The organism is Rhodoferax sp. (genome assembly GCF_012927445.1).
Classification (GTDB): Bacteria; Pseudomonadota; Gammaproteobacteria; order Burkholderiales; family Burkholderiaceae_C; genus Rhodoferax.
In genome coordinates this window covers 56,348-110,672 of sequence record NZ_JABBPD010000006.1, presented here as the reverse complement: position 1 = coordinate 110,672, position 54,325 = coordinate 56,348, and the positions used below count along the sequence as shown (strand labels likewise).

42 protein-coding genes and 2 pseudogenes (1 of these 44 only partly in view) are annotated in these 54,325 nt (G+C 56.5%); 22 read left to right on the top strand and 22 right to left on the bottom strand.

What is annotated here, in order from left to right:
- Positions 1–253 precede the first annotated feature (253 nt).
- From HHJ17_RS11715 to HHJ17_RS11700, 4 genes and pseudogenes are all read left to right on the top strand, one after another.
- Complete coding sequence (locus HHJ17_RS11715) at positions 254–643, top strand: hypothetical protein (RefSeq protein WP_296505894.1); 390 nt, start codon at positions 254–256, stop codon at positions 641–643.
- A 356-nt stretch (positions 644–999) separates the two neighbouring features.
- Positions 1,000–2,496, top strand: coding sequence for a HEPN domain-containing protein (locus HHJ17_RS11710; protein ID WP_296505892.1), 1,497 nt, complete (start codon positions 1,000–1,002; stop codon positions 2,494–2,496).
- Between the two features lie 215 nt (positions 2,497–2,711).
- Positions 2,712–7,037: an ATP-binding protein gene (locus HHJ17_RS11705; RefSeq protein WP_296502103.1), complete on the top strand. Its 4,326-nt coding sequence runs from the start codon at positions 2,712–2,714 to the stop codon at positions 7,035–7,037.
- A gap of 183 nt (positions 7,038–7,220) precedes the next feature.
- Positions 7,221–8,380 (top strand): annotated as a pseudogene (locus HHJ17_RS11700) (IS30 family transposase).
- Positions 8,381–9,245: 865 nt separating this feature from the next.
- Here HHJ17_RS11700 and HHJ17_RS11695 read toward each other — a convergent pair.
- From HHJ17_RS11695 to HHJ17_RS11685, 5 genes and pseudogenes are all read right to left on the bottom strand, one after another.
- A pseudogene (locus tag HHJ17_RS11695) lies at positions 9,246–9,476 on the bottom strand (type II toxin-antitoxin system YhaV family toxin); the annotation flags it as partial.
- A gap of 1 nt (position 9,477) precedes the next feature.
- Positions 9,478–9,807 (bottom strand): poly-gamma-glutamate hydrolase family protein, encoded by a 330-nt coding sequence (locus HHJ17_RS18780; protein ID WP_366557539.1) that lies wholly within the window; start codon positions 9,805–9,807, stop codon positions 9,478–9,480.
- The gene (locus tag HHJ17_RS18775; RefSeq protein ID WP_366557538.1) at positions 9,746–9,931 is read right to left on the bottom strand and encodes a poly-gamma-glutamate hydrolase family protein; all 186 of its coding nucleotides are present in this window, start codon (positions 9,929–9,931) and stop codon (positions 9,746–9,748) included. Before HHJ17_RS18775 ends, HHJ17_RS18780 begins: the two co-directional genes overlap by 62 nt.
- 16 nt (positions 9,932–9,947) lie before the next feature.
- Positions 9,948–11,687 carry a UvrD-helicase domain-containing protein gene (locus HHJ17_RS11690; protein WP_296505889.1) on the bottom strand — a complete coding sequence of 580 codons (1,740 nt, stop codon included), beginning with the start codon at positions 11,685–11,687 and terminating at the stop codon, positions 9,948–9,950.
- Positions 11,680–13,746, bottom strand: coding sequence for an ATP-dependent endonuclease (locus tag HHJ17_RS11685; RefSeq protein WP_296505888.1), 2,067 nt, complete (start codon positions 13,744–13,746; stop codon positions 11,680–11,682). The genes HHJ17_RS11690 and HHJ17_RS11685 overlap by 8 nt, the downstream gene beginning before the upstream one ends.
- 623 nt (positions 13,747–14,369) lie before the next feature.
- Between HHJ17_RS11685 and HHJ17_RS11680 the strand changes: the two genes are divergently transcribed.
- Together HHJ17_RS11680 and HHJ17_RS11675 are read left to right on the top strand one after the other, a co-directional pair.
- Complete coding sequence (locus tag HHJ17_RS11680; RefSeq protein ID WP_296505885.1) at positions 14,370–14,711, top strand: helix-turn-helix transcriptional regulator; 342 nt, start codon at positions 14,370–14,372, stop codon at positions 14,709–14,711.
- Positions 14,712–14,721: 10 nt separating this feature from the next.
- A complete protein-coding gene (locus HHJ17_RS11675) occupies positions 14,722–15,819 on the top strand; it encodes a TniQ family protein (RefSeq protein WP_296505883.1) in 1,098 nt (365 codons plus the stop codon).
- A 62-nt stretch (positions 15,820–15,881) separates the two neighbouring features.
- Here HHJ17_RS11675 and HHJ17_RS11670 read toward each other — a convergent pair whose 3' ends face one another.
- The 5 genes from HHJ17_RS11670 to HHJ17_RS11650 form a co-directional block, all read right to left on the bottom strand.
- On the bottom strand, positions 15,882–17,618 hold the full coding sequence (locus HHJ17_RS11670; RefSeq protein ID WP_296505881.1) for a TnsD family Tn7-like transposition protein: 1,737 nt from the start codon (positions 17,616–17,618) through the stop codon (positions 15,882–15,884).
- A gap of 43 nt (positions 17,619–17,661) precedes the next feature.
- On the bottom strand, positions 17,662–19,089 hold the full coding sequence (locus HHJ17_RS11665; protein ID WP_296505879.1) for an AAA family ATPase: 1,428 nt from the start codon (positions 19,087–19,089) through the stop codon (positions 17,662–17,664).
- A complete protein-coding gene (locus HHJ17_RS11660) occupies positions 19,086–21,170 on the bottom strand; it encodes a hypothetical protein (protein WP_296505878.1) in 2,085 nt (694 codons plus the stop codon). The genes HHJ17_RS11665 and HHJ17_RS11660 overlap by 4 nt, the downstream gene beginning before the upstream one ends.
- The gene (locus HHJ17_RS11655; protein ID WP_296505877.1) at positions 21,170–22,156 is read right to left on the bottom strand and encodes a hypothetical protein; all 987 of its coding nucleotides are present in this window, start codon (positions 22,154–22,156) and stop codon (positions 21,170–21,172) included. Before HHJ17_RS11655 ends, HHJ17_RS11660 begins: the two co-directional genes overlap by 1 nt.
- A 237-nt stretch (positions 22,157–22,393) precedes the next feature.
- Complete coding sequence (locus HHJ17_RS11650) at positions 22,394–22,774, bottom strand: hypothetical protein (RefSeq protein ID WP_296505876.1); 381 nt, start codon at positions 22,772–22,774, stop codon at positions 22,394–22,396.
- A 111-nt stretch (positions 22,775–22,885) separates the two neighbouring features.
- On the opposite strand from HHJ17_RS11650, the gene HHJ17_RS11645 reads away from it, so the two are divergent.
- Both HHJ17_RS11645 and HHJ17_RS11640 read left to right on the top strand, forming a co-directional pair.
- Positions 22,886–23,722, top strand: coding sequence for a hypothetical protein (locus tag HHJ17_RS11645; protein ID WP_296505874.1), 837 nt, complete (start codon positions 22,886–22,888; stop codon positions 23,720–23,722).
- Between the two features lie 393 nt (positions 23,723–24,115).
- Complete coding sequence (locus HHJ17_RS11640) at positions 24,116–25,216, top strand: DUF4365 domain-containing protein (protein WP_296505872.1); 1,101 nt, start codon at positions 24,116–24,118, stop codon at positions 25,214–25,216.
- A gap of 280 nt (positions 25,217–25,496) precedes the next feature.
- Here HHJ17_RS11640 and HHJ17_RS11635 read toward each other — a convergent pair whose 3' ends face one another.
- Positions 25,497–26,513: a hypothetical protein gene (locus HHJ17_RS11635; RefSeq protein ID WP_296505870.1), complete on the bottom strand. Its 1,017-nt coding sequence runs from the start codon at positions 26,511–26,513 to the stop codon at positions 25,497–25,499.
- Positions 26,514–26,854: 341 nt separating this feature from the next.
- Positions 26,855–29,623, bottom strand: coding sequence for an NB-ARC domain-containing protein (locus tag HHJ17_RS11630; protein WP_296505869.1), 2,769 nt, complete (start codon positions 29,621–29,623; stop codon positions 26,855–26,857).
- An 806-nt stretch (positions 29,624–30,429) separates the two neighbouring features.
- Here HHJ17_RS11630 and HHJ17_RS11625 point away from each other — a divergent pair.
- A complete protein-coding gene (locus tag HHJ17_RS11625) occupies positions 30,430–30,684 on the top strand; it encodes a hypothetical protein (protein ID WP_296505867.1) in 255 nt (84 codons plus the stop codon).
- Positions 30,685–30,731: 47 nt separating this feature from the next.
- Here the strand turns inward: HHJ17_RS11625 and HHJ17_RS11620 are convergent, their stop codons facing one another.
- The 6 genes from HHJ17_RS11620 to glmS all read right to left on the bottom strand — a co-directional run bounded on the left by HHJ17_RS11620 (position 30,732) and on the right by glmS (position 36,395).
- Complete coding sequence (locus HHJ17_RS11620) at positions 30,732–31,241, bottom strand: low molecular weight protein-tyrosine-phosphatase (RefSeq protein WP_296505901.1); 510 nt, start codon at positions 31,239–31,241, stop codon at positions 30,732–30,734.
- Between the two features lie 2 nt (positions 31,242–31,243).
- A complete protein-coding gene (locus HHJ17_RS11615; protein ID WP_296505865.1) occupies positions 31,244–31,918 on the bottom strand; it encodes an SOS response-associated peptidase in 675 nt (224 codons plus the stop codon).
- Between the two features lie 472 nt (positions 31,919–32,390).
- Positions 32,391–32,825, bottom strand: a complete 435-nt coding sequence (locus HHJ17_RS11610) for a hypothetical protein (protein ID WP_296505863.1) — start codon at positions 32,823–32,825, stop codon at positions 32,391–32,393.
- A 100-nt stretch (positions 32,826–32,925) separates the two neighbouring features.
- Complete coding sequence (locus tag HHJ17_RS11605) at positions 32,926–33,489, bottom strand: hypothetical protein (protein ID WP_296505861.1); 564 nt, start codon at positions 33,487–33,489, stop codon at positions 32,926–32,928.
- A gap of 85 nt (positions 33,490–33,574) precedes the next feature.
- Entirely contained in the window at positions 33,575–33,805 is a 231-nt protein-coding gene (locus tag HHJ17_RS11600) for a hypothetical protein (protein ID WP_296505859.1), read from the bottom strand.
- A gap of 724 nt (positions 33,806–34,529) precedes the next feature.
- On the bottom strand, positions 34,530–36,395 hold the full coding sequence (gene glmS / locus HHJ17_RS11595; protein WP_296502105.1) for a glutamine--fructose-6-phosphate transaminase (isomerizing): 1,866 nt from the start codon (positions 36,393–36,395) through the stop codon (positions 34,530–34,532).
- Positions 36,396–36,731: 336 nt separating this feature from the next.
- Here glmS and HHJ17_RS11590 point away from each other — a divergent pair, with 336 nt between their 5' ends.
- The 6 genes from HHJ17_RS11590 to HHJ17_RS11565 all read left to right on the top strand — a co-directional run bounded on the left by HHJ17_RS11590 (position 36,732) and on the right by HHJ17_RS11565 (position 41,926).
- The gene (locus tag HHJ17_RS11590) at positions 36,732–37,523 is read left to right on the top strand and encodes an ABC transporter ATP-binding protein (RefSeq protein ID WP_296502106.1); all 792 of its coding nucleotides are present in this window, start codon (positions 36,732–36,734) and stop codon (positions 37,521–37,523) included.
- Complete coding sequence (locus HHJ17_RS11585; RefSeq protein WP_296502108.1) at positions 37,524–38,228, top strand: ABC transporter ATP-binding protein; 705 nt, start codon at positions 37,524–37,526, stop codon at positions 38,226–38,228.
- A gap of 72 nt (positions 38,229–38,300) precedes the next feature.
- A complete protein-coding gene (locus HHJ17_RS11580; protein ID WP_296505857.1) occupies positions 38,301–39,494 on the top strand; it encodes an ABC transporter substrate-binding protein in 1,194 nt (397 codons plus the stop codon).
- 77 nt (positions 39,495–39,571) lie between these two features.
- The gene (locus HHJ17_RS11575; RefSeq protein WP_296502113.1) at positions 39,572–40,456 is read left to right on the top strand and encodes a branched-chain amino acid ABC transporter permease; all 885 of its coding nucleotides are present in this window, start codon (positions 39,572–39,574) and stop codon (positions 40,454–40,456) included.
- 3 nt (positions 40,457–40,459) lie between these two features.
- Positions 40,460–41,413 (top strand): branched-chain amino acid ABC transporter permease, encoded by a 954-nt coding sequence (locus HHJ17_RS11570; RefSeq protein WP_296502115.1) that lies wholly within the window; start codon positions 40,460–40,462, stop codon positions 41,411–41,413.
- A gap of 27 nt (positions 41,414–41,440) precedes the next feature.
- Complete coding sequence (locus HHJ17_RS11565) at positions 41,441–41,926, top strand: Lrp/AsnC family transcriptional regulator (protein ID WP_296505855.1); 486 nt, start codon at positions 41,441–41,443, stop codon at positions 41,924–41,926.
- Between the two features lies 1 nt (position 41,927).
- Here the strand turns inward: HHJ17_RS11565 and HHJ17_RS11560 are convergent, their stop codons facing one another.
- From HHJ17_RS11560 to HHJ17_RS11550, 3 genes are all read right to left on the bottom strand, one after another.
- Positions 41,928–42,701, bottom strand: a complete 774-nt coding sequence (locus tag HHJ17_RS11560) for an ATP-binding protein (RefSeq protein ID WP_296502118.1) — start codon at positions 42,699–42,701, stop codon at positions 41,928–41,930.
- Positions 42,698–44,131 carry a bifunctional UDP-N-acetylglucosamine diphosphorylase/glucosamine-1-phosphate N-acetyltransferase GlmU gene (glmU, locus tag HHJ17_RS11555; RefSeq protein WP_296505853.1) on the bottom strand — a complete coding sequence of 478 codons (1,434 nt, stop codon included), beginning with the start codon at positions 44,129–44,131 and terminating at the stop codon, positions 42,698–42,700. Before glmU ends, HHJ17_RS11560 begins: the two co-directional genes overlap by 4 nt.
- A 160-nt stretch (positions 44,132–44,291) precedes the next feature.
- A complete protein-coding gene (locus HHJ17_RS11550; protein ID WP_296505852.1) occupies positions 44,292–44,600 on the bottom strand; it encodes a DUF2917 domain-containing protein in 309 nt (102 codons plus the stop codon).
- Positions 44,601–44,729: 129 nt separating this feature from the next.
- Here HHJ17_RS11550 and HHJ17_RS11545 point away from each other — a divergent pair, with 129 nt between their 5' ends.
- Entirely contained in the window at positions 44,730–45,689 is a 960-nt protein-coding gene (locus HHJ17_RS11545; protein ID WP_296505850.1) for a LysR substrate-binding domain-containing protein, read from the top strand.
- 9 nt (positions 45,690–45,698) lie between these two features.
- On the opposite strand, the gene HHJ17_RS11540 is transcribed toward HHJ17_RS11545, so the two are convergent.
- A complete protein-coding gene (locus HHJ17_RS11540) occupies positions 45,699–46,271 on the bottom strand; it encodes a 5-formyltetrahydrofolate cyclo-ligase (RefSeq protein ID WP_296505900.1) in 573 nt (190 codons plus the stop codon).
- Positions 46,272–46,307: 36 nt separating this feature from the next.
- Here HHJ17_RS11540 and HHJ17_RS11535 point away from each other — a divergent pair, with 36 nt between their 5' ends.
- The 6 genes in view from HHJ17_RS11535 to HHJ17_RS11510 are tightly spaced (at most 57 nt apart) and all read left to right on the top strand, a layout consistent with a single transcriptional unit that may run on beyond the window.
- Positions 46,308–48,311 carry a lytic transglycosylase domain-containing protein gene (locus HHJ17_RS11535; protein WP_296505847.1) on the top strand — a complete coding sequence of 668 codons (2,004 nt, stop codon included), beginning with the start codon at positions 46,308–46,310 and terminating at the stop codon, positions 48,309–48,311.
- A gap of 55 nt (positions 48,312–48,366) precedes the next feature.
- On the top strand, positions 48,367–49,050 hold the full coding sequence (locus HHJ17_RS11530; RefSeq protein WP_296505845.1) for a glutathione S-transferase family protein: 684 nt from the start codon (positions 48,367–48,369) through the stop codon (positions 49,048–49,050).
- A gap of 1 nt (position 49,051) precedes the next feature.
- A complete protein-coding gene (locus HHJ17_RS11525; RefSeq protein WP_296505844.1) occupies positions 49,052–50,338 on the top strand; it encodes a multifunctional CCA addition/repair protein in 1,287 nt (428 codons plus the stop codon).
- A 44-nt stretch (positions 50,339–50,382) separates the two neighbouring features.
- Positions 50,383–51,093 carry a response regulator transcription factor gene (locus tag HHJ17_RS11520; RefSeq protein ID WP_296505842.1) on the top strand — a complete coding sequence of 237 codons (711 nt, stop codon included), beginning with the start codon at positions 50,383–50,385 and terminating at the stop codon, positions 51,091–51,093.
- Between the two features lie 48 nt (positions 51,094–51,141).
- Complete coding sequence (locus HHJ17_RS11515; protein WP_296502136.1) at positions 51,142–52,545, top strand: sensor histidine kinase; 1,404 nt, start codon at positions 51,142–51,144, stop codon at positions 52,543–52,545.
- A 57-nt stretch (positions 52,546–52,602) separates the two neighbouring features.
- A protein-coding gene (locus HHJ17_RS11510; RefSeq protein ID WP_296505840.1) for an EAL domain-containing protein crosses the window boundary here: on the top strand, positions 52,603–54,325 show its 5' portion. It continues 1,223 nt past the right edge of the window; only the first 1,723 of its 2,946 coding nucleotides appear in the window; the start codon lies at positions 52,603–52,605; its stop codon lies off the right edge, out of view.

The following is a 54,325-nucleotide window of genomic DNA, read 5'->3' as shown; positions in this document are numbered from 1 at the left end:
GCTCGGTCACTTGCTTCACCGCCTCAGCTTTAAATTCCGCCGGGTATCTGACTCTCTTCATGACTAACTCTCCAGTTCAATTTCGACCTTAACAAGTGTCTATTGAAGCGGGTGAAGTCCATACTCATACTGCCTTAGAGAGCTAATAAGAAATGTTTTTGAGCACTCTGGGGCTACTGAGTGCTTCATCTTTGGGCAAAAATGGGCCAATGGGCAAGCAGAGATTGTCGTTGTGGATGCCGGGCAGGGCGTCTTGGCTTCATTGTCACCAACTTACCCAATTGAATCCGACAGAGAGGCGTTAGATTTTGCGCTTCGCCCAGGCGTATCGAGAACAACCAACTTACCTAAAGAGCAAAATATTTACGACAATTCCGGGTTCGGGTTGTATGTTCTTAGCTCGGTTGCAGCCAGTTTTGGATGGTTTGCTTTTGGCAGCGGCAATAGTCGAGTGATTGGTCACGGAAATATACAGCGTGAGCAACAAGACTTCTCATTTATGGGAACGTTTTTTGGCATGCGACTTAGATCATCGCCTAAAGATTTTCGCAATGTACTCAATGACGTTATAGAGGTTGGAGAAGAAGAAGCTCAAATGCAAGGAGTTTCTCGGCGCGCATCCGGCTTATCAAAAATGTATTAGGTCTAACTGTCGATTAATGGGAAATGAATGATAGGTATCCGGAAATCTGAAGGCTAGCTTCAATCTGTGGCCGTCTTTCGCTTTCGACCCAAAGCGGAAGTCTGCGAGTCCTTATCCACTGCCTGGAAGCAGGCATTCAAATTGGATCACCAAGCGACACAATCAACAGCCTTTATGCAGCGCTTCCGGTCAGTGCGAAGGTCGCCACATGTTATCGGCCACAATCAAGCGTTCGTTCAAGTTCTCAAAAGGTAAACGCAGTAAGCTCATGGGCGGTCGGTTTTCGCTTGGCCGCAAAGTTTGCGTAATTTGGACGATACAGAATAACGTGCGAGCCTGATCCCACTGCCAAAAGAATGAACTGCAATCCTGAACCGTCACCCATCGCGGAGAGTATTGCCAAGCGAGCACAGCGCGACATTGAATTTGTTTGTCGACAGCTCCTTCGATTCGCAAAAATGCCGATTGATGAGCATATGGCCTACCTGCGAAAGCATCCCAACGAGGCCTTTTGCCAGATTCCGCGTCCCGATGGAAAAGGGCACCTTCAATGCGGTGCCCTCGCCTGGGAGAAGCTAGGAACGCTCGCGGAACTCGCCCTTGACCTAGACCGCGGCCTCGGTCGACGTGTTGGTCGCCTGCGCGTAAGACACGCCATTACGGATGCCTTCGTAAAGCGGGTGTTGCAGGAGGCACGTGAAGTCAATCTGGAAACTGCGGTGCTACTGCTTCAGGACACTTTGGAAGCATTGAGACAATCCCTCGCTGTCACCGAGCACTATCTGCCGTGTGTGCTGTTTCCCGGTGGTGCTCCCGATGAGTTCAGCGTTGGTCCCGTTACCTTTACCCGAAGAGGCAAGTTTTTCAAGGACAGAAAGCCATTGCTCAGGCGCAGCGTCGAAGCGGAAACGGCAGCCCATATCGAGCGTATGAATGCGGCGCTAGCCACGGGATTTCCGTCAGAACGTGCATACAGCGCAGTCGAATCAATGCAACTAGTCCGCAGTTTACAAGCGCGCGCTATCAAGACCTATCGGGGCTATCCGTGGATCGCAAGCGTCAAGGTGACCGATTGCGACAAAGACACCTCCCAAGAGCGTGGTGCCCGAGCCGTCGAGATGGCGTTACATATTATCCGCGTCCTCTTGGGCGCTGAACCGACTCGGAAGCTTAGACTCGCGTGGTCGCGAAGCGATGCCCTGCGGACGGCTCATTTGTTCACTGATGCTCGTGGCGTGATTCAGGCGAGCATCGGCATGAACGCTTTTGGGCCTGTTGGCATGACAAACTGGCATGAAGCATTGATGCAAGGCGCATCAGAGCTATCGGTTCTCGGTTCAGCTTTGACACCGATCGTCGATCCGGTCGAAATCCATCACCTTCACCAGCGGCTGATCGACGCAATCAATTGGTTTGGAGACGCGGCTATGGATTCAAATGCGCCGTCAAGTATCGTGAAATACGTATCTGCAATCGAGCGATTGTTCTTCGGCAAATTCGAGTCAGGACGTACAAAAATATTTGCAGACAGGGTTAAGGGCGTCTTGGATGCGTTCGGCTGCGATGAGGATCGCCGTGTCTACGAGCAAGCTCTCGCCGTATATAAGACCCGTTCAGCCTTGGTGCATGGGGCACAATCGCCCTCTGACGATGAGGTGCGCGAAATGGTTTACCTTGCAGCAGCACTAAGTCGCCTGTGCCTCCTGTGCTCAGCGCAGTTTTACCCCATGATGTTGCAAGCATTCGGTAACCCAGACCCTGCCAAGTTGGAAGAAGGCATGAAGAGGATTAGCTGCGAAGGATTGGACTGGCTGGAGGAAGCTTCAGGCTGTCTCACATCTGTCAAACGTTGAACTCCCGTTGTCGTGCTCCTTGACCGACCACAATGAGTCCGCTACTGGCCCGGACTTGGCGCAGCAGTCGACCCATTGCGGTCCTCAGTGAAAGCAGATTCATCACCGCCTAGTAGTCATTCAGAGTCGGCGAATTTACCTACCTGATGGAGCGAACGGAAGGTCATGGACAATATGCGGGTAGTCTTTTGCTCAAGAATATAACCACTCGCCAAATGAATCGCACGTTCAAGAATCTTCGCAAGCCCTCAAACAGTATAAACAGTATTGAGGTGTTCAATAGCGTATGGGAAGAGCGCTTCGATGAAGCCGGCGTTGATTGGGAAGAATTGCTGAAGTCTCGACGCATTCTCATCGTGTCTGAGGCCGGTGCGGGCAAGACCTATGAGTGCGAGTCGAAGGCGAGGGAGCTATTTGCTCGCGGAGAGGCATCGTTCTTCTTGTCGCTCGAGAGCGTTGCATCCGCAGGCGTTGTCGCCACACTCTTCGGCGACGACCTGAAGCGCTTCACCGACTGGTTGGCCTCCTCATCGCAGATTGCCTATTTCTTCCTAGACTCTATCGACGAGCTTCAGCTTGTCCATCGATCGTTCAGGGACGCGCTGCGTCGATTCGCGCATGACATCCGGGGCGCGTTGGGACGGACGACTGTTGTGGTCACGGCTCGTCCGGTGCCCATTGATCGCCAGGCGTTCAAAGAGATCCTGCCCGTACCGGAACCTGTACGTGAATCCATCTCGCAAGATGAGTTCATCCGCATCGCGATGGATGGACCGAGCAAGAGCAATGATGACGCACCGCCCACTAGCCGCGAGGTGGAACTGTTGCCGCTCACTGGACCACAGATCGTCGAGTTCGCGCGCTCTCGGGGTATCGAGAATCCTGATGCCATGCTGGCTGCGATTGATGCCAAGCATGCACGCGAGTTCGCTCGCAAACCTCAGGACTTGATCGAGCTGTGCGACGACTGGCGTGGGCATGGCATGATCCGTGCCCACTTTGATCAGATTCAGAATCATGTGCGCGCCCGGCTGGCCGCTCGCCCTGACCGACGTGAGAAGGCTGACCTCTCAGCAGAAAAGGCACGAGTGGGCGCACAGCGGCTCGCGCTGGCCGTGATTTTGAGTCGGCGTCTGACCATTCGATACAGCGCAGGATCTGACGGTGACGAGATTGCTGCCGCGCCGATCGATCCGCGTGCGCTGCTATCCGACTATGGCGCGAATCAAGTCCTGGCTCTATTGGAGCGCCCCATATTTGTTGAGGGGGGATATGGTCGAGTTCGTTTCCACCATCGGTCGGTAATGGAGTTTCTGGCTGCGTGCCAAATTCATGAACTGATTGAGGCAGGGCTTCTCGCCCAATCGGCCGCTTGCCGCATGTTGTTCGGGCTCACTGGTGCGAAACAGACAGTCCTCAAGCCCTCGATGCGACCCATCGCAGGATGGCTCGGTCTCCTGCGATCCGACATGTTCGAGAGGGTCGTCAAGGTCGAGCCGGACGTGTTACTGACCCAAGGTGACCCGGAATCACTCACGGATCACCAGCGCGAGCGTGCATTGCTGGGTTTTGTAGAACGATACGGCCGGGGCCAGTGGCGCGGCCTGGAGGTACCGAATCTACAAGTTGCACGGCTTGCGCAACTGGCGCTTACCGCGACGGTGCTTTCCGCTTGGAGCAAGGGAGTCGAGGCTCCCGAAGTCCGAGAGCTGCTGCTCAGGCTGGTTAGCACGGGTCGACTGCAGGGCTGCGCAGAACTTGTCGCAAGCGTGGCAGCCGACACATCCTGCAGCGATCCCGAGCGATTCGAGGCGCTCATAGCCCTTGCAGCGCTGCGCGATGCACGCCTTGGGCCGATGGTTGATGCCATCGTCACACTCGCGTCCGGCTGGTCAGAGCGCCTTGCTCGCTGGGTCGGAACGATGATGTACCCGGAGCACGTCACAGAAGCTCAGTTGGTTCAGCTCTTAGCGAGGGTTCGCAGTGACTCCGGGCGCAGCGTGGACTATGCGGACAGCGTCGCCAGGGTGATCCAAAAGGCCGAGCTATGCCAAGACCGCCTTGAGGCACTGCTGCCTGACGTGCTTGTACTGGCGCGTGGCGGTCTACAGGCTTTGGATGAGGAGTTCCTCGACCGTGTAGGGCGACTCAAGATGTCGAGCATCCTGCGCTCCCTTTGTGTTCGGTTGCTCGAGCTCGGCAGCGTCAGCAACCTGCTCATCGATGCCTCAGTGCTTGCCATGCGTTCCGCTGACGCCTCTTCTGGCCTCAGGAAAGGCAACACAGAGCTTCGATCACTTCTCGACGCGCTGCCTGTCCCGTGGCGACGACGAGTCTTCGAAGCCGACTTGGCGTGCGTGGAGTCCCTCGGTGGCGACCGTACAGCCAGGTACCGCCTAGTTCGCATCGTCTACGAAGGGGCGTTGAACTACACGATGGACCGCGACGGCCAGTGGGTACTGGCTGCGCTGTCTGAGGTAGGAGCTTCTGCCGAACGTCGAGCTGTACTACTTCACTTGGCCGCACACCTCTACGCGACCGCAGGAAGTGCTGACGACGGCGTGGATTCTCTCGGCAATGCAGTGAGCGACTCAGATTCGCTGAAGGACGAGTTGAAGTCAATCGTTGAAGCGAGCAAGCCGAACGCAGAGTTTCTTAAGATGCAGGAGGAGCAGCGCAAGCGGCAAGAGCGTCAGGCCAAGAAGCACTCCGACGAGAGAGATGCATGGCTCCAGTTTTGGCGAGAAGTGGCCGACCAACCTGCATTGGCGCTTGGACCAGGTCGGATGAACAACACGATCTGGAACCTTTGGCTGGTCATGCACAAGGTCGATCACGCTGGCGGCGAGGGTCGATGGGATCGTGCGTTCCTCCGCGCCCACTTTGGAGGCGAGGTAACGGACAAGTTGAGGCGTGCCTTGATGACCTATTGGCGCGGTATGCACCCGACGATTCGATGTGAGCGTCGATTCGGTGAAGAAGGCACCTATCTCGTTGTCTGGACAATCGGTCTCATGGGCATCTACGCGGAGGCGGAGGACCCGCTCTGGGCGACAAAGCTCAGCCGTGAAGATGCCGCGCTCGCAGCTCGGTATTCCCTCCTTGAGATCAACGGCCTACCCGATTGGCTTGGTAGTCTCGCAAAAGCTTATCCAGCGGAGGTTGAGACCGTCATCGGCGCCGACCTATTCGATGAATTGCTCGATTCGGGTGGGAATTCGGGTTGGCACTCGATGGTGTTGCAGTCGCTGCGATATGGCACACCGGACGTGGCGTTGCTCTTTCTGCCCCGCTTGGTCGGCTGGCTTGCGTGGTCGGGCTCGGCTCTCATGCACCTACCGTACTCGCCCTCGAACGAACAGAAGCTTTCACAAGTGGTCCGCGTGTTGCTGGCGCATGCAGGTTCCGGGATCACGAGCCCACTGGAAGAGCTGGCAGTTGCTCGGGTACAGACTGCCGGAACCGGTCCCTACTTACTGTTCTGGCTGCCGGTCCTGTTTGCACTGGCACCCAAACGCGCCGTGGAGATGGTGCTTCCTATCCTGGCGACACTTCCTATCGAGCGGGAAGGGCCTGCAGTCCGAATCATTGGCTGTCTGTTCAACGAACGGACAGACAATGGCCCGACCGATTGGGTGGCGACGTTGGCTCCCGCCGATCTTCTACGGCTGACTCTCGAGTCTCATCGGCATGTCAGGTCGGAAGAGGATCTCGTCCACGACACCGTCTACACGCAAGGGCCACGCGACTTTGCAGAGAACGGGCGGCGGTACCTGTTCGATGCCCTTATGAAGACCAGTGGGCCTGAAGCACTCAGCGCAAAGCTGGCGCTCGCGGCCGATCCCCTCTTCGAGCGCTTGAGAGACCGCATCGCTGCACTGGCACAGGAGCGCCTTGCAGCGGAGCTCGACGCTAGCGCTTGGATGCCGGCCGAGATCGCCACACTGCTTACCGGCAAGGAGCTTTCACCCAAGACCGCTACTGACATGGCTCAGTTGCTGGTCGATCGCCTAGACGATTTGCAGGAACTAATGCTCCGCGACACCGGGCCACGTGCCGCTTGGGCGAAGGTCGACGACGAGAACACTTTGCGTCCTGCCATCGCCCATGTACTTGAGGTTACGTCCAAGGGCGCCTATACCGTGGACCAAGAAGCGGTCACTGCCGACGGTAAGGAGACGGATATTCGGTTGCGAGCGGTATCCGGATACCAGGCGACTATCGAACTAAAGGTTGGGGAAAAGGGTAGGTCCGCAAGGGAGCTGTGCGACACCATCGAAGTGCAGCTGGTCAAGAAGTACATGGCACACCGCGAGGCGCGGACTGGTTGCTTGATCGTCACGGTGTCAGATCCGGAACGGCGCTGGCAGCACCCGGATACGGGCGCCCGCATCGATCGGTTTGAGCTACAAGCCCTGCTTCAGTCGCGGGCGGATGCTGAGCAGCGACGACTCGGCGGGGAAGCCAGGGTACTCGCCCGAATACTTGACCTGGTGCCGCGACTGTCAACGGAGGCAAAGGAGGCAAGTGCGCCTCGATAATTGCTCAGCACAGTAGGAGAGGAGCTTTTCTGCGCTGGTCGTCACGCCGAAAGTGACGTACTGGAGAGAAATGGTGATTTGAGCTGCTTCATTGCAGTCACTGGTGAACGTCGGCAACTGGCCTTGGATTCAACCGGTCGATGCAACACACTAGAAACTGCGCAAGCAGAAGGAGTGTTGCAGATGAAACAAAGACCACGGATCTATTACTCACAGACTCAGAGAGCTTTGATGTGGGAGCGATGGAAGAAAGGTGAATCCCTCCAACAGATCGCCCAGTTGTTTGATCGCGATCACTCGTCGATTCAACGCATCCTGGCTGAGACGGGTGGCATACGTCCGCCAGAGCGACATCGTTCTCAATTGGCGCTGTCCTTAGCTGAACGCGAGGAAATATCTCGCGCTGTGGTGGCGGGTCAGTCAATTCGCTCAGTAGCAACCCTTCTCGGGAGAGCACCATCAACCATCAGCCGCGAGATCAACCGCAACGGTGGTGCCGGGTGCTACCGGGCAGCGCATGCAGACCAGGCGGCCTGGGATCGGGCACTTCGGCCCAAAACTTGCAAACTGGTGGAGAAGCGAAAGCTGGCCAATATCGTGGCAGGTAAGCTTCAATTGCAATGGTCACCACAGCAAATCGCTGGGTGGCTAAAACAGGCTTATGCGGATGATGAGAACTACCAAGTGTCACACGAAACCATTTATCGCAGCCTCTTCATACAGGCCCGTGGCGCTCTGAAGAAAGAGCTGCTGCAACATTTGAGGCGCACCAGGCCATGCGCCGGTCGCGTCATCACACACAAAAAACAGAAAATCACGGCAGGATCATTGGCGCGGTATCCATCAGCGAACGACCGGCCACCGTTGAAGATCGGGCAGTACCTGGGCACTGGGAGGGGGACCTGCTGTTTGGAGACCGCAATAGCCAGATTGCAACTCTTGTTGAACGTCATACACGCTATGTGATGCTGGTCAAAGTCGCCAGCCACGACACGGAAACGGTCATCAACGCATTAATCAAAAACGCTCGCAAGTTGCCTCAAGAACTCTACAAATCCTTGACTTGGGATCGGGGTCATGAAATGGCTGGCCACAAGCGTTTCACATTGGCCACAGACATCAGCGTTTACTTCTGCGATCCCCACAGTCCTTGGCAGCGTGGGAGCAATGAAAATACCAACGGACTACTGAGGCAGTATTTCCCCAAAGGGATCGATATCTCGAATTACACACAGACACAGCTAAATGCAGTGGCGAGGAAACTCAACGAGCGTCCAAGGAAGACCCTAAACTACGAAACGCCTGCTGAACGATTCAGCCAACTCGTTGCATCGACCGGTTGAATCCAAGGCCCAGAGCAGCCACACATCGCAGTTTCCTGAGCACCAACCACCGTGTCATTTCGGTCGATCAGCTTGCGAGCAGAGACCCTTGTTTACGACTTTAAAAACCGTCTCTAAAATCCAACAGCCCGTAAACCTGCATGAATGCTAGAGCTGAACGAAACAAATAAAGTCCGTCGGAAAAACATGGTTTATCTCATTGGTAAGTTCAATCACTGGAAAGTCCGTCGGGGTCCGACTTTCTTGTCACTCAACGAAGACCTTTGAAAATAAAGTCTGTCGGAGTCGCATCGCCTATCATTCGTGGGGGCCTAGACATGATCGCAATGTGATCTTCGGTGAGATTTTCGATCTGTGGTCGCCAAGACCCAATCACTCTGCGGAACTGGACTTCCCGAAGCGGCCGTTTGCTTATTGCACGCGTTTGTTATTCCGCTGACCGCAATCCGGAGGGTCAATCTGGAATTCAAATTTCGGGTTTCGACCAGAAGCCGACGGAAGTAGACATCGTCAGCAGCCGGCCTGCCAGAATCTAAGCGTGCCGAGCTAAAGTGAGGCTTCTCCAGCTCCTCCACCAGGCCTCGTGATCTTGAACTTAAAGATCGAGTCAAGCACCAAAAAAATCAGCTTCTCGAGCACAAGCCGAGAGCCCTCAGGCCCACCCAGCACTGCGGCCACGACGCCGACATCAAGGCTGCCCGCATCGAGCCGCTGCCTGAATTCCCGCCCAATCAACGTCAGGGCGAGTTGCAAGGAAACCTCCGCCTGCTGCGCGAGGCGCCGAGGCATCTTCGGCGAACAAGAGCTTCAGGCTCTGATGGATCGGGGCCGGCAGATCAGCAAAGCGAGCCAAGCGGTCAATCTCGGCACGAGACTCAGCCAGCAGTTTGTCCCAATCGTCCGGGGGATGGCCACTTTCCAATATTTTTTCAAACACCCGGTAAGCATCATCGCTGCTCTCGTAGGCGCGTTTTGTCTCTTCGTCGTTGACCCACGCGAGCACGATCATCTTACTTGGCGCATGAAACCGGAAGAACAGCCGGTACTGCTGGAAGAACTTAGCCCGAAACCAGTGTTTGTGCTCGTTGCCCAGGGTGCTACGCAATCCAATGGACTCCTGCAGTCGAGCGCATCGAGCCTGGGTTTGATGTCGGTCTGGCCCATCGACTCAAGCCGTCTAGGTTGAATGACTTGGCAATTCCAACAAGTACCGAACGGATGGCGCTAGCAAGCGCATCGATTGGTCCCTGGAGCCTCAAAGGCATGGTCATTTCAATCTGCACGCCGACGCCCCTTCGCCCTCTGTTGCAGATGTTCATGGGATCAGTAGCTGGAAATCGATTTCCCTCTACTTGCGTGTCAATGTCAAGAGCTGAAATCGCTAGAGCGATAGCTATCCGACGTGTACGACTCAACGCTGCCGCCATGCGGCGCTATCACGGCGATCGACGAACTCGCAACCGGATGCACGCGAATTCTGTAGTCGGTGTCTTCGACCTGAGTGTTTGTCAAGTCTACATAGACCTTGTAATGCTTTGCTGGATTGTTCATCGTTTTCTCGTTCCACTTACATGGTGGGAACAGTGCGGATCGTGTCGGCGCCAAACCAGCGTCCAAGAGTGGCGAGTGCCTCCAGCGAAAGTTGCTGGGTGAACAGTAGCGCGAGCCGCCGCTTCGGTCTGGAGCAGGCTACGTAAAACAGATTGCGATTTCGCTCGTACATCGCCGCCTTCCCCGCCGGAACTGCTTGGACGCTGGCAAGTTCCAACATCTCGCCGAAGTTGTACTGATTCCAGCCCCGTCCAATCACGACCAGCACATTCTCGAACTCTGCGCCTTTGACGCCATGCTTCGTCTCAAACGGCGAATGCCCGTCGAGATATTTGCGAAGCGCCTTAATTTCTGCGTAGGAAACCTCCCGCAACTTCTCCAACTCTTCCAGCGCAGGAGGCATTTCTTCTCCTGCGGTCTTGTCGAAGACGCGCAGCTCGCGCTCCCGCTTTTCAACCGCCTCTGGAAGTCTGGGTCGCCTCTGGGCATGCAGGTGGTCGATAATCTGGCCTACTGTCCCAGTCTCCCGCAGTGCCATCAGCTGAGTCATAGCACCATTCCAGGACGCCTTGTCGGCATGGCTGCGCAGCGAGGGCGGTGACCCTCCAAGTGCCTCGAACATCGCGCCAAATTTACGTGCTGCAAATGCGTCGCAGGCGGGCTCTAGTTCATCCACAAAAAAAGCGATGTGTGGATGTTCCTTTTTCGTGAACGCCTCGTTGTAGCGAAACGTGGCCGGCAAGCTTGAGTATCCCTGCTCGCTTGCCAACAGCCGATGCGTCAGCATGAGAATCTTTGTATGGTCGGGAGACAGATCCCAACCATCTTGCTCCAGGAGCGTTTTGACGCGCCCTAGAGTCGCATGACCGACGTCCGAAGGCAGGTCGCCGGCCCAGTGCGCACCTTTTTGACGTTGCCCCGGCCAGTCGTTTGTATGAAACACGTGCACCTGTCCGACTGCCTCGGGATCTTCCACGAATTGACGTAGTGCGGGGCGCATCCGGTTGAGGCAGTCGACCACGGTCTTGATCGATCGGAAATTAGCTTCCTTGCCGATCTCCGTGACCGCGGCATGCTCCAGCTTGCCGCATCCGGCACCATAAATTTTTTGCCAATGGTCTCCGAAGAACCCGAACAACGGTGATCCAGGTTGTCCCAGGAAATGAGTCTTGATCGCTTCAATCCAATCATTGTCGGTATCCTGGTACTCATCGACCAAAATTATCGGAAAGCGGTCCGCAATCATCCGGCGGAACTTCGCATGCTCCATCAGAGAGATCGTGAGTGGAAGTACGTCGTCATGGTGCAGAGAGACGCGGTCGTCGCGGATGGATCGATGACCGAGGCTGTACTCAATAGCGCGTTTCCCCAAACTACCGCCAGCTTCTTCGATCCGGTCCTTCCAGGCGGGCAGTGCTTCGACCAACGCTCTAAGTGGTTTCTGGAACCCACTGATCAGCGCCCAGCAGAAAGCGTGATTCGTCTCGCAGTAAATTAGCGGACTTCGATCCGTGCGTGCGGCGATCTCATTCCTGGCCACGTTGGTGAAAGTAATGCACGCGATCTGCTGGCTTCGCTTTGGCAGAGATTGGTGATTGCGTTCAATCAAGAATTGCAAGGCCTTGATCAAGGAGTAGGTTTTTCCGGCGCCTGCACCAGCTTCCAGGCGGAAGCTCTGGCCCACCTCAAGGCAGGCATACATGGCTTCGAGTGCACGCCGGCTCGCTGCGACCGCGGGCGAGTCGGCCTCAGTCATTGGTGGCTCCTTCAACATGCGCAGCAACTGTTTCGACGGCTATGGCGAGAGCTGAGTCGGGGACGGACCCATCGCCACCGGCCAGCCAGCGGACACCATCGAGGATATACGTCGGCGCGGTCCATTCTTTTTCCGCGATTGCATGCTTCAATGCAAACTCTGATTTCTTCAGTGCATCGGCCTTGCTTCGCGCTTCCAGTTCCAGCTCTTGCGGCGTCTTGGCGGTCAGCCCAAATAGCGTTGGATTCGCAAGAATGAACGCATCTTCGAACGTCCGCCCGCAGGGACCACCGATTTTCTCCGGGCATTGGTAGGCAATGCGGTTTCTTTTGTCTACCTTGTCTGCATTGCCCTTCGCCAGAAGACCTGCCAGCGTGAACGGGTCATCTTTGGAGAACCAAGCCTTTAAGCATGCATTGCTGGAATAGGCGCCCAGATGGACCGCGCATGCCGTTCCGCCGGGTTTCTCGACTGAATCCAGATCGGTGATGATCAAACTGCGGAGTTCGAGGAATTGAAGCAGATCGAAAAACAGGTGCGCATACGCGCCGCCGACTTCCATCACAGTCACGTACTGGCTGGACAGCTTGGGGCTGTCAGGTTCGGCTGCTTCAAGCTTTTCGATGATGACGGGCAGTAGCAGCCTCTCGCTCAGCCCTTCAACCAGCACGGCCTTGTCGGCGAAGAACAGATCGCAGCGCGTCAGCGTCATGTATTGGTGAAGGAATTTCTTGTCCGCCTCCGGTTTTCCCTTCAATCCTTTGCGCAAGTCCTTGATCTTGGTCTGCCGGACGCCTGTCGGCGCTCCCGGTACACCCGCTCCAAGAAAGTAGCGGATGCTTTCGAACCCTGCTTCGTTGGCTACATGTGAAGAATGGGTGGAAACCACAAATTGCACTGGCCACGGTGTCTTGTCAACTGTGCTGGCCACGAGTTGCTGCGCGATCTTGGTCAACTGGCGGATGAAGACCTCTTGCATCTGTGGATGCAGGTGAGCTTCTGGTTCCTCAATGAAGATCAGATGCACGCCTGGCTCCGTTGCCTCTGCACGAAAGGCTTTGTAGAACCCGGCCAGCTGCAGGAGAATGAAGATCAGGTTGCGGGCTCCCAAGCCGTTGTAGGACTCGGGTAATGTGATACCGCTATAACCTGCATAACGAACTTTGGTGAAATTAGACAGCAGTTTGCGGACGTCTAGGATGGTTTCCGTGTGCAGTTCCTGCCCGCCCAGACCGGGGTAGCCGAAGCTCTGCAGGGCGGGCACCAGGTTCTTAAGCTGACCGCTGAAATTCGTGTCAATCTGTGCCTGGATATCCTGAACGGCGCCCTTCAAGGCTTCGGCGATCTGTTTGTCTGCGGCATCAGCGGCCGGCGAAGACGCCGTCGCGAAAAGACTCTCGACGGTTTTGGCGAGCACGTCCGACTCACGCGACGTCACATCGTCCAAGCCACGCTGCGCATTGATGAACCCAGTTTTGACCAAGCCGCGCAATGCGCCGGCCTGCAGCTGTCGACGATTGCCTGGATCGCTGGGGTCTTCAGCCCATATCTTGACACCAAAATCACTTGGAATATGTTCTCGGAGCGAGCGAAAGAACGCGATGCGCGTTTCATCGTTTAGGGGCGTGGTTGGCTGGTCCTCGAAAAAGCGTCCCAACTGGCCGTCTTTCAACTCATAGGAAATCACCACCATCGCTTCAGTGCATGCTGCGTCCAGATCGATCACAAAAGGGCCCAGTGGACCCAGTTGCGGCTGAGTCGGGTCGTATTGGAGCTTCAATCGAAGCTCGATCGACGGAATGAGGGCACGAATAGCGTTGTCTTCTGCTTTTGCGTTTCTCGCATCGAGAGCCGCGCAGAAGCCGTCGTAACAGGCACTGGAGAAGTCTTCGAGTTGGAAGGCGGCCGCGCCATCGGCCAGCAGTCGGCGCATCACCTCGGATAAGGAAGTCTTGCCGCTGTTGTTTCGCCCGACGATGACCGTCGTCTGCTCCTCTAGGGCAAGTTCAACGTCCGCGAGGAGGCGGAAGTTCTTGATTTCGACGTGATAGATGTGCATTTTTCTCCCTATTTCGGCGTGGGTTTTACGAAATAACTCCTCCGCTCTTATTTGCACATTGTCACACTTTAGTGCGCCTATTAATGGGGTTTTGGTGGAATGCGCCTTGCACCAATGTATGAAATTGGTTTCATGTTTCTCTGGTTTTGAGTAAGAAATGCATAGCAGCTTCACGGATTTCCGTACGTTCCCCGGAGTTGCTGGGCCACACTGTCGACTGCACATTGAGTCCCGAATGGCGTCTCGCCCATTCAGCTTGCACATTCAGCGCTTCAGCTGGCCCAATGAATCTGTCGGACCATGGCAGAAGAGCTCACTTCGCCTGCTGTACCCATTGCTGTCGTTGTGTGCGGGCAGTTTCCAGATAGCTGACCTTGGACGGCCTTGGCAACCTTTCACTTCTGGATTTCGAGGTGGGCGAAAGCGGACATTCAAACTCGTGTAAACCCTTGCGCAATCTCACATGAACAACCAGGTCTGGAAAGTCGTTCCGCTGCTGATCGCGATCCCGCAATAACGCGCTCGTCCAGTTGTCATCCCACTTTTTTGCAACCCGACAAGGCGACGCATATGTCAGAAATCATTTATTGACACATTTTTATGTGTTTATGCATAATGTTCCAATGGAAAAACGCAACTCAAAATGCGACATCGCTCTTGCGGTGCGTCAAGCAAAGAACCTTGGTTTGACTCAATCTCAGATAGCAAATTATATAAATGCTAGTCAATCACAGGTCAGTCGCACGCTTTCTGGTCAATCTGTTCGCTCTTCAAAGGTACTTGAACGACTATGCGAATATGTATCTAGTGCAGCATCCAAAACACCAATCATGGCAGTCTCGCGAAACCACGATCTGATGGATGCCGTGGCAAGTACGTGGGACGGTACGCCTGGCCACGCCCAAGCAATGGCTACTGTAATCCGCAGCCTCGGTCTGCTGACGCCTAGAAAACCGATGTCATGAAAGGACCAGTATGAAGCTCGTTGCTCCACCCCCACTACCCGACGAATTGGCGGTTGGCTTTGCTGGTCGCATCCGAACTCTGAATGCCATTGAAACAGTCGCGCGAACACTGAAGGTCGTGCGCTCGGAATTTGGCGGAACGGACAGGGTGTCCAGCTTGTCTCAGTTGGCAGCAGCTTGCTCAAGTAGCACTGCATCATTCGCACTTGAACACTCGATGTTGCCATTGAGTCGAGCAGTAACGATTTATGTGGGCTCCAAAGCTGACGCTCGCGTGGCAGGAACGATGATGATTCGTCAAGGTCTCCTCAGTCTTCGTGAAAATGCGATGGCGTGCCCGTGTTGCATCGACGAAGATAGGAAAGAGAGAGGGTTCAGTTACTGGCGACGACGTCATCATCTGCCGGGGATCGATTGGTGTTTCTTGCACCAGATTCCGCTGCAGCAATCGCCAAAAAGCACATACCACGACCAACCATGGATGGCGCTTGGTCAAGTTGATACTTCGCGTCACACCGAGATCCAAGGCGAGATGAAGAACACCACGCTGCAGCGTCTGGCTCGGATCCAGGAACACTGGTTACAGATGCCGCACTCCATTCATGCAGGCGCGCTCAATTTGGTACTTAAGAATCGGTGCACCGAGTTAGATCTGCGTTGCAGTCAACATGGAAAGCGTCCGGTTATCAGTGACATTGCACTTGATGTTTTGCCCGAAAGCTGGATCAAACGTTACTTCCCTTCGTTGTTGGAAAAACGCAAAGGGGAGTTTTTACAAAAGATTGATGGTCCTGCTGTGGATCGCCATGTGGCCTACCCTTCGTTTGCCTGTGCTTTGGTTCTTTCCGTCCTATTTGACAACACACATGTGGCCTTCGAGCACATTGCCGCCGCCAATGAGCCGTATCTGCATCGGAACACCCCCACGTCTGAGACCGCAGCACATCTGGCCCTGCAGACCTTTCAACGTGGCATGGGTCTGATTGATGCATGCCTACGGCACGGTGCGGACCAGCGGGCCGTTGAGCGCTTGTTGCGGCTGGCCACGGGCAATCAGAGCGACGCCGAAGCTGTGCCAAAAGCAGCGCTTGCTGTTGCTGCATCTTGAATTCACATCAAGGAACGGTCGGACGCAAGTTCAGACTTGGCTTCGCAATATCTCCGGCAACGCTACTTGAACAGCGTCGATTGATCCGTGTTGGGCGTTCCGTTGCCCACTAACGCTGCCTGCAATGCAGCCACGGTACGTGGCCACCGGTCCAAGCGGCGCACCACGGTGTGCAATTCTGGAAGAGCGCAAAGGAGGTCGCGCATCGTCATTCGGTGGCTTGGTTGCTGTAGATTCAGTGCCAACGCAATGCGTTGCACAGCAAGAGAGCGGCTGATGTCCCGGTGATCATGCCGAACTTTCGCGTGATTTCCAGACCATTTTGGCCCTTCCAACACGGCAACTTGATCGCGCAGCCACTCTGCGTCATTGCGGTATAGCCAGGCATAGGCGGCAGGCGCCAGCTTTCGCAGTGAAAGTACGCCCAAGCCACCGGCATGCGATTGCAGCGTCAGCCATTCTTGTCGCTTCGCCTTTTGTCTTTGTTCGAATCGGACACGATGCCAGTGATCGCTCAGTCCTGGCTCAGTACGTAAAACTTTCGTCACCGTCACGACAGAAACCCTTCCCGACTGTGCAACCAACACCTTGTCCAAACCTTGGCGTAGCCCGTCAACCAAGGCGGCCAACATAGGTGGCTTCAGCAGTTTTGGTCGTCGCCGAGGTGCGATGTCCTCACGCGCTGCCCAGACTGCAACGGTCGTTGGATCAACGTTCAGTTCTCGCGCCACTGCCGTGGCGCTGATGGATCCACCACGTAGCTGCACCAACGCCTGCACGCGTCGTGGATCAACCGCAGGTCTTTTCACTTGCACGGTATGCTCCTGATCTGGTGGTTCTTGCCTGGCTTCGCACTGATCGTAGCCAAGAGCGAAATCTGTCCAATTGCCAAATAGCCAGTCAATCCATAGCAAGTACCGCAGGGGATGAGTCAGGGCCCGAGCGCCAAGCAGGTGTGTCAGTTGTGAATAAAGTAGGCTGCGATTGGCGAGGTCCGCACGAGTCCATATCTCTGCAAATATGCGCAGGTGACGCAACCCATCCTCCAGCAGTGGTCCCCAACGCACGCGACCGCTACTGCTTGCCCAACCGAGGACGATAAGCCTTGCTCGAAAAGTTTTGGACAGACGCACTGGATCATCAAAGCGACCTGCCGGTTCCGACACCATAGCGTTCGACCAGGCCGCCAGTCGCTTCAACGGTTCCAGGCTTCGCTCTGCGCCAATGACTGTGCTCAAGCTGCGGTGTTGATCTTGTAGTTCCGAAAATCCGGGCAGTACCCAATCAAACCGAGCAACCTGATGAATCTTCATGGATGAGGAAAGCAAGTGGAGACCGTGTTGGGCGCACGTCCACACGCCGGGTAGTTGTTGTTCCCTGTGCCAGTAAGCGACGCCGTGCACACGACGGTCTTCAGTCATACACGCTGAACAAGCCTTAAGTGGATGCTCAGCACCCCAGCTGCTGGTGAGCAAACCCAGCCGGTATTTCAAGGAGCCAATGCCAGGCCCGCGCATGGCGCTGATCGCGTCGTTTGCCACACGTAGCCCTCGAAATGGCAGATAAAAACGCAACAATGTGTGATCCAGAATAATCTCGTCGGCACTGCCCAAACGGCCACCTATGCGATCTACCAGATCGTCAACACGACCCGGTAGATCGTGCGCGCTACCGATTCGACGGTGGCCGAACAACTGCTGGCACGTGGATCTGCCAAGGCCGTTGGCCGTAAGTCGGTGGTAACGGCTGCACCAGCTAAATAGCGTTTCATCCGGCAACCACGTGAACAGCCCATCCATTAGCGGCCAACCCAACTTCGCGTGTGACGTTCGAACATTCAGATTAGTCATCTTTACGGCCATCGGCGGTCGGTCCCGGCTTTTTAACCTTCGAAGTCATGTCCCGTAGGACCTTCGCTCCGGCGTAAAGGGCATCGGTCGTGATCTTTTTTTTCATTGGTAACTTGGTCACAGTTGCCTTGGGGCGTTGCGCCACATGTGCATCGTGTGTAGCCTGGCGTAAGTCTTTAAGCGTGGCACGCGCGCCTGGCGTCAATGTGCTTTCCACCATTGCTCGCACCGCGGCAGTGGGCTCTCGGGTTCCAAGAACCGGTGCATCGGTGACAGAAGACAATGCAAGCCGCGTATCGGAACTACCAAACGGACAGACCAAATCACGTCGCTGCCGCCTCAGCAATGAGGAAACAGCGAGAGATGCCATCGCCTCCACATCCGCGCGCTGCACACTGAAGGCAACCGACTTGTAGGCGATCACGATCTCCTCTAGGCGTACAAGACGCTTCACACCTCCCCTACATGCCACCCGGAAGGCCTCAACCACGAGCAGACGCAGTAAACGGCTGATGCCACCGGTAAGGCGGCCCAGTTCCGCACCGTCTCGCTTCCCGTCCAGCGCGATGAGATCCGGATTCACTTTTGCATATTCGTCGACGAGACTGATCCAGTGCCTCGAGTTCGTCTCTGGCTGCAAAATAATAGGCTGATTGAGTAACCGTTGCCGCTCTTCCTGCGGCCGAGCCAGCAATTTGTGACCCAGGGAGTAGTTGCAGGTGTATGTCACCGGAAGGCCCAGGTAGCCCAACAACATGAGCAACTGCACCACACGGGTATTGGCTGTAGCGCTCTGAGTCAAGAACTGCAACTCGTCGATGACCAAGGTGACGACGCCCTGCAAAAATAGCCACTGAGCCAGGTGCTGCTGCAAATCCATTCGTGACAGCTGCTTTCGACCCACCAGAAACGCGGGATTCGCCAAATCACGCAAAGCGTCAACGTCTGACGTTTGTGCGTTGATCTTCAATCGCATGATCGTTTTTATGCGAACGCTTGGATGCGATGGGCTTAGCGCATTCGTTCTCACAGCTGGCAGCAGACGCTCAAGGGCCGCCATCAATTGGCTCTTGCCGTTGCCAGCCAACCCCGTCAAACACCAGAATGACTCGTCCCCGACAACGAGCAGGCACTCGTAAGCACCTGCCAGGTAGCTTGCCCCGTTCACGTAGCGCGCCATGGCAAATCCGCGAGCACGCTCAAAGTGCCGTTGCAGAATCTCGCAATGTTGTGGACCGGCGATATAAATTCGCTCAAAGGCGTCATTGAGCTGCTTGCACGCTTGCTCCGGCGACAGTGTCGCCAAGCTCGGTAAATAGGTCGCACCAATGAAGGTTCGAGCGCGAATGGTGTCAAAATCCATCACCCCCTGAAACTGTGATATCCAGGGCGACCGAAGCAAATCTGGACCATCGCTCATGACTTGCCCCCTTTCGCGCGCAGGTAGTCAATGACTTGGCGTCGCTCGTCCATGGAAACCACGTTGCGGCGCTTTGCGCGACCGGTCTTGCGCGTTCCCTGATCGAACGGCTTTCCGGTTTGCTCTTCGAAGTCTTCATGGACCTCGCTGCGGGCTGCCTGAGTGTGTACCCGAAAACCTGAGGCACTTTCCCGTCTCAGTCGTCGAATCTGTTCCAGCTCGACGACAGAAATAAACAACTGTTCGTCGCCATCAAAAATTTGCAACATCGCATCAACTTCGACCAACTGGCCCTCGGCTTCGATCCAAATGTGGCGCAAGCATACGTCCAGCATGTAGGCCTTCACCTCGAACCCGTGCGTCGCTGACGCTCTCTCCAGAAGAGTCAGGTCACGCAGTTTTGGTGAGTCAAACCGTTGGTCTAAGTAGTAGACGCCGTCATTTTCAACGCGGACCTGGATAGGCATTAGAAACGCGCGGACCGCATCATCGAATGTGATCGGGATTGCGTTGTTGCGCCCAAGCGAGTTGAGATAATTCCACAGCGCGATGGGCGTGGGCATGACGCCGGCGACAACGGCCTGGTTGTTCAAACGCTGACTGACGTCAGCGCTATTGTTGGCGGCGACGGTGCGCGCGATTTCTTGGATTGCAAGCTGTGGAATCGTAAGCTGACTTTCAATGAATGTTGGTTCTCCCTCGATGTTGTCACTTCTTGGATTTGAGCTTTCAATTGGCGCTTTGGACTGACCCATCCAACTTGGGGGCATTTCGTCAATGGCCGCCCGACCTTGGCTTGTGCTGGACTGAGCCTTGGCAGTGCTGCCGGGGCCGCGATCCGCTATGCGGTGAGGCGATATTCCAATGCTGGGCCATTGATGCGACTCAATGGTGTAACCGAACAATGAACAGAATTTTTGTTTATCAATAGCCTCGCAGAATTTCGCTATTCGATACGCTGACGCCCTCTCGCCACCCACGGAAAACCCGATGCCCACCAGCATGCCCGACGTGACGCACCGGGTTCGGACGACGATGAGCGGCGGCAAGTGGCTTCCCGATTCGTAGCCCATTGCCACTTGATCAGGTCGATAGCCGTCTTCTTCGGTTCGCTCCATGAGATTTCCAACGGACTCGGTGAATCGGCCCAGCGACGGCGCCAAGCGATTCCGTGTTCGCGCATGTCCAAATTTTGTATATTGGCGCTCAAGGAGCGGGAAAGTTTGCGCGACGCGATATTCAAATTGTCCGAGCGTTGGAAATGGCTCACCCGACGGGTGCACGAAGTACTTGCGACCAAAGCGGTCCGTTGTGACCGTACATCCAAAAATCTTCATTAGCGTTTGGCGGAAGATTTTTGACATGTGCTCGCCAGGACCGGCAAAGCGGCGGTAGCCATCAAGGATTTTTTCAATCATTTCGGGATCGTTGGAACCGTACCCGTGTTGCGCCCCCTTGGCCAGTGACTGACGTCCAAACTTCTTGCCGACCTTAGTCATACGATCCCAGACGCCGATCTTATGGACTGGGTAGTGCAATGCCCAGCGACTGCGCCCAAAACACAAGTACGTGTAGAGCCAGCAGCGCATGCGTGTCTCGTTTTGAGGTGGTCGACAGGAGCGCGCGTGCCGGTTGATCAAAGTGCTGGGGTCCTCTGCGCTCAGAACCTCATCGAGGTTATTCACAAGCGGCCAGATGTACGACAGAATCTGGTCGATGCGGTCAGCATGCGACTTCTTCGCGCCCTTGCGCTTGAAATCGTATTCCAGTAGCTCAGAACTGGTGAGGTCGCCGAACCATGTTGGAAGTTCAACCTGCTCATCTACACGCACAATGAGCCCTTCGAGCAGACCCTGCTCAAACTTCCCACGCCGCAATCCAATGAGGACTGGCAGCGGGAGTGGGGTCCATTTTTTTTGATGCTTGGCCTTCTTGGTGGGCTTGCTGGGACGCTGCACAAAGCAGACGAGCAGGACGCGGTCCCGATGGTGATCGCTTCGCAGCAGATGGTAGATCACGCCACTCGCCATCTGTTCATAACCCCTCGGAGCCAGTAGTTGGACGCCTATATGCATACTCATTAGACCTCTCCCCTTGTGAACCAGTGCGCAAAAAGAACGATGATGTCGGTCGTTTCAGGCTTCAAAGGCCGGTCTACGAGAATGGGTTCATTGATCAAGTCAACCCTGATCAATCGATTCCAAACAGCCTGGAAAAATACTGCTTTGAGGTCGTGTAATTCGTGGCCATGGCGCTGACGGATCGACAGCAGAATTTCCAGCGGCGCCTGACCCGTCTGGATGCTCGCGCGCAACCGCTCGACGATTTCAGCTTTGACCTCGTCAGGGACCGTGATCTCCCGCGCGTGCCAGGTGAACAAGTTACGCAAGTTGATCTGCAGCGTTTTTGGGACATCGCGCAAGGTGATGCGCACGGTCCGTATGCCAGCGTCTTGGTAGTAAATGTCCTCTATGGCGTGGCGGGCTCTGGCTTCGAGTTCGTCACCTTTTGGATCGCGGACCGGCCGATCCTTACGAAACGAGTGATTGAAATCGTCCTCCGTATTTTTGACTGTCCAATTGACGCAATACGGTCCCCCGGCATCGGACAAAAACAGCAGAAAGTCCCCAATCCACGGGAAAGGCACTGGTAGCTTCGCCTGCGAACCTGGATCCGTGACAAAGACGCGCGGATGCAGCCGCAAAAAGTCCAGGCGCTGCGCGACGTCGACGGTGCCCCGCAGCTCGGGCAGGTTCATGCCGATGGCAAGAGGATGACTTACCAATGGATGAGGGCGAGGCTCGGTGCACAGCATGCGCTGCTCCTGCAACTCGAACAAGGACGGATGGTTCAGTGCGATGAAAAGCACCGTGAGTTCGCCTGCTGATAAAACATGGCAGTGGCGTTGAAACTTGGTTGACCATGCCATGGCCGGGCGCGAGGAGGGAGGTGCTTCCTCACGCGTGGCGCGAATGGCAGGTTCGTAGTCAGGGCCCCATTTGGGCGGGTCTTGCCGGCGCAGGATCTCTTTGAGGCGGGCAATGGTCAGGTGACGCTGTTTGCTCATCGCGCACCTCCACGACGTTTCATGCCGCGTTCGGGGCGAACCGATATAGATAATTGGCTGTTATGCATGTCTACTTTCCAGCCGCCAGGCGGCGGCAATCACTTATTGATCGGAAAGGAGATGCCCTTGACTCGCGCCGAGCGGGCGAGTACATTCACGTTGTACCGTAAATCTGAGGCACCTCCCCAGTACAAATCGCCGCCGGGCTGTCACCCTGCGGCTTTTTTGTTTGTGGTGCTATGAGTTCTTCATGGCGCGCCCTCCGTGGTTCAAAATATCGATCTCGGGGATTGAAGTCGATGCAGTCGACTTCGGGCTTTCGACACAACCCATTGGTGGTGCGCTGTCGCGCTCGGTCACTGACCGGCGCCTTTGACTCAACCAAATTGCGACATCACGGGCCAATGCGAACCGACCCCGGCGATTCGGAATGCTGAAGAGCGGAACGGGCACGGTGTCCCGTGTCACGGCTTGGCGAAACGCGGCAGCTGACGGATAGCCCAGCACCTTAACCAAGGCTCGGGATGGAAGAACCGGTCCAAACTGCCCAAATAATTTGTCATTGAGCTCACTGGCCAGATCGTCGATGGCGCAGTCAATTGCGATCTCTGTGTGCACGTCGTTCCTTGTATGTCTTCGTCACACAATGCTATGGCGTCGGTACAATTTCCGCCAGTTGCCACGCTGAATGCCATCGTCACCTTAATTACCGACCAACTAGGACCATAAGTGCTTGATTCGTCAGGACAATCGCTTGAGAACTTCACTTTCGCGTCGGATACGCGAAACTACGCACGGGGTAAGCAGCGACATTTTGTCGATGCATTTCGGACAGTTTGTTGGTTTCATCACCTGCGTCTGGCGGTCGGCGCGACAGCGACATACCAAATGGACTTGTTATTGGAACCGCCGCCAGCTCAAGGACTAAAGCGCTTGGACGATCGGAAGAATAAGTGGCGGGGATACCGACTCGGACGACATACCCCCAGTTCAGCACTGGTCTCGGAAATTGAGGCTCGTCACCCAGGTGGTCAGCAGCTGTTGAATCTTCCGCTCTGGCAAATCATGCGACTCGACGTGCCTATCGAATCGAGTGTTGAACTTCTTGGGAAGATGGCACCAGAGGTCTATGCCAGTGTCTTTCACAGCGCTTCCGTTTTAGGCGGGCGCGGGATACGGACACCAGAACGTGGGGATATTCAATGTCGGCACCTTGAAAGGTTGGCGTCGATGGATTCACTTGCCGGACTGATCCTATTGATGCGTTTGGCAGGGAAGGCCGAAAACAGTTTTCTAGCCTACAGATTCGGCCGCACGGCCACCCGCGTCTTGTCGATTCTAGGATCATGGCTTTGGGACCACGGAATTGCGCAACCGATGGCCGACTATTTCGGGAATCACCTACTCACCTCCGTGAACACGGGCATCTATTCTTTAACTTTCGATCCGACTCGATTTCTGCGTCATGTCGTTTTTTTGGAGAAAGAAGCTGCCCGCATCGCGGCCGATGAAAATGGAAAGTTGACCCATCAACAGCGAATCACAGCTTTTCGCAAGCTGATGTGATGCAGATCCTCCAGGCGATTGAAGTGGTAAATAACTCAATTTACATGACGTCGATCTACTTGCTCCAAAGCAGCCACTCGACGACCCGCAGCGCGAGGGAAGCGGAATGTAGTCCTGGTCGGCTCTTGTGCAGCGGGAGCCGACGGTCACCTGAAAATCGGGAGTACCCGGTCTGGGCCAGGAGTCGACAGTCAGGATTACCGGTCGATTGACCGCTTCAATCAAAAGCAGACATGCGTTAGCGATGTCGATAGTCGGATGAATGCTGCGGGTCGAGTCTTGCGGGTCATCGCCCGCGGTGAGTTCAAAACAGCACTATAGTCAACGACTAACGCGTATCAGCGAGTGGATGTTCCCTCTGCCGTACCGCGATCAGAATGAGATAAGGCAGAAGTGTCCAGTGAATACCCCGTCCGTGCCGGCACGCACGTCTCCGAATCCGAATCCCTGACCTTGCTACGGCAGTCCTTGCCGAGCCACTGGGTAATACGCGAGGTAGGCGAACGCGACTACGGCCTAGATGTGTACGTGGAAATTGTCGGGACTGATCGGCTGCTGCGCGGCAACCTGGTCGCCATCCAGCTTAAAAGCCAAGCCAAAGTCCCATTCTCCGTGTCACTGCCCAGACGGGCGACCTTCCACAAGGTCAAGCGCTCCACGCTGAATTACTGGCTGGGAATGCCAGTGCCGGTGTTCTTCTGCTTAGCCTGCCTGGCCAGTGGGCGCTGCTTTTGGGTGAACATCAAGCAGCAAGACCGCGAAGGCGCATTTTCTCAGACCGCACGGCGCCTCGACGAGGCCTGCGATAACGTTCCCCGGCAGGACGATGGTGAAGCGCCGGAGCAAAAAAAGGCCGACGCAGGCAATCCGACAATCCGAATCCTGTGGCTAGACTACTTCAGCTCACGCCCAAATCGCTTCCTCCGGTCTTATGCGACCGAGCGCGAGTGGCCGAAGGTTGAGGCCGCCATCGAGAAGGGGCTGACAGCTTACACCTCGCTCGGTCCGTTGGTGCTCATGTGTCAGCGCAGCGATCCGAATCGGCGGTGCACGACCACGCTGCAATACCTTATTGACGCTCATTGGGACACTTTCCGGACCCTTTCCGAGCACGTGGAGGGCCAGCCAGAACCTGAGCTTTCTAGCTGGTACGAGGAGAACACGCGCTATACCAGTGCGCAGGGGCTCCCGAAGTCCTATACCTTCTACTTCCATACCGTGCACGCCATGTTCAAGCAGATGCTGAGCGATTACAGGCAATGCCTTATCACGGCCCACGACATGGTGTCTACGTCCCACAAGGAATACTTCGACCAGCGCTTCCCCTTTCTGCGCTCACATCTGGAGCACCGGCCTTTGACATTTCTTGCGGAGGACTGGTTTTCCCGCTATTTCTTCGACGAGTACGAAAGAGAAACCAAGCATCCCGAGACGCTCTTCTTCGAAGACTTTGCGGAATACGACCCCGACCTGCACGAGATAAACCGCAGTTGAGCACTGCGTTCTCAGAGGTTCTGATGTAAGTTGTGGAGATGCAACACCTGCTGCGCACCTCGCCACATGTGAACTGGAAAAGAACCACCCGAACAGGAGACGGATAGCGGAGTTGCCTTACAGGCTGCGCCGACGGACAGCGTCGCCGTCCTCAGATCTTTCATTAAAGGTTCGCTTTGGGTCGACTGCCGCGCCTAGTTTGTGCCAGTTGCGGACGATCAGGGTTCTCAATTAATTGACTGCTTCAGGCTGAAAGCGAATCTTGCATTCAAGTTAATGCTTACGGGTGCACTGGTGAGAAGAGAGAAGGAGCGAGTTCGTCTCCTACGTGTAGTTCGACCTCATCTCCTTCAATCATGATGAAGTCTTGACGGTTATCGAGACCTGCCTCGCTGTAGGCCCCCTTAAACATCGAATTTGCGGTCATAAACCTCATATTCTCGTTCAGAGAATATGCATAGTTGGCCAGTCCCTCTCCATAGAGCCCATCGTCGCCCTTTGGGTAATTCTGGAACTTGATCACGTTGTACGCAGGATCTAGCAACTTGACAAACGCTTTCTCCGCATCAGCAACTACCTTCTTTTGATCTGCGCCGCAGAAGATATCGAAGTCATCGTCCTCTGCCGCAAACTGTTGAACGCTTAATGGCTCAAGGTCGAAGAGAAACAGGATGATCTCATCGGATGGATGAGCTCCGGGCTTGCGCGCACGCTCTTCTGACAGCACCTTCAGCCGTCCGTGGTGTGCATTTTTGATGAGACGTTGGAAGCTGTCCTGTTCCTTCGCGATGCCGATGTATAGTAGGTCGTATAGACACACGACATCGTGCTTCGAAAACCCCCCCAAATAGTCGCACCCTCGAGCCACGTGCCAATAGACAGAGTCCGGCGTGAGCCAAATCTTTGCGTGTGTTCCCTTCTTGGTTCCACCAAGAAGGATGGCCTCTGGAGTAATTTGGATTTCAGGGTAACGAGAGATTCCCTCACATTTCCCTACGTGAATGACCCCGGCGTCAACGACTTCGTTTCCCACCTCGACATCTACGTATATAAGTGCCTGTTCCTTGTCCACCCGCGGGTTGACAAAGCTAGCCTGTGCCCGAGCACCAATCATGTAGAACTTGCTCTGACGTAGATGCGCAGCAATGTGCTGGTTCGCCTTATCGACCAAGAGCTTGACGTTCCGGTTGGTGAACGGCGGAAAGATTGTTTTCAGCAAATTTAACTGTGAGATGCGGCCCATGTTTTTCCACTTTTTTCTTGATTGAATCATCGCTGAGGAGGGACTAATGGCCATCTCATGGATTCATGGCTCCCTTGAAGCGAAGCAAGCCGATTTTTTGCACATCTTATGCCTTTGGTGATCGAAGGTGCCAACTAGGGAAGTCTGCTTCACCCCGGATGGCTGACATTGGCATCTGACGTATTGATGACCGCTTTGGGTCGGTACCCGCCCGTCACATCTGAAACGTGAAAGTCGGCTTCGGGTCTTGAAGCAGTCAATCGCGGGATGACTCCTATTAGGCAGCAACCTCCCCTAACCCTTACGGGACCAAACCTCAATGCCCCTAGATTGTTTTGACTGCGGGCGAAGCATCTGACCGCGTCAATCAAAGGGCATGACCTAGCTCTACGCTACTAAACAGAATCAGTCCTCTGAAGTGCTGCAGCCAATTTATGCGCGAATGGACTTGACACATTTCTATTGCGAACTTCGAAAGACCTCTTGCGGCCTGCATTCGGTGGATTTACCTGCTGGTTCCCGTTAAATCTATCCCCAACGCTACCCTTTTTCACATAATCGTCGTACGCAAGAAAATGGGTTGATTCCGACAGTTGAATTCTTGCTAATTTTTGCTTTAAATTATCATGGTAATTGTATTTCAAATTATTGAATACATAATCAAATATCTGACCAACGACATCGAATTTCTTTCTACGTATACAAACATCTACAAAATAAGATAGGCCGTTCAGACACTTTATCTTAAGTTCGTTATCAAGATTTTCAAGGGCACTATTCTCAACAAATGAAAATATTTTCAACCCTGGGTAGTTATAGATACGAAAAAACTCATGCCGTTGTTCGGCAAAAGTAGCGTCGTACTCTTCCTGCTCGATATCACCCAGGCGAGAGGCATCCTTTAGCTCCTGACGAGCAATAACTAACAAGGTGAACTCATACCGCATGAGCATGCAAAGCAGATCAAGCTCATCTTCAATAGATATTCCGATAACATTTAAAGCTGATTTAACAGACTGATTGGCCCGTTGCTTAAGCGGTTCGTCGCCGCGCCAAAGATAAGTAGCAAATGCTTTTACAAATACGAATGACTTATTATATTCAATGTTGAATTCTTCAAATACTCTGATACCGTGATCATAGTCGCCGGCATCTTCGATAAGATACTGCGCGAGATTTACGACAGCTTTTGCCTTTATTTCAGGGCGTGTTGCAGCGCGAGAAATAAGGTGGCGGTATTTATTTATTACTTCTGTGACTTTGTGTGTAACGCGCGCACTATCAGCATCCGTCAATAAGGCTAAATCGCTATCAAGCTTCTTATCACTTCCGACCGTTAGCAATCTTCCCGTTATACTGCCAGCATCGCCAACATCAATCCGAACTTCCCTCATTATTGCTGCAATTTCGCTTGAGTAGACTTTAAATACCTTCGCATCTTCTATTTTTACAACCTTAAGCTTAACTAACTCGTTGATTGCACTGCTGAACTTCTGCTCATCCTTCTCCATATTCAAAATATATCTCAATTTGGAGATGACATTGCTCAGGTCTCCATCGGAAACCATCTGCCCCATTGCCCAAAAAACTCTCCGCGCGTCGTTAGATAAATAATCCCAGATGCGCCCGTATAAGAAATCAATTGACTCCTGCCGCGTTTTCAGATCGATGTCCAACAACTCAGATATGGATCCTCCTTGCCCGTAGATCATTGCACTCTGAAATATAAAGAGCGGACGTCCACTGGTTAATTCATGTAAAACCTTCTTAAATTCTTTCAAATTCAAACCAATTTGGTAGTCTTTCGCGGTAATCCGTAGGTATGACTCCAAAACACTATCAAAGAACTCTAAAGTCTCATTTTCAGAAAGCTCTAAGACCTCTATTTCTTCACCAGTGATCTGACTAGCCGAACGCGTTGTCAATACGACTTTGTGGTGCCCTATGCTCAGCGATTTCACAAAATCTAGGAACTTTTCTTTTTCCTCAGATGGGAAGGTTTCATAATCATCAAGCACCAGAAGCATCCGGCCCTTAAACTCGATCAAAGAAGTGGGGTCAAACGAATCAGCTTGAAAAACTATACGATTCGCGAAACCGATCACCTGATCGAAAGAGTCAACGCTTCCCTCAATCGCCTCGATGGCGCCGGTATACATATTTAGCTGCCGATCTTTCGCCGAAACAAAAATAATATAGTCAAATATTCGTTGCTCGGCACTCAGTAGGGACTCACAAACTCGTTGCATCGACGCAGTTTTCCCGACTCCACCGTGACCCCATAGAGTTGCAAAAACTGTAGATTCGTTTGCCTTGAGAAATTTTACGACTTTCTTAGCAATGTCAGTTTCAATATATTTTTTGTAATTGTTTTCGTAGTTATTTACAACAGTTCCATTTGAAGATCTTCTTCGAAACTCATCAATCTCGCGACCATAATCCACAAGTAAAGGGGTATCGAAATATGCGCGCCCCGTCTTGACTAGTCGATTAAATACAGATCGCGCTGCCAGTCGATCTTCAACATATGAGTAAATAAAAAACTCTTGTTCATTGTCAATCGCAATGAAAGGGGATATGAGGAACATACCCTGTCTAGTTTTAATATATACGCATTCAATCTGAAGTATCCCAGCCGCTCTCGGCATAACCCAAGGCGCCAAGTCACCATCAGGTTTAAAAATTATTCCTTTATAAATATCACCATCTTCTTTAATGACTTTCACAAAGTCGAACTCTTCACCGAAAATCTCATTAAATCCTTGAGAAATCATGTTTTTCAGCGAGGTAATTTCATCAAGGAACGAGGCGGCATCATCATCAAAAGAGAAGCCATGACCCAACTTTTCATTCCGTAGGCTTGGATATTTATTAATCCCATCGCGAAAATCTTTAAGTCGCGTATTTTTAAACAATTGGCCATCAGTATCTAAAATACGAGACAATTCAACAATTTTCCCAATCGAGGGACGCTGGATTTCGATATAGAACTTCAATCGAGCATCATCGGAAATATTCTCAAAGTTTCGATTCCAAAGATAGCCTAGGATGATCAGCAGGCTAAGTTCCAACCCCGATTGCAAATGAATAGCTGCATCTCGTTTGCTGCCATTAAAAATGCACAGCTTAACCTTCGAATCTATCTTTTTGGCAATGTGATCCATGTCTCTTCTCTTACAACTGTTGGCGGTTAATTAATTTTCGTTGACTTCGAATTCACTGCTAGTCGCCATATATCATCTTGAATCGCTCCAATCATGCAGACTTATAGCATGCTAAAGACAGGCACAATTTACCAGTCTAGGTAGAGGAATAAGAATTCGATTGCACTCGGTTGTCTTGATGCGCTGTTCATCTTGTTCCAAATGCCGACGATGGTCACGATTTTGCAGTGTGCTTGAACGAAGGCACATGCCGAGTTCGGTCAAGCCATGGTTCGTGCAGAAGAGTTTAATGCCCGGAATTGGCCGTCGCGTCCATCAGCTCTCACGTTTACCACGAAGCGACGCCAGGTCGCTCGCGTGCTCGAGGTACCAAGTTACAGGGTACTTCAGTCGCTATCCGTCGCAATGATCGGAATACGTGCTGCCGGAAATCGGGTGGTAGATCGATATCGCTTCAGAGCGCGAGTCAGCCCAGAAGATGCAGCTGCAGTTGCCTGGGCCTGGCACTTGCGCATTCTTCGCTCGCTCACGGTCTACAGCAGGACCAAGGTACGCACGAGTAGAGCGAGTCGCTCTCAACTTCCGGGTTCAGGTGGATCGAAACCTCATGGAGATACCCTTACATTTGATTGCTCTCCCAATAGCGCTGCCAACTACCGCTTATGGCCCAAACCGGGTACTCACGACTTCCAGGTGACCGACGGCTTCCGCAAGAGCCAGGCAGAGGATGAATTTACGCTGAGTGACTTCTCCCGTAGCATCATGGACGCTATCACCCGAGCCAGCCGACATTAAGGAATCAAGTCATGACACAAGAATTCGAGCCTTACGCCAACGAGGCTGATGTGCTGCGCATCGGTGACCTGGAGATTGAGAACCGGGTTGATCGTGTGTCGCTCACCGGTGACGTGGTGTTCACCAAGGACAAGGCTGGCCTGACGCTGGCCAAAGAGCTGCAATCGCTCATCGGACGCATAGTTAATGCGCTTGATGCAGAAAAGCAGTTGCCACAGACAATCGAGTTGAAGGCAACCGAGACAGTCAAGAATCCATTTGCATAAAGTGCGTGTGGCCCACCACTGAACGTCCCCTGGGGCAAAATACGACCCTATGCGAGTGTCAAATCGCTCTTCAAACTAGAGCCACCACGTCGCTTCACGTGCTGGAGCAATCCCTCGCAGGCGTCCTCCACCAGGTCAAGCACGTTTTCGAAGCCATTTTTGCCACCGTAATACGGGTCAGGCACCACTTGGCTTTTTTGCTGCAAGCAAAATTCGGTGAGACGGCGAACCTTGTGTTGGTGCTCCGGTGGGCATTCTTCCTGCACCAGCGCCAGGTTCTCTAAATCCATGACCAAAATCAGATCGTGTTTTACGAAATCGACATCTCGGATTTGGCGGGCACGTAAATCCGACAGGTCATAACCCCGTTTCGCAGCGTGGGTCTGCGAACGTTCATCCGGTGGACTGCCGGGGTGGTAGTTGTGCGTACCTGCTGAATCCACCTGCACCAAGTGAGCCAGATCCTGATCGATCACCTTCTGGCGAAACACGCCATGGGCTGTTGGGCTGCGGCAGATATTGCCCATGCAGACAAACAGAACGGAATATGTGTTCATGGTCATGAAAAGAGCGCGCCGTTTGTTGGAGGGGCCTGAACTGCATGCAACGGCACGCCCTGAGAATGATGAATCAATGCCATGCTTTGCTCTGGCCGCGCTGTCAGCCAATCCTGGTAGCGCTCTTGCGGCAGGATGACAACCATGCGCTTTTCATCAGTAGGCTTGTGAAACAGACGCATCAAAGGATGGATATCGGCATTCACCGTCAGCATCGTGTAGCTGTGAAGCTCCTCGCCTTTGGGTGATTTCCAGACTGACCAAAGCCCGGCAATCCCCATGGGTTCACCGTTAGCGAGTGCAATCCGTGTGGGGATGGGCTTCCCGGTGCGCCAATCAGGCTCGTAGAAAGCTTCAGCCGGAATGATGCAGTGCTGAGCATGCTTCCATGCATCCCGAAAACTGGGCTTCGCTGCAACGGTCTCGCTGCGGGCGTTGTAGGTGTGCCGGGTAATCGTGGTGTCTGGCGACCAGTGCGGCACCAAACCAAACAGGCCGGTCAGTGCTTCACGTTGCGGCACGGGTCCATCCCCCACGTCGGCATTCGGGTTGCGGCGAACGAAACTACCAACGTAGCCGGGCCAAAGGTCTAACTTGCCCGGTTCATATGGCGGTTCCACGCCGAAATGGCGGATGTACCGATCCCGGTCCTTGAGGGCTTGATAGTGGCTGCACATCTGTAAATCGTAACGTCAAATCGGGAGCCGCTACCAGAGTGCCTGCATTCTTACGCAACAGTCATAATTTCTCACCATGACACCGATCACAAGTCAATGAAAATGGTGTTTCGGTATGTCCGACCAGTGCAGACGCGGCAGATTGCAAGCCTCTTGTAACGAACGATGAGGGATTGGCGGCTACACCGGCAGTTCATGAACTTCGGGTCAATGCCCCTGTTGTGGTCGTTTAGATTTTGTGTTCTATGGCCAGAGTTGTCCGGCTCCTGCTACTTGCGTTCGCCCAAATGGATACAGCCCACTGACTCCAGAAGACCCAAAGCCGACAGCCAAATTTCCAGGCAACAGTCATCCAAATCCTATGATTTTGTGCTTTAGCGTGGAGGTCACCGGCGCTGCGCGGCTTTATCGCGCAGCGTCCGGTGGCCCGCAGGGTTAGAGATCATGGGCTCAGAACAGAGCATGTTGAAAGCTACCTTCTTTGCTTGCCTGCTGGTGCTGGCGTTGAACTTTGCGACGCCGGCTGCGAACTTGCTGGCGTACTTTGACCGAGCGAGGGTGTTTGAGGTGGTAGCTGATCTGCAGAAACGGGTTGCTGCCCTTGAGTCGGCAACGCAATCACCGCCACCGCAAGGGCCGCAAGCGAAATGACAAGCGAGCCGACAAGCAGCCAGAACGAAGGGACGGTGCTCCAATGCGGCTTGCCTGCCCTTTCAATGCTTCGTGCCTGCAACTCGGACGTTATGAGTTGCAGAAACTGCATGGTCATCATGCCTTTGCGTCCATCTTCGCCATTCAAGGCAGCAAGAAGTTCAGCATCTGACATTGCCTTTACTTTGGCGACACTGATCCGCATCGGCATCATGTGCGACATGTCAGGAACTTCAATGTGGAGCGGCTCGCGCATGATGATCTCTAACGCAGAGTTGACCGGCGACCGGGCAAAGGTGCGACCGAAGGGCGCGGACGCCGCTGGGCGTCCGTGTCGAACAACCAGTGAAACCGCGTCACCATTCAAACGCCAAGATATGTTTGTAGTCCCGCAATGCGGCGCCCACTAGCTCCTGCGCAGTGCGAGCTTGGCCAGCGACGGCCGCAATGGCCTCTATTGATTCATGCTCGAAAGCGATAGTCACGCCACCCTTTCTCGTCTTCGTCTTCATCCGAGACATCATTCCCTCAGGGGCTACGTAGCCGGCGCTCTCGAACCAGTGACTGTGAACAAGCTGATTCCTGCGTTCCTCTACTTCTGTTGCAAGCCTCAGGCCCTTCTTCAGCTGTTCCGAAGTCTCCAGGAGGCACTGTGAAAGCCGAGCGACCGACTCTTCCCTAGTTACACCAAGCCTTGCGGGCGTGAAGATGCTCGGGAGTGCGCTAGCAATTCTCACAGCTGTTCCAAATGAGGCTTCCGCGACCATGGCATAGACAAGCTGCCCCGAGACGGTTCCGAGCTCATTGTTCATGAGCAACGTCAACTCCGCCTTCAATGTGGCTTCCAGACCCTGGAACGCCACGATCATTCGCCCGATGGCTTGGTAGTGTTCCCCGTATGTCGGCGCGGCCTCTGTCATAGCGGTTTAACGTTGGCGCTGTCCGGCACACAGCATGCGCCGCGAAGCGGCATTCTGCTGCTGCATGTCCGCGACGAGCAACTTGTTAGGGGACGCTTCCAAGTGATGCGCCTCCTGATAGAACAAGGCCAATAACTAAAACAACCAACGCGGTTTGCGATGCTCGTAACCATTTGCCGCTGATTTCTACCTTTTGGACACCTTCAATGTAGGCATCCTTATTGTCGGAAATCTTGATGCCATAGAACGAAAAAAACGCAAGCACGATTGTTCCTAGGACCTGAAATATGGTCGCTAGTAATGTGATCGTAAACATGTTCGCCTTAATGAATTGCACGAGGTGGAGCAATCAAGTCTCCTAACGTAATGTATACCGCAATACTTGCGGGATATTCTGGGCGCTGCGGGATAAACTGGACATGAAAACTTCGTGAGAATGGCTTGCAGCCTTGGTTCTTGCTGTTTTCACCGTCTTCTATACAGGTATAAAAATTCCGACAAACCCGGCAGATTTCTTCTTGTGCATTCTACGCACCAAATGCCCAAATCTCGAAACTGGAGGAGCTTTCTGTATGACCGCTCTCGCTGCAGACATGCCCCAGACTTTTCAGCCGCCAATGTCGGCAATATGATTCAGTCGAGGTGAAATGAAGGGCTGCTTTATGCAACTCCGCCGTCAATCCGGCGAGCATCACTTGATGGATTCAACGGCCGATATCGGGCAGGCATTTCGATCAACCGAAATTCGGCTATGGGCACTTTGCGGGTCGCCATGAACAGCGGCTGACTGGCAAGCCAATTCATTTAATTGGGCTGCCAGAAAGCGGACACTGGCGATCGGCAGACGGCCGTGTCTTGCCGACTGTCGCCGCCCAGGTTTAAAAACGTGTATACGACTTCAATTGCTCAGATTTACTCCGACAGACTATATTCTGATCCGACGGACTTTATTCCTCACAACAGAGCCGTGTTTACGACTTTAATAACCTGTTTACGACTTTAATTGCGCGGAATAATACCTCGAAAAATAGGAAACCGACCTACTCCACCGTGACACTTTTTGCCAAATTTCGGGGTTTGTCTACATCGGTGCCTTTGGCGCAGGCGGTGTGATACGCCAGCAACTGCAAGGGCACCACGTGTAGGAGTGGCGACAACTCACCGTAGTTCTCCGGCATGCGGATAACGTGCAGACCTTCGCCGGACTCAATCCGGGTATCGGCATCGGCCAGCACATACAACACACCACCGCGGGCACGCACCTCGTGCATATTGCTCTTGAGTTTTTCCAAGAGGGCGTCGTTGGGTGCGACCGTCACCACCGGCATGGCGCTGGTCACTAGCGCCAACGGGCCATGCTTGAGCTCACCCGCCGGATAGGCCTCGGCATGGATGTAGCTGATTTCCTTGAGTTTGAGCGCCCCCTCCAAAGCAATGGGATAGTGCAGTCCGCGGCCCAAGAAAAGCGCGTTTTCCATTTTGGCGAAGTCTTCCGACCAGGCAATCACCTGCGGCTCCAGCGCCAGCACGGCCTGCAAGGCAGCGGGCAAATGGCGCATGGCCTTCAGGTGACGGGCTTCTTCGGCCTCGCTCAAGCGACCCTTGGCCTGGGCCAAGGTCAGCGTCAGCAAGAACAGACCAGCCAGTTGCGCGGTAAACGCCTTGGTGGAAGCCACCCCAATCTCGATGCCGGCGCGGGTAATGTAGGCCAACTCACATTCACGCACCATGGCACTGCTGGCCACGTTGCAAATGGTCAGGGTGTGCGTCATGCCCAGGCTTTGGGCGTGACGCAGGGCCGCCAAGGTGTCCGCCGTTTCGCCGGATTGGGTAATGGTGACCACCAGTGTGCGCGGGTTGGGGACCGAATCGCGGTAACGGTATTCACTGGCCACCTCCACCTGCGTGGGGATCTTGGCAATGCTTTCCAGCCAGTATTTGGCAGTGCAGCCGCTGTAGTAACTGGTGCCACAAGCCAGAATCAAAACCGAGTCGATGTCCTTGAACACGCGCGCAGCACTGACGCGACCGTCAAACAACTCGGGCACGATGCCGTCCACGCCTTCCAGGGTGTCGGCAATGGCGCGGGGTTGCTCAAAAATCTCTTTTTGCATGTAGTGGCGATACGGCCCCAACTCGGCTGCACCGCTGTGCGCCACCACGGTTTTAACCGGACGCTGTTCGGGTGGCACAGGCTTGAACGTCTTGTCCACCAGCCAGTATTTGCCCAGCTGAATATCCACCACATCGCCTTCGTCCAGGTAAACGATTTGATCGGTCACCCCGGCCAGTGCCATGGCATCGCTGGCCAGAAAGTGCTCCTGTCCATCTTTGCCAACGCCCAGAATCAAGGGCGAGCCGGCCCGCGCGCCAATCAGGCGATGCGGCTCGTCCTTGCAAAACACGGCAATGGCATAGGCGCCGTGCAAATGATGGATCGCAGCCTTGACGGCTTCAAACAGGTCGCCGTCGTACAGGTGGTCAATCAGGTGGGCGATGACTTCGGTGTCGGTCTGACTTTGGAAAACATAGCCCTTGGCCTGGAGCATGGCGCGCAGTTCATCGTGGTTTTCAATGATGCCGTTGTGGACCAAGGCAATGCGGCCGGGCCGGTTGGCCGCATCAAGCCCGGTGCCATGGCTGAAATGGGGATGCGCGTTACAGACCACCGGTGCGCCGTGCGTAGCCCAGCGCGTGTGGGCGATGCCGGTCGTGCCTTCCAGCTTGCTGGCGCTCACCTGCTCGGACAGTTCCGCCACACGGGACGTACTGCGGGCTCGCTGCAAGCCATTGGCATACACCGCCACGCCGCAGGAGTCATAGCCGCGGTACTCCAGCCTGGCCAAGCCCTGCACCAGGATGGGAACGATGTTGCGGGTAGAAACCGCTCCGACAATGCCACACATAGACTGCTCCAGAAATTAATGGCCCAATGTTAGAGGCGCCAGAAGGAAATATGCAGTTGAAATTCATATGAATTTGAATTTATATTTCAATATGAATTTGACAAGTTCAAATATTTCAATTCATATAAAAATATGAAACATATAACAACTCTTAGATTCACACCTGAATACCAGAACAGCCGCCGCACAACGCACTCAACATTGACGAGGCAACCCACTTTTCCCGCTTGCCAAAGCCGGTAAAACTACCTAAGGGCTAACCCGCTAACACCGCACAACGCAAATTGATAGCATTCAGTTTCTTGTTGCGGACTTGCAAGTCCGTCAACGCAGACCATGCAGCCGGAGAATAATTTGTCAGTGGAGTTCATTCTTGAAACGCGTGGGTTGACCAAGGAATTCAAGGGATTCGTGGCCGTCAACCAAGTAGACCTGAAGGTTCAGCGCGGCCACATTCATGCGTTGATTGGCCCCAACGGCGCTGGCAAAACCACCTTCTTCAACCTGTTGACCAAGTTTCTGCATCCGACCAAGGGCACTATCACGTTCAACGGCATCGACATCACGACCGAAAAACCAGCCCAGACAGCGCGCCGCGGCATAGTGCGCTCTTTCCAGATTTCGGCGGTATTTCCGCACATGTCGGTGCTGGAGAATGTGCGTGCCGCGCTGCAGCGCAACATGGGCAACTCCTTTCACTTTTGGAAACCCGAAAGCACGTTGTTGCACCTGCACGAGCGCGCCCACCAATTGCTGACCGAGGTCGACCTGCAAGACTTCGCCAACGAGTTGGCGGTCAACCTGCCCTACGGTCGCAAACGCGCCCTGGAACTGGCCACGACGCTGGCGCTGGAGCCGGAGTTGATGCTGCTGGACGAGCCGACGCAAGGCATGGGCCACGAAGACGTGGACCGCGTCACGCAGTTGATCAAAAAGGTCTCCGCCGGGCGCACCATTCTGATGGTGGAACACAACATGAATGTGGTGTCATCGATTGCCGACCGCATCACGGTGCTGCAGCGCGGCGCCATCATTGCCGACGGCCCTTATGCCGAGGTGTCCCGCAATCCACTGGTGATTGAAGCCTATATGGGCACCGTCGACACCACCTTGCAGGGCGCACACTAAATGACAACTGAACTGCTACGCATCGAAGACCTGCACGCCTGGTATGGCGAATCGCACATCTTGCACGGCGTGAACCTGTCGGTGCATCAGGGCGAAGTGGTGACGCTGCTGGGGCGCAATGGCGCCGGGCGCACCACGACCATGCGCGCTATCGTCGGACAGACCGGCAAGCGTACGGGCTCCATCAAAATCAATGGCGTTGAAACCGTCAAACTGGCGCCACACAAGGTGGCCCATCTCGGCGTCGGTTACTGCCCCGAAGAGCGTGGCATTTTTGCCAGCTTGACGACGGAAGAAAACCTGATGTTGCCGCCTACCCTGGCACCGGGTGGCATGAGCGTCGAAGAAATTTACGAGATGTTTCCGAACCTGAAAGAGCGTGCGTCCAGCCCCGGCACACGCCTGTCTGGCGGCGAACAGCAAATGCTGGCGGTGGCGCGCATTTTGCGCACCGGCGCACGACTGCTGTTGCTGGACGAGATCTCGGAAGGACTGGCACCGGTCATTGTGCAAAAGCTGGCCGAGATGATTCTCACGCTCAAACGCAAGGGCTACACCATCGTGCTGGTGGAACAGAACTTCCGCTTTGCCGCACCGCTGGCCGACCGGTTTTACGTGATGGAGCACGGGACCATCGTGAAACAGTTTGCACAAAACGAACTCAGCCAGAACATGGGTATGTTGCAGGAATATCTGGGCGTTTGATCCAGCAGCCGCTTCAACCTATCTTCCCTATTTTTTCCACGTTTCTCACAACCAAACTAACCAGGAGACCTCATGAAACTTAAAGCTCTCGTCGCCGCATTGGCCATTGGATTTGGCGCCGCCGCATCGGCCCAGAACACCGGCCCCGTCAAGATCGGTTTCATCACCGATATGTCCAGCCTGTATGCCGACATCGACGGCCCGGCCGGCGGTGAAATGATCAAGTGGGCGGTACAGGACTTTGGTGGCAAGGTATTGAATCGCCCGGTAGAAGTGCTGACCGCCGACCACCAGAACAAGGCCGACGTCGCCAGCTCCAAAGCCCGCGAATGGATGGACAAAGATAACCTGGCCATGCTGGTCGGCGGCACCAGTTCAGGCACGGCACTGGCCATGGCCAAGGTCGCGGAAGAGAAGAAACGTCCCTTCATTGCGATCGGTGCTGGCTCGGCCCGCCTGACCAATGAAGCCTGCTCGCCTTACACCGTGCATTACGCTTACGACACCGTGGCCTTGGCCAAAGTCGCCGGCTCGGCGCTGGTCAAGGCCGGCAACAAGAAATGGTATTTTTTGACGGCCGACTACGCGTTTGGCCACTCGCTGGAAGCTGACGCCTCCACCGTGGTGAAAGCCAACGGCGGTACTGTCGCTGGCGCCGTACGCCACCCGCTCAATGCGTCTGACTTCTCGTCCTTCCTGTTGCAAGCCCAGTCCTCTAAAGCCCAGATTTTGGCACTGGCCAATGCCGGCGGCGACTTTACCAACTCGATGAAGGCGGCGCGGGAATTCGGCATCAATAAAACCATGAAGATCGCCGGCCTGCTGGTGTTCATCAACGACGTGCACAGTCTGGGTCTGGCCAATACCGAAGGCCTGCAACTGGCTGACAGCTGGTACTGGAACCAGGATGACGCCTCGCGCAAATTTGCCCAGCGTTTCTTCGCCAAATACAAGCGCATGCCGTCCAGCCTGCAAGCGGCCGACTACTCGGCGACCACCAACTACCTGAAAGCCGTGCAGACCGCCGGCACCACCGATGCCGACAAGGTGATGTCCACCCTGAAGAGCATGAAGATTGACGACTTTTACAACAAGGGTCAGATCCGCTCCGACGGCCGCATGATCCACGACATGTACCTGTACCAGGTCAAGTCGGCCAAGGAATCGACCACACCGTGGGACTACTACAAGATGATCGCCAAGGTGCCCGGCGAGCAGGCCTTCACCACGGTGGCCGAGTCCAAATGCGCGTTGATCAAAAAATAACTTGACGCCCAAAGCGGCTGGCTGCCTGTGTGGCCGGCCGCTTTTTCGCCTTACCAGGCATGAACTAACGGGTCTTCATGGAAATTTTCGGTATTCCCCATCAAGCTTTTCTGGGTCAGCTGTTGCTGGGCCTGGTCAATGGCGCGTTTTACGCGCTACTCAGCCTTGGACTGGCGGTCATCTTTGGCCTGCTGGGCATTGTGAATTTTGCGCACGGCGCACTTTATATGCTGGGCGCGTTTGCTGCCTGGATCATGCTCGACAAGTTCGGCATCAATTACTGGTTTGCGCTGGTGTTGGCACCGCTGACGGTGGGTCTGCTGGGCGTGGTGATTGAGCGACTGTTCCTGAAGCGCCTGTACAAACTCGACCCGCTGTATGGCTTGCTGCTGACCTTTGGCCTGGCGCTGATCGCCGAGGGCATTTTCCGCGAACTGTATGGCGTCTCAGGCCAGACCTACAACGTGCCGGAACTGCTGTCCGGTGCCACCAATCTGGGCTTCATGGTGCTGCCGAACTACCGCGCCTGGGTAGTGCTGGTGTCGCTGGCGGTGTGCCTGGGCACCTGGTACCTGATTGAACGCACCCGGCTGGGCGCCTACCTGCGCGCCGGCACCGAGAACGCATCACTGGTGCAGGCCTTTGGCATCAATGTGCCCTTGATGGTGACGCTAACCTACGGCGCCGGTGCCGCCCTGGCCGGACTGGCGGGCGTGCTGGCCGCGCCCATCATTCAGGTCAATCCGCTGATGGGCTCCAACCTGATCATTGTGGTGTTTGCGGTCGTGGTGATCGGCGGCATGGGCTCCATCATGGGCTCGATCCTGACCGGTCTCGGCCTGGGTATTGTGGAAGGGCTGACCCGGGTGTTCTACCCGGAAGCGTCCAGTATTGTGGTGTTCGTCATCATGGTCATTGTGCTGATGCTGCGCCCGGCCGGCCTGTTTGGTAAGGAGGCTTGAGCCATGAATAAATTCAACAAACTGATTGCCGCCACCTACTTCGTGTTGCTGAGCCTGGCGCTGCTGGCGCCCATGCTCGGGCTCTATCCGGTGTTTGTGATGAAGCTGCTGTGCTTCGCCATTTTTGCCATCGCCTTTAACCTGCTGCTGGGTTTTACCGGCTTGCTGTCTTTTGGTCATGCGGCATTTTTCGGCTCGGCCGCGTACATCACCGGCTATGTGATCAAGTCGCAGAACTTCACCCCAGAACTGGGCCTGTTGGCCGGCATGGTGGGGGCGGGTCTGATTGGGCTGGTGGTCGGGCTGGTTGCTATCCGGCGCCAGGGCATCTATTTCGCCATGATCACACTGGCGATTGCGCAGATGGTGTTTTTTGTCTGCCTGCAAGCCCCCTTTACCGGCGGTGAAGACGGCTTGCAGGGCGTACCGCGCGGCGCGCTGTTCGGCTTGCTGCCGCTGGAGTCGGACACCTCCATGTATTACCTGGTGCTCGCCGTTTTTATGGCGTGTTTTTTGGCTATTTCACGCATCGTGCATTCGCCTTTCGGCCAGGTTCTCAAGATGATTCGTGAAAACGAGCCCCGTGCGATTTCGCTGGGCTACCAGGTTGACCGCTACAAGCTGCTGGCCTTTGTGCTGTCGGCGGCGCTGGCCGGACTGGCCGGCTCGCTGAAAACACTGGTCATGGGATTTGCCACGCTGTCCGATGTGCACTGGTCGATGTCGGGCGAGGTGATTTTGATGAGCCTGCTGGGCGGCGTGGGCACCTTCTTCGGACCGGTTCTAGGTTCCGGCATTGTGATCGCCCTGCAAGACATGCTGGCCGACAAGGTCGGCTCCTGGGTGACCGTGATCATCGGCGCAATTTTTGTCCTGTGCGTCATGGCCTTCCGCAAAGGCGTGGTTGGCGAGTTGCAGGCCTACCTGGAACGCCGGCGGCGGGCTGAGCCCAACTAACTAAAATCTTCCATATTTCTGAAAAATATGGAACAAATGACGCTCGACGCCACCGACCTGCACCTGCTGGAGCAGCTGCAAAACGACGCCTCGCTCAGCAATCAGGACCTGGCCGGGCGGGTGCATATTTCGCCCCCCACCTGTTTGCGACGCGTCAAACGGCTGCATGAGGCGGGGCTGATTGAGCGCGAGATTGCGGTGCTCAGCGTGGACAAACTGAGTGCGGTGGCGGGCCACGGCCTGTGCGCCATCGTCGAGATCACGCTGGACCACCAGGACAATGCGGCCCTGGAGGCGTTTGAGAAACGCGTCGCCGCCGATGACGCCGTGCAGCAGTGTTACCGCGTCTCACCCGGGCCCGACTTTTGTCTGGTGGTGCATGCGGCCCACATGCCGGACTACCTGGCGCTGGCGCAACGCCTGTTCACGGTCGACGCCAATGTGCGCAACGTCAAAACCTTCTTCAGCGTCAAGCGCAGTAAATTTGGCGCGCGGGTGCCGCTGCCACTTTGATTTAAGCCAAGGGCAGCGTGAAGCTGATGCTGCAACCCGCATCCGGTGCGCCGCTGGCCCACACGACGCCACCATGGCGCTCCACGATTTTTCGGGTCAGTGCCAAGCCCATGCCGAGACCTTCAAACTCACGGGCCCCGTGCAGCCGCTGAAAAGCATGAAACAATTTGCCTTGGTATTGCGGGTTGAAGCCCACCCCGTTGTCGGTCACGGTGATGGCGCATTGGCCGTTCTCGTGGACTTGCCACGCAACTCCGATTCTGGTGAGGGGCCGCGTCCGGGTGAACTTCAACGCATTGGACAGCAGCTGCAACACCACTTGCCGGAGCAAGGCGGCATCACAGCAAAGGGGCGGCACATCAGCCGCCACCTGCCATTCAATGGCGCGCCCTGCGAGCATCGGAGCCAGGTCAGCGCCAACGGCGGCAACCAGTTGCCCGGCATCCACGGTCGACAGTTGCAGCGCCACTTGGGTCAGACGCGACAACTCCATCAGCGCGTCAATTTGCTGCCCCATATTTCGCGCGGCCTGGCTCACCGTCTCCAGGTGCGCCGTCATGGCGGCATTGGATTGGTCGCCCAGGTCTTCCTTGATGATCTGCACATAGGCCGTCACATGCCGCAGCGACGCCCGCAGGTCGTGTGACACCGAGTAGGTGAAGTCTTCCAGCTCGGCGCGCGCTTGGCTCAGTTCGCGCCGGAGCCGCGCGTTGTCCAGGCGCTCATTCTCTGGCTGTTCGTCCTGAGGCAACAAGGGCGCCGACGCTGCGTTCATTTCGAGGGCCGCTTCCAGTTGGCGATACTGACCTGCTTGCCCCGGGCCACGCTCAGAGCCCCGGGAGGCGTGTCTTTGGTGATGGTGGAGCCGCCGCCCACGGTGCCGCCAGCGCCCAGGGTCACAGGGGCAATGAGCACGCAGTTGCTGCCAATGTGCACATCGGCTTCGATCACGGTGCGGTGTTTGAACGCGCCATCGTAATTGGCCGTTATGCTGCCGGCGCCAAAGTTGACGCGCTCGCCCACCGTGGCGTCGCCCAGGTAAGCCAGGTGATTCGCCTTAGCCCCTTTGGCCAGCGTCGAATTCTTGACCTCGACAAAGTTGCCGATATGGACTTCGGCGCCCAGCTTGGCACCCGGTCGCAGCCGGGCAAACGGACCGATCAAGGCGCCCTCGCCCACTTCAATAAAGTCCTTGCTACCCGGCTTGCCACCTTCAATGTGGGAGAAGGGGTGAATCACCGCCCCGGCGGCGATGGTGGCGTTGGCAATCACGCAGTTGGCGCCAATCTTGACGCCTTCGCCCAGCGTGACCTGGCCTTCAAAGACGCAGTTCACGTCAATCGACACGTCTGGCGCACACTGCAAGTTACCGCGCACATCCAGCCGCGCCGGGTCGGCCAGCCGAACGCCCTGCTCCATCAACTGCACGGCGTTGCGTAGTTGAAACGCCCGCTCCAGCTCGGCCAGTTGCACCGGGCTGTTGACGCCCGCCACCTGCACCGCGTCCGTGATTGTGTGCGCCACCACCGGCACGCCATCGGCCACGGCAAATTTCACGATATCGGTCAGGTAATACTCGCCCTGCGCATTCTGGTTGTCCAGCCGCGCCAGCCACTTTTTCAAATGCACTGCCGGCACTGCCATGATGCCGCTGTAGACCTCACGCAGCTCGCGCTGCTGCGCGGTCGCGTCCTTTTGCTCGACGATCGCCTGCACCACCTCACCCTGGCGCACGATGCGGCCGTAGCCAGTGGGATCGGCCAACTCAATCGTCAACAATGCGAGTTGCTGACCGGCACTGGCGGCAAGCAGCTGCTGCAAGGTATCGGCTTGCGTCAGCGGCACGTCGCCGGAGAGCACGACCACCATGCCGTCATCTTTCAAGACCGGCACGGCCTGCTGCATCGCGTGGCCGGTGCCCAGTTGTGGCTCCTGCCGCACAAAATTTATATCAAATTGGGCTGTAGCCCCCGTTTTATCTGCGAGAGCCGCTTCAACTTCGATAGCACCATGACCGGTGACGATCACCACCTGACGCGCCGCCAAGGCCGCTGCCGTGTCCACCACATGCTGCAACAAGGCCCGCCCGGCCAGCCGATGCAGCACTTTGGGCAGCTTGCTTTTCATGCGGGTGCCCTTGCCAGCGGCCATGATCACCACGTCCACTGCGCGGTCGGTTTTGGAGTTTTTTGAAATATCGTTCATGACTCTTTCTGTTCGTGCACTCATCCGGGTTTTTCAAACTTTCAACTGTCTTGCATTATCGGCGGGCTGCTGGGGGGTCAGCGCCCTGGATTTCATCGCCACGACTGAAAGTCGATGCGACTGACGCACCGGCGCTGATGCTGCAAAAGCACTGAAAAACTTACCGCAGATTGAGCCATTCAAAGTAAACCGGCGCCTCGTGCGCCGTACGCCAGGGCTCAAAAACCAGGCGCTGGCCGGCACCGACCGCCAGTGTCTGCCCGGCCTTCACAAAAAAGTCACCCGACTCGTTGCCGTGCCCGGCGTGCGGGCCGTCCAACGTGGCCCACACCTGACCCTGTGCAATCCGCAGCAGACCGGCCTGGCGCGGCCGCAGGCTGATGGCGCGTCCCGGCAACAGCGTGGCACACCCCGACACCGCACAGCCCTCGTGCGATGGAGGTAATTCCTGACTTTTCATGGCAAACATGACCGACTCCATTGGTGCAATTGGGTACTGAATGATCGCAATCAGAAGCTGCTTCGTCCAATGAAATTGGACTAAACTATTTATTCCGTTTACGCATCAATTGCCTGACCCCAAAAACCCACACACCCTATGCAAGCGTCCGACAACCATCTGCGAACCCGGCCTATTTCGGTGGGCTACTTGCGGGCCTTTGAAGCCGTGGCACGCCACCTGAACTTTCGGGCTGCCTCGGAAGACTTGTCGCTGACCCAAAGCGCTGTCAGCCGCCAGATTCAGGCGCTGGAACAAGAAGTGGGCAGCCCCCTGTTTTTGCGCCACACGCGCGCGGTGGAGCTGACCAGCGCGGGCGCCCTGTTGTTGCGAACCGTGCTGCCGGCACTGGAGCGGCTGGACAGCGCGGTGCGGCAAATCCGGCGCAGCACAGGGCGCAAAAGCGTGGCAATCAGCACCTGGGCTTCGTTTGCGTCCATGTGGCTGATTCCAAGGCTGGAGGCGTTTCAGAGCGAACATCCTGACATTGACATCCGCATTGATGCCACCGATGTTTCGGTCGATCTGGACACCACGGACGTCGACCTGGCGCTGCGCTACACCACCCCGGCCAATGCGCCGGCGGGTGCTATTCGCCTGTTCGGCGAACAGTTGACCCCTGTCGCCAGCCCCTGGCTGCTGAAAAGTGGGCACGCCTTGCAACAGGGCCAAGATCTGGCGCATTTCGCCTTGATCGAAGCCAGCGACGCGCACCGCACGCAGCACATGGAGTGGTTAAGCTGGCGGCGCTGGCTGGAGGCACATCATTTTGAAAAACTGGAACCCAAGCGCTGGCTCTACTTCAACTACGCGCACCAGATCGCGCAGGCGGCCCTGACCGGGCAAGGCGTGGCGTTGACCCGGATGCCGCTGGTGGCAGACAGCCTGGCCTCGGGTGATCTGGTCGAGATTTTGCCGGGCATGCGGCTGGAGTCACCCTTGGCCTACTGGCTGATCGTCGGCCCACGCAGTGCGATGCGGCCTGAAATCAAGGCGTTTTGCGACTGGCTGACGGCACAGGCCGCCCTCACCCGCCGGGCCATTGGCGAAGCAGAATAAAAACCCTGCTTACACCGGCCAGACGACACCGTGGTCGTTCAGGATCGCATCGAGCGGCATGTCATGGGATTCAGGCTCGAAATCCGGCAAAAATCCCGGCGCAAACCCCAGCCCAACGGTAAACGGTCGCGGCTCCAGGCTAGACAGCATGCGGTCATAAAAGCCGCCGCCGTAACCCAACCGGTAGCCGCCAGGCGCATAACCGACACACGCGACAAACAACAGCGAGGGCACGATCACCTCGGTATCCTTGGGCTTGGGGATGCCATAGGCGTCCTCTTCCATCGGGCAGCCCGGGTACCAGGCATGAAAAGTCATGGTTTTGTGAACTTTATCGACCACCGGCAGTCCAATTCGGCGAGGCTGGGGCTGATCGATCAGTTCGCCGTCTTCCTTCCAGCGATGCAGGGCCGGTAACGGGTCAAACTCACCCTTGATCGGCCAATAGGCGCCAATCACGGCATCGGGGCGGCCAATCAGCCAGATGCGCATGACGCGTTGCAGCATGTCGGCGCGTTGTAGTCGATCCGGGAGGTTCAGACGTTGCTCAATAAGAAGTTTGCGAAGCGCCTTTTTATCCAGCGCCCTTTTTTCATCAGAGTTATCCATAATCTCCACATGCAGTTTCACACCATTTTGACATCGATTGCGCTCCTGGGATCCCTGACCTTGTCGGTCACCACCCCGGCGCAGGCCCAGTCCTCCGCTTCCAGCAAAGCCCAGACGGACGGAACCATTCTGGAAATGAACCGGGCCTTCAAACAAGGCGACACCCGGCGGTTGACCGCCCTGCTGCCGCAGGTGCGTGGCCATGCACTGGAGCCGTGGGCCGCCTACTGGGAACTGCGCGCCCGGCTTGATACCGCGACCCCGGGTGAAGTGCAGGATTTCCTGACCCGTTTTGCCGGCACTTACCAGGAAGATCGTTTGCGCAACGACTGGCTCCTGCTGCTGGGCCAGCGCCGCGACTGGAGCAATTTTGCCGTCATGCAGCCCTTGTTTCGCATGAACGACGACCGCGAAGTACGCTGCTACGAGCTCAGCCTGGACCCAACACTGGCGGGCGATGACCTGGCTGCCAACGTCAAACGCCAGTGGTACGGCCAAAAAGAAACCAACGATGGCTGCACTTTTGCAGCAACCCGCCTGTATGCCGCCAAGAAGCTGACCGACGCCGACGTCTGGCGCAAAGCGCGGCTGGCCATGGAAGCCAACCAGCCCCGGGCCGTGAAAGTCGCGGCCGAAATCATCTCGCCCGAGGCCGCCGCCCCCATTGATGAAATCAACAACAACCCGGCCCGTTACTTGGCCAAACGGGTGGGCGCAGCCGGTCGTGTGGCCAAAGAGTGGGTCGTGCTGGCACTGATCCGCATGGCAGCGAATGACCCGGATACCGCCGCCAGCGTGCTGGAAAACCACTGGAGCGTGCACTTGAGTTCCGAGCAGCGGTCCTGGGCTTGGGGTGTCATCGGCAAGCAGGTGGCACAGCGCCTGTCCGGCGATGCCACGGAACATTTCGCCAAAGCCAAGGACAGCGACCTGAATGACGACCATCTGGGCTGGAAAGTGCGCGCCGCACTGCGCCAGGCCAAGTGGAAAGAAGTGCTGGCGGCCACCAAAGCCATGAGCCCCGAGACGCGCCAGGAATCCACCTGGGTCTACTGGCGGGCGCGGGCCCTCAGCCAACTGGCCAAGACCGACGCGGACCGCGCTGAAGTCACCGCTTTGCTGGAAAGCATTGCCAGCGTGCGCGGCTTCTACGAGCAACTGGCGCTGGAAGATCTGGGCCAGCGCATCAGCACGCCGGCCCGACCCTTGCCTCTCACGCCAGAGGAGAGGGCTGCCGCCAGCCAGAACCCCGGCCTGGGCCGCAGTCTGTATGCGATTCAAATGGGCCTGCGCAGCGAGGGCGTGCGCGAATGGAACTACAGCACCAACCTGCACCAGCACGGCGGCATGGGTGACCGCGAGTTGCTGGCCGCCGCTGATCTGGCCTGCCAGCGTGAGGTGTGGGACCGCTGCATCAACACCAGTGAGCGAACCAAATCCGTGATCGATTTTGAGCAGCGCTATCCGATGCCATTCAAAAACGCGGTGATTCAACGCGCCACCCAGATCGGGCTCGACCCGGCCTATGTCTATGGCCTGATCCGCCAGGAAAGCCGTTTCATCATGGACGCCCGCTCGGGCGTGGGCGCCTCCGGCCTGATGCAAGTCATGCCGCCGACCGCCCGCTGGACCGCCAAGAAAATCGGCATGACCGACTTCAAGCCCTACCAACTCAACGACCGCGACACCAATATCGCCATCGGCACCGGTTATCTCAAGCTGGTGCTGGACGACTTCTCAGGCTCCATGCCGATGGCTGCCGCCGCCTACAACGCCGGTCCTGGCCGCCCCAGAAGCTGGCGCGGCCAAACCGGCGGGCCGGTGCTGGAGGCCGCGATCTGGGCCGAGAATGTGCCATTTACCGAAACACGCGATTACGTGAAAAAAGTGCTGTCCAACACCACCAACTACGCCGCGCTGATTTCCGGCCAGCCGCAGTCGCTGAAAAGCCGCCTCGGCATGGTGGGACCGCGCGAGGCCAGTGCCATCGTGGTGAACGCCGAATTGCCGTGATCGCAGCGGCGTGATTCGAACCCCATGCGCTAGCATGGGCGTTTTGGAGACCTTCATGCTCAAGCTCTACATCGGCAATAAAAACTATTCTTCCTGGTCCATGCGCCCCTGGGTGCTGCTCAAACAGGCCGGCATCCCGTTTGAAGAGATCAAGGTCCGTTTTGACTCGTTTGACGCCGACTCCAGCTTCAAGCACACCATCAATGCGGTAACGCCCACCGGCAAAGTCCCGGTGCTGGTGGATGGTGATCTGGTGGTGTGGGACACACTGGCCATTGCCGAATACCTGGCCGAACAATTCCCCGACCAAACGCTGTGGCCCCGTGACAAAGCGGCCCGGGCACGCGCCCGCAGCGTCTGTGCCGAGATGCATGCGGGTTTTACCGGTCTGCGCGGTAACTGCCCGATGAACATCGAAGCCTCCCTGGCCGACGCTGGCGCCCTGATCTGGCGGGACAAACCGGCGGTACGCGCCGATGTCGACCGCCTGGTGACGATGTGGCAGGAGCTGCTGGCGGCCCATGGCGGACCGCTGCTGTTTGGCGACTTCTCCATCGCCGACGCCTATTTCGCCCCGGTCTGCATGCGCCTGAAAAGCTACGCGCTGCCGGTGCCGCCGCCCAGTGCCGCCTACGTGGCGCGGGTCTGTGCCCTGCCGGGCGTGAAGGCGTGGATGGACGAGGCGGTCGCTGAACAGGATTTTCGCGAATTCGAAGAACCCTACCGGCTGAAGCGCTGACATGCAGATTTACATGGTGGGGGGCGCGGTGCGGGATGCACTGCTGGGGCTGCCGGTAAAAGACCGGGACTGGGTGGTGGTGGGCGCCACGCCCGAGGCCTTGGTCGCGCAGGGCTTTTTGCCGGTCGGCAAAGACTTTCCGGTGTTCCTGCACCCGCAGACCAAAGAAGAATACGCACTGGCCCGCACCGAACGCAAAACCGCGCCCGGCTACCACGGCTTTTGCGTCCACGCCGCCCCCGATGTGACGCTGGAAGAAGATCTGGCGCGTCGCGACCTTACTATTAATTCGATAGCTGTCAGCGCACATTCCATGGGGGCTAGAGGCCGATTTGATACTGAAATTGCACTGAACCCGGCGGCCTGGCAGGCAGCTGATGCGCTGGTGGACCCGTTCGGCGGACAACAAGACCTGGAGCACAAGGTGTTCCGCCACGTCACCGCCGCCTTTCGCGAAGACCCGGTGCGCATCCTGCGCGTGGCGCGGCTGGCGGCACGCTTTTGTGACTTCACGGTGGCGCCGGATACGCTGCAACTGATGCAGGAGATGGTTCAGGAAGGCGAAGCAGATCACCTGGTGGCCGAACGGGTCTGGCAGGAACTGGCCAAAGGCCTGATGGAAAACACCCCTTCTCGCATGCTCGAGGTGCTGCGGGACTGTGGCGCCCTGGCGCGCCTGCTGCCCGAAGTGAACCAGCTCTGGGGCGTGCCGCAACGCGCCGACTACCACCCCGAAATCGACACCGGCGCCCACCTGCTGCTGGTGCTGGACATGAGCGCCCGTTTGCAAGCCAGCCTGCCAGTGCGCCTGGCCTGCCTGTTCCATGACCTGGGCAAAGGCACCACGCCACCTGACATGCTGCCGCGCCATATTGGCCACGAAGAACGCAGCGCCAGACTACTCAAAGGCATTTGCGAGCGGCTGCGCCTGCCCACGGAATGCCGCGAACTGGCCGACGTGGTGGCTCGCGAACACGGCAACATTCACCGCAGTGGCGAGCTGGGACCGGCGGCGTTGGTGCGTCTGCTGGAGCGTTGCGACGCCTTTCGCAAGCCGCAGCGCTTTGGCGAGGTGCTGCTGGCCTGTGAATGTGATGCCCGTGGCCGACTGGGCCTGAGCGAGTCGCCCTACCCCCAGGGCCCGCGCTTGCTGGACGCACTGACGGCGGCACAAAGTATTGCTACTCATTTAATAGCTACCACCGCAATGGCGACGGGGGCCAGTGGCAAAAATATCGGTGAACTGATTCATCTCGCCCGGGTTGAGGCGGTCCGGGCCAGCCTGTAGGCCTGATCGGGCGTTAGCGTCTGTTTGCTTGTTATGCTTGGCCCATGTCTAGTTTGCTGATTGTTGAAGACGACGAATTGTTGCGCGATGCGTTAAGCGCCCAACTGGCCCAAGCCGGCCATACCGTCACGCCTGCCGCCGATGGCGCCATCGCGCAAGCGCTGCTGGAAACCCACCGCTTTGACGGTGTGCTGCTGGACCTGGGCCTGCCCAAAGTGAGCGGCATGGAGGTGCTGCACTGGATCCGGTTGCGCCTGCCGGCGCTGCCAGTACTCGTGCTGACCGCCCGCGACGGCGTGGACGACCGGGTGCAAGGCCTCAACGCCGGCGCCGATGACTACCTGACCAAGCCCTTCAGCATGGCTGAGCTGCAGGCCCGTCTGGGCGCCATGCTGCGGCGCGCCCGTCTACCGGCTTTTGGCGGCTCACTGGAGCTGGTCGCCGACAGCACGCGGCGGCTGCGGGTGGACGCCACCCTGCCGCAAGCCTGGCTGGACGATGAAGCAATGGAGTTGACGCAGCGCGAGTGGGCCTTGCTGTCCTTGCTGTCCTTGCTGGTCACCAACGCCGGCCAGGTGGTCAGCCGGGAAGATGTGCAGGAAGTCTGGCAATCGGTGCCCGGCGACGTGGTCGGCGTTGGCTCCAATGCGCTGGAGGTTTACATCCATCGCCTGCGCCGCAAACTGGGCGACTCCGGCCTGAACATCCGTAACGTGCGCGGACTGGGCTACATGCTGGAATCAGGCACGCCCTGAGGTGGCCCGACCTGCGTGCAAGCCGACCATTCAAACCAGACATAAACGGTGACCACAAGCAACCCGGCCCCATCCGGTCACGGCCTGTCGCTGAAACGGCAACTGCTGCTGTGGCTGTTGCTGCCACAGTTGGTGCTGTTGCTGGTCGGCGGCGCGCTGACCTACCGCATTGCCCTGAACTACGCCGAGAAAGGCATTGACCAGTCCCTCACGCAGTCGGTGCGCTCGCTGGCGCGCCAGGTCAAGCCGGTGGGTTCCGGCCTGCTGATCGACTTTCCAAGGGCCGCGCAGGACATCATCGAACAAGACCCGAAGGACCGGGTGAGTTACATGGTGTCGTCACCGCCCGGCAGTTTTCTGCTGGGCAACGGCAAACTGCCCGGGCCGCCGGACGGCGCCTACTCAGCGCCGGGTGAACCCTTGCTCTACAACGTCAAGGTGGACGGCAAGCCGATGCGCATCGCGCTGCTGGACGTCAACTACGGCGAGCCGAGCGAACCGCAAAATTTGCGGGTGCAAGTGGCCAAAAGTCTGGCGGTCCAAAAACGCATCACCGCTGAACTGGTGTCCGACATGCTGCTGCCGCTGCTGTTGCTGGGTGCGGTTTTGAGCGTGCTGGTCTATGGCGGTATTTCCCGGGGCTTGAGCCCCTTGAAACGGCTGCAGGCGCAACTGGGTGACCGGCGCGAATTCAGCCTGTCTGCCTTGTCACCGATCGAGATGACACAAGCGCCGCAGGAAGTGCATGCCCTGGCCGGTGCCGTCAACCAGCTGCTGTCGGTGGTGCGTCGCAGCCTCGGCCAGGAAAAGCGTTTTTTAAACGATGCCGCCCACCAACTGCGCACGCCGCTGGCGGGCTTGATCAGCCAGACCGAACTGGCCCTGGCGGAGTCTGACCCGCAAGCGCTGAAGAACCGCCTGACCAAGGTCCTGGCCGGCGCCCAGCGCAGTGCGCACCTGGTGCATCAACTGCTGTCCTTGGCGCGCAACGAGGCCGACGTCAAACTGCAAGCCCTGGACGCTGCGGCACTGGCGCGCGAGGTCGCGCGGGAATGGACACCACGGGCATTGGCCGCCGGTATCGACCTCGGCTACGAGGGCGAAGACAGCCTCCTGATTGAGGGAGAAAAAATTTTGCTGCATGAGGCCCTGAGCAACCTGCTGGACAACGCGATCCTCTATGCCGGCACGGGCAGCGTGGTGACACTGCGCGTCACGCAGTCACAGAATCAGGCCCAGCTGGAAGTCGAAGACAACGGCCCCGGCTTGTCGCCAGCCGATCTGGCACACGTTTTTGAACGCTTCTGGCGGGCCAGTGAATTGCCCGGCGGCTGCGGCCTGGGCCTGGCCATCGTGGCCGAGATTGCCCACCGCCATGGCGGCACAGCCACCGCGCAGGCCGTCTCGCCGCAGGGCTTGCGGATCAGGCTCAGCTTGCCGCTGACGGCTTGATTTGTGGTCCAATCTTCGTCCCGTGCGAGGGGCATGCAGGTCATGGGATACTGCGCCATGACCTCGCCTTCAGACCATTCATCTCACCTGGCCCCGCCGGCTAATCCGTCAGCGTTGTACCCGTCCGGGCATGAGCTGGACGTTAGTAAAAACCCTTGGAAACTGGCCCTGGAAAGTGCCGGCCAAGGCGTCTGGGACTGGAATGTGGTGACCGGTGAGCAGACGCACCCCGTCCTCTGGAAAGAGATGCTCGGTTATGCGGCCGATGAGATTGACCAGGGCTATAACGAATTTGTCACCCGCGTCCACCCGGACGACATCGCCCGTGTGCAGGACGCTTTCACCGCCTGCCTGGAAGGCCGCTCCAAGGGCTATGCGATTGACCTGCGCATGCGCTGCAAGGACGGCTCCTGGAAATGGATTATGTCGCATGGCATGGTGGTCAGCCACGACGCGCAGGGCAACTCCTTGCGCATGATTGGCACCCACACCGACATCACCGAACGCAAGCAAGCCGAGCAGGCGTTGCTTGAGCTGAACGCGCAGCTGATTGAAGAAACCCGGCTGCTGGAAACCACGCTGGCCAGCATCAGCCAGGGCATTTTCATGATTGAGGCCAACGGACGGGTCAGCACCTTCAACCCCAAGGCCTCCGAGTTGCTGGGTCTGCCCGAGCAGTTTCTGGCGACCCACCCCACCGTGCAAGAGATCGCTCTTTATCAGTGTCAACGCGGCGATTTCGGTCCTGCTGCCTGCCTGGTTGATCCGCATGCCCGCCGCTATCTGACGGACGGCTGCAGCGGCGCCATCCCCAACCACTATCTGCGCACCACCCTGGCCGGCCGCACGCTGGAGGTCAAAACACAAATGCTGCCCTCGGGCGGCATGGTGCGCACTTTCGCCGATGTCTCGGACTATGTGCAGGCCGAAGAAGCGCGCAAACGGCTGAACCAGTTGCTGGACGCCACCCAGGCCATCGCCCGGGTCGGTGGCTGGGACGCTGATATTGCCAATGACACCGTGTTCTGGACCGAAGGGATTTACCGCATCCTGGACACCTCGATCCAGGAATTCACCCCCACACCGGCCACCGCCAACCAATTTTTCACACCCGCCGCCAAGGCACTGATCAAGGCCTCCTATTCGGACGGCACCGATCAGCCGCAGCTGCATGATCTGGAACTGGAAATGATCACCGCCAAGGGGCGCCACATCTGGGTCCACTCCATGGGTACCACGACCTGGAAACAGGGCCAGCCCGTGAAACGCACGGCGGTGCTGCAGGACATTACCGAACGCAAACAGGGTGAGGCGGCCTTGCGGGAAAACGAGCAAATCTGGAAGCTGGCGCTGGAGAGTACCGGTGACGGCGTGTGGGACTGGGATATCCCGAGCGGCGAGAAATTTTTCTCGAAACGCCTGCTGGAAATGTATGGCTTTGGCGAGGCTGAACGCAGCAACCCCACCGACGAACTCGATTCGCGCATTCACCCCGAGGATCGGGCGCAAATGCACCGCGACCGCCAGGCCCATTTTGACGGACTGACACCGACCTACAGCAACGAACGCCGCGTGCGCTGCAAGGACGGCAGCTGGAAATGGGTGTTGGCCCGCGGCATGGTGATCAGCCGTGATGCCGAGGGCAAGCCCCTGCGCATGACAGGCACCCACACCGACATCACGGAGCGGAAAAAATCAGAGGCGCTGATTTGGCAGCAGGCCCATTTTGACGCCCTGACCGGCCTGCCCAACCGCAGCATGCTGCGCGACCGGCTGGAAC

Bases quoted from the DNA above. Each gene is read 5' to 3' on its own strand.
- HHJ17_RS11630 (WP_296505869.1), bottom strand. From the start codon at position 29,623: ATGGATCACATTGCCAAAAAGATAGATTCGAAGGTTAAGCTGTGCATT.
- HHJ17_RS18775 (WP_366557538.1), bottom strand. From the start codon at position 9,931: ATGAACAATCCAGCAAAGCATTACAAGGTCTATGTAGACTTGACAAAC.
- HHJ17_RS11530 (WP_296505845.1), top strand. From the start codon at position 48,367: ATGCTCAAGCTCTACATCGGCAATAAAAACTATTCTTCCTGGTCCATG.
- HHJ17_RS11520 (WP_296505842.1), top strand. From the start codon at position 50,383: ATGTCTAGTTTGCTGATTGTTGAAGACGACGAATTGTTGCGCGATGCG.
- HHJ17_RS11675 (WP_296505883.1), top strand. From the start codon at position 14,722: ATGAAGCTCGTTGCTCCACCCCCACTACCCGACGAATTGGCGGTTGGC.
- HHJ17_RS11565 (WP_296505855.1), top strand. From the start codon at position 41,441: ATGGAACAAATGACGCTCGACGCCACCGACCTGCACCTGCTGGAGCAG.
- HHJ17_RS11635 (WP_296505870.1), bottom strand. From the start codon at position 26,513: ATGGCCATTAGTCCCTCCTCAGCGATGATTCAATCAAGAAAAAAGTGG.
- HHJ17_RS11705 (WP_296502103.1), top strand. From the start codon at position 2,712: ATGAATCGCACGTTCAAGAATCTTCGCAAGCCCTCAAACAGTATAAAC.
- HHJ17_RS11575 (WP_296502113.1), top strand. From the start codon at position 39,572: ATGGAAATTTTCGGTATTCCCCATCAAGCTTTTCTGGGTCAGCTGTTG.
- HHJ17_RS11615 (WP_296505865.1), bottom strand. From the start codon at position 31,918: ATGTGCAGCCACTATCAAGCCCTCAAGGACCGGGATCGGTACATCCGC.
- HHJ17_RS11545 (WP_296505850.1), top strand. From the start codon at position 44,730: ATGCAAGCGTCCGACAACCATCTGCGAACCCGGCCTATTTCGGTGGGC.
- HHJ17_RS11585 (WP_296502108.1), top strand. From the start codon at position 37,524: ATGACAACTGAACTGCTACGCATCGAAGACCTGCACGCCTGGTATGGC.
- HHJ17_RS11570 (WP_296502115.1), top strand. From the start codon at position 40,460: ATGAATAAATTCAACAAACTGATTGCCGCCACCTACTTCGTGTTGCTG.
- HHJ17_RS11535 (WP_296505847.1), top strand. From the start codon at position 46,308: ATGCAGTTTCACACCATTTTGACATCGATTGCGCTCCTGGGATCCCTG.
- HHJ17_RS11550 (WP_296505852.1), bottom strand. From the start codon at position 44,600: ATGTTTGCCATGAAAAGTCAGGAATTACCTCCATCGCACGAGGGCTGT.
- glmS (WP_296502105.1), bottom strand. From the start codon at position 36,395: ATGTGTGGCATTGTCGGAGCGGTTTCTACCCGCAACATCGTTCCCATC.
- HHJ17_RS11605 (WP_296505861.1), bottom strand. From the start codon at position 33,489: ATGACAGAGGCCGCGCCGACATACGGGGAACACTACCAAGCCATCGGG.
- HHJ17_RS11685 (WP_296505888.1), bottom strand. From the start codon at position 13,746: ATGCACATCTATCACGTCGAAATCAAGAACTTCCGCCTCCTCGCGGAC.
- HHJ17_RS11680 (WP_296505885.1), top strand. From the start codon at position 14,370: ATGGAAAAACGCAACTCAAAATGCGACATCGCTCTTGCGGTGCGTCAA.
- HHJ17_RS11610 (WP_296505863.1), bottom strand. From the start codon at position 32,825: ATGCGCGAGCCGCTCCACATTGAAGTTCCTGACATGTCGCACATGATG.
- HHJ17_RS11620 (WP_296505901.1), bottom strand. From the start codon at position 31,241: ATGAACACATATTCCGTTCTGTTTGTCTGCATGGGCAATATCTGCCGC.
- HHJ17_RS11690 (WP_296505889.1), bottom strand. From the start codon at position 11,687: ATGACTGAGGCCGACTCGCCCGCGGTCGCAGCGAGCCGGCGTGCACTC.
- HHJ17_RS11660 (WP_296505878.1), bottom strand. From the start codon at position 21,170: ATGAGTATGCATATAGGCGTCCAACTACTGGCTCCGAGGGGTTATGAA.
- HHJ17_RS11670 (WP_296505881.1), bottom strand. From the start codon at position 17,618: ATGGATGGGCTGTTCACGTGGTTGCCGGATGAAACGCTATTTAGCTGG.
- HHJ17_RS11655 (WP_296505877.1), bottom strand. From the start codon at position 22,156: ATGAGCAAACAGCGTCACCTGACCATTGCCCGCCTCAAAGAGATCCTG.
- HHJ17_RS11525 (WP_296505844.1), top strand. From the start codon at position 49,052: ATGCAGATTTACATGGTGGGGGGCGCGGTGCGGGATGCACTGCTGGGG.
- HHJ17_RS11625 (WP_296505867.1), top strand. From the start codon at position 30,430: ATGACACAAGAATTCGAGCCTTACGCCAACGAGGCTGATGTGCTGCGC.
- HHJ17_RS11590 (WP_296502106.1), top strand. From the start codon at position 36,732: ATGCAGCCGGAGAATAATTTGTCAGTGGAGTTCATTCTTGAAACGCGT.
- HHJ17_RS11665 (WP_296505879.1), bottom strand. From the start codon at position 19,089: ATGAGCGATGGTCCAGATTTGCTTCGGTCGCCCTGGATATCACAGTTT.
- HHJ17_RS11560 (WP_296502118.1), bottom strand. From the start codon at position 42,701: ATGAACGCAGCGTCGGCGCCCTTGTTGCCTCAGGACGAACAGCCAGAG.
- HHJ17_RS18780 (WP_366557539.1), bottom strand. From the start codon at position 9,807: ATGGCGGCAGCGTTGAGTCGTACACGTCGGATAGCTATCGCTCTAGCG.
- HHJ17_RS11600 (WP_296505859.1), bottom strand. From the start codon at position 33,805: ATGTTTACGATCACATTACTAGCGACCATATTTCAGGTCCTAGGAACA.
- glmU (WP_296505853.1), bottom strand. From the start codon at position 44,131: ATGAACGATATTTCAAAAAACTCCAAAACCGACCGCGCAGTGGACGTG.
- HHJ17_RS11580 (WP_296505857.1), top strand. From the start codon at position 38,301: ATGAAACTTAAAGCTCTCGTCGCCGCATTGGCCATTGGATTTGGCGCC.
- HHJ17_RS11710 (WP_296505892.1), top strand. From the start codon at position 1,000: ATGAACTGCAATCCTGAACCGTCACCCATCGCGGAGAGTATTGCCAAG.